This window comes from Paraburkholderia sp. MM6662-R1 (genome assembly GCF_050436245.1).
Taxonomy (GTDB): domain Bacteria; phylum Pseudomonadota; class Gammaproteobacteria; order Burkholderiales; family Burkholderiaceae; genus Paraburkholderia; species Paraburkholderia tuberum.
On the sequence record NZ_JBNDLV010000001.1, the window covers coordinates 913,740 to 971,410 of the forward strand.

Annotated in this window: 41 protein-coding genes, 8 pseudogenes and 1 riboswitch (2 of these 50 cut by a window edge); of the genes and pseudogenes, 16 read left to right on the plus strand and 33 right to left on the minus strand. The window is 65.0% G+C overall.

Annotated elements, in window-relative coordinates; genetic code table 11:
- A protein-coding gene (locus OKW39_RS04430; protein ID WP_429562159.1) for a DHA2 family efflux MFS transporter permease subunit crosses the window boundary here: on the plus strand, nucleotides 1-489 show its 3' end. It extends 1,074 nt beyond the left edge of the window; only the last 489 of its 1,563 coding nucleotides appear in the window; its start codon lies beyond the left edge, outside the window; it ends in the stop codon at nucleotides 487-489.
- 124 nt (nucleotides 490-613) lie between these two features.
- On the opposite strand, the gene truB is transcribed toward OKW39_RS04430, so the two are convergent.
- From truB to rimP, 5 genes are all read right to left on the minus strand, one after another.
- Nucleotides 614-1,549, minus strand: a complete 936-nt coding sequence (gene truB / locus OKW39_RS04435) for a tRNA pseudouridine(55) synthase TruB (protein WP_429361626.1) — start codon at nucleotides 1,547-1,549, stop codon at nucleotides 614-616.
- A gap of 76 nt (nucleotides 1,550-1,625) precedes the next feature.
- The gene (gene rbfA, locus OKW39_RS04440) at nucleotides 1,626-1,991 is read right to left on the minus strand and encodes a 30S ribosome-binding factor RbfA (RefSeq protein ID WP_008922231.1); all 366 of its coding nucleotides are present in this window, start codon (nucleotides 1,989-1,991) and stop codon (nucleotides 1,626-1,628) included.
- A gap of 233 nt (nucleotides 1,992-2,224) precedes the next feature.
- Entirely contained in the window at nucleotides 2,225-5,146 is a 2,922-nt protein-coding gene (infB, locus tag OKW39_RS04445; RefSeq protein ID WP_429336242.1) for a translation initiation factor IF-2, read from the minus strand.
- A gap of 94 nt (nucleotides 5,147-5,240) precedes the next feature.
- The gene (gene nusA / locus OKW39_RS04450; RefSeq protein WP_090804122.1) at nucleotides 5,241-6,716 is read right to left on the minus strand and encodes a transcription termination factor NusA; all 1,476 of its coding nucleotides are present in this window, start codon (nucleotides 6,714-6,716) and stop codon (nucleotides 5,241-5,243) included.
- Nucleotides 6,713-7,171, minus strand: coding sequence for a ribosome maturation factor RimP (gene rimP, locus OKW39_RS04455; protein WP_006052964.1), 459 nt, complete (start codon nucleotides 7,169-7,171; stop codon nucleotides 6,713-6,715). Before rimP ends, nusA begins: the two co-directional genes overlap by 4 nt.
- 654 nt (nucleotides 7,172-7,825) lie before the next feature.
- Here rimP and OKW39_RS04460 point away from each other — a divergent pair.
- A pseudogene (locus OKW39_RS04460) lies at nucleotides 7,826-8,292 on the plus strand (IS110 family transposase); the annotation flags it as partial.
- A gap of 302 nt (nucleotides 8,293-8,594) precedes the next feature.
- Here OKW39_RS04460 and rluB read toward each other — a convergent pair.
- The 4 genes and pseudogenes from rluB to OKW39_RS04480 all read right to left on the minus strand — a co-directional run bounded on the left by rluB (nucleotide 8,595) and on the right by OKW39_RS04480 (nucleotide 14,186).
- A complete protein-coding gene (gene rluB, locus OKW39_RS04465; protein WP_429336241.1) occupies nucleotides 8,595-10,370 on the minus strand; it encodes a 23S rRNA pseudouridine(2605) synthase RluB in 1,776 nt (591 codons plus the stop codon).
- A 63-nt stretch (nucleotides 10,371-10,433) separates the two neighbouring features.
- Entirely contained in the window at nucleotides 10,434-11,477 is a 1,044-nt protein-coding gene (gene scpB / locus OKW39_RS04470) for an SMC-Scp complex subunit ScpB (RefSeq protein ID WP_090804119.1), read from the minus strand.
- 394 nt (nucleotides 11,478-11,871) lie between these two features.
- Nucleotides 11,872-13,093: pseudogene (locus OKW39_RS04475) on the minus strand (pyridoxal phosphate-dependent aminotransferase).
- A gap of 190 nt (nucleotides 13,094-13,283) precedes the next feature.
- Nucleotides 13,284-14,186: a LysR substrate-binding domain-containing protein gene (locus tag OKW39_RS04480; RefSeq protein ID WP_429562160.1), complete on the minus strand. Its 903-nt coding sequence runs from the start codon at nucleotides 14,184-14,186 to the stop codon at nucleotides 13,284-13,286.
- 403 nt (nucleotides 14,187-14,589) lie between these two features.
- On the opposite strand from OKW39_RS04480, the pseudogene OKW39_RS04485 reads away from it, so the two are divergent.
- Both OKW39_RS04485 and OKW39_RS04490 read left to right on the plus strand, forming a co-directional pair.
- Nucleotides 14,590-14,985, plus strand: a pseudogene (locus OKW39_RS04485) (transposase); the annotation flags it as partial.
- A gap of 333 nt (nucleotides 14,986-15,318) precedes the next feature.
- Nucleotides 15,319-15,570 carry a hypothetical protein gene (locus OKW39_RS04490; protein ID WP_429562161.1) on the plus strand — a complete coding sequence of 84 codons (252 nt, stop codon included), beginning with the start codon at nucleotides 15,319-15,321 and terminating at the stop codon, nucleotides 15,568-15,570.
- A 371-nt stretch (nucleotides 15,571-15,941) separates the two neighbouring features.
- Here the strand turns inward: OKW39_RS04490 and OKW39_RS04495 are convergent, their stop codons facing one another.
- On the minus strand, nucleotides 15,942-16,265 hold the full coding sequence (locus OKW39_RS04495) for a hypothetical protein (RefSeq protein WP_018418368.1): 324 nt from the start codon (nucleotides 16,263-16,265) through the stop codon (nucleotides 15,942-15,944).
- A 265-nt stretch (nucleotides 16,266-16,530) separates the two neighbouring features.
- Between OKW39_RS04495 and OKW39_RS04500 the strand changes: the two genes are divergently transcribed.
- The 3 genes from OKW39_RS04500 to OKW39_RS04510 all read left to right on the plus strand — a co-directional run bounded on the left by OKW39_RS04500 (nucleotide 16,531) and on the right by OKW39_RS04510 (nucleotide 18,182).
- Nucleotides 16,531-17,250, plus strand: coding sequence for a YdcF family protein (locus OKW39_RS04500; protein WP_429361632.1), 720 nt, complete (start codon nucleotides 16,531-16,533; stop codon nucleotides 17,248-17,250).
- Between the two features lie 199 nt (nucleotides 17,251-17,449).
- On the plus strand, nucleotides 17,450-17,689 hold the full coding sequence (locus OKW39_RS04505; protein WP_090804113.1) for a hypothetical protein: 240 nt from the start codon (nucleotides 17,450-17,452) through the stop codon (nucleotides 17,687-17,689).
- Between the two features lie 235 nt (nucleotides 17,690-17,924).
- Entirely contained in the window at nucleotides 17,925-18,182 is a 258-nt protein-coding gene (locus tag OKW39_RS04510; protein ID WP_090804111.1) for a DNA-binding protein, read from the plus strand.
- An 80-nt stretch (nucleotides 18,183-18,262) separates the two neighbouring features.
- On the opposite strand, the pseudogene OKW39_RS04515 reads toward OKW39_RS04510, so the two are convergent.
- Nucleotides 18,263-18,423, minus strand: a pseudogene (locus tag OKW39_RS04515) (putative quinol monooxygenase); the annotation flags it as partial.
- 492 nt (nucleotides 18,424-18,915) lie between these two features.
- On the opposite strand from OKW39_RS04515, the gene OKW39_RS04520 reads away from it, so the two are divergent.
- Nucleotides 18,916-20,211 carry a sensor domain-containing phosphodiesterase gene (locus OKW39_RS04520; protein WP_429563450.1) on the plus strand — a complete coding sequence of 432 codons (1,296 nt, stop codon included), beginning with the start codon at nucleotides 18,916-18,918 and terminating at the stop codon, nucleotides 20,209-20,211.
- Nucleotides 20,212-20,223: 12 nt separating this feature from the next.
- On the opposite strand, the gene arfB is transcribed toward OKW39_RS04520, so the two are convergent.
- Nucleotides 20,224-20,628: an alternative ribosome rescue aminoacyl-tRNA hydrolase ArfB gene (gene arfB / locus OKW39_RS04525; protein ID WP_090804108.1), complete on the minus strand. Its 405-nt coding sequence runs from the start codon at nucleotides 20,626-20,628 to the stop codon at nucleotides 20,224-20,226.
- Nucleotides 20,629-20,817: 189 nt separating this feature from the next.
- On the opposite strand from arfB, the gene OKW39_RS04530 reads away from it, so the two are divergent.
- On the plus strand, nucleotides 20,818-21,459 hold the full coding sequence (locus tag OKW39_RS04530; RefSeq protein WP_090804107.1) for a VC0807 family protein: 642 nt from the start codon (nucleotides 20,818-20,820) through the stop codon (nucleotides 21,457-21,459).
- Nucleotides 21,460-21,514: 55 nt separating this feature from the next.
- On the opposite strand, the pseudogene OKW39_RS04535 reads toward OKW39_RS04530, so the two are convergent.
- From OKW39_RS04535 to recC, 3 genes and pseudogenes are all read right to left on the minus strand, one after another.
- Nucleotides 21,515-23,607 (minus strand): annotated as a pseudogene (locus tag OKW39_RS04535) (AAA family ATPase).
- A complete protein-coding gene (recB, locus tag OKW39_RS04540) occupies nucleotides 23,604-27,329 on the minus strand; it encodes an exodeoxyribonuclease V subunit beta (RefSeq protein WP_429562162.1) in 3,726 nt (1,241 codons plus the stop codon). The pseudogene OKW39_RS04535 and the gene recB overlap by 4 nt, the downstream one beginning before the upstream one ends.
- On the minus strand, nucleotides 27,326-30,718 hold the full coding sequence (gene recC, locus OKW39_RS04545; protein WP_429562163.1) for an exodeoxyribonuclease V subunit gamma: 3,393 nt from the start codon (nucleotides 30,716-30,718) through the stop codon (nucleotides 27,326-27,328). The genes recB and recC overlap by 4 nt, the downstream gene beginning before the upstream one ends.
- A gap of 213 nt (nucleotides 30,719-30,931) precedes the next feature.
- On the opposite strand from recC, the gene OKW39_RS04550 reads away from it, so the two are divergent.
- Entirely contained in the window at nucleotides 30,932-33,454 is a 2,523-nt protein-coding gene (locus tag OKW39_RS04550) for an FUSC family protein (RefSeq protein WP_429562164.1), read from the plus strand.
- Between the two features lie 19 nt (nucleotides 33,455-33,473).
- Here the strand turns inward: OKW39_RS04550 and OKW39_RS04555 are convergent, their stop codons facing one another.
- Both OKW39_RS04555 and OKW39_RS04560 read right to left on the minus strand, forming a co-directional pair.
- On the minus strand, nucleotides 33,474-33,683 hold the full coding sequence (locus OKW39_RS04555; RefSeq protein WP_090804099.1) for a hypothetical protein: 210 nt from the start codon (nucleotides 33,681-33,683) through the stop codon (nucleotides 33,474-33,476).
- A 286-nt stretch (nucleotides 33,684-33,969) separates the two neighbouring features.
- On the minus strand, nucleotides 33,970-34,455 hold the full coding sequence (locus OKW39_RS04560) for an Lrp/AsnC family transcriptional regulator (protein WP_090804098.1): 486 nt from the start codon (nucleotides 34,453-34,455) through the stop codon (nucleotides 33,970-33,972).
- A gap of 138 nt (nucleotides 34,456-34,593) precedes the next feature.
- On the opposite strand from OKW39_RS04560, the gene OKW39_RS04565 reads away from it, so the two are divergent.
- Nucleotides 34,594-35,262, plus strand: coding sequence for a cysteine dioxygenase family protein (locus OKW39_RS04565; protein WP_090804096.1), 669 nt, complete (start codon nucleotides 34,594-34,596; stop codon nucleotides 35,260-35,262).
- 31 nt (nucleotides 35,263-35,293) lie between these two features.
- Here the strand turns inward: OKW39_RS04565 and OKW39_RS04570 are convergent, their stop codons facing one another.
- The 4 genes from OKW39_RS04570 to OKW39_RS04585 form a co-directional block, all read right to left on the minus strand.
- Nucleotides 35,294-38,098, minus strand: a complete 2,805-nt coding sequence (locus OKW39_RS04570; RefSeq protein ID WP_429562165.1) for a mechanosensitive ion channel family protein — start codon at nucleotides 38,096-38,098, stop codon at nucleotides 35,294-35,296.
- Between the two features lie 118 nt (nucleotides 38,099-38,216).
- A complete protein-coding gene (locus OKW39_RS04575; protein ID WP_429562166.1) occupies nucleotides 38,217-38,864 on the minus strand; it encodes an NAD(P)-dependent oxidoreductase in 648 nt (215 codons plus the stop codon).
- Between the two features lie 180 nt (nucleotides 38,865-39,044).
- Nucleotides 39,045-39,494 carry an Rrf2 family transcriptional regulator gene (locus OKW39_RS04580; RefSeq protein WP_090804091.1) on the minus strand — a complete coding sequence of 150 codons (450 nt, stop codon included), beginning with the start codon at nucleotides 39,492-39,494 and terminating at the stop codon, nucleotides 39,045-39,047.
- A 90-nt stretch (nucleotides 39,495-39,584) separates the two neighbouring features.
- Nucleotides 39,585-40,049 (minus strand): hypothetical protein, encoded by a 465-nt coding sequence (locus OKW39_RS04585; RefSeq protein ID WP_429563451.1) that lies wholly within the window; start codon nucleotides 40,047-40,049, stop codon nucleotides 39,585-39,587.
- Between the two features lie 121 nt (nucleotides 40,050-40,170).
- Here OKW39_RS04585 and OKW39_RS04590 point away from each other — a divergent pair.
- Together OKW39_RS04590 and OKW39_RS04595 are read left to right on the plus strand one after the other, a co-directional pair.
- Nucleotides 40,171-40,446 (plus strand): annotated as a pseudogene (locus OKW39_RS04590) (SDR family NAD(P)-dependent oxidoreductase); the annotation flags it as partial.
- 173 nt (nucleotides 40,447-40,619) lie between these two features.
- Nucleotides 40,620-40,943, plus strand: coding sequence for a hypothetical protein (locus OKW39_RS04595; RefSeq protein WP_090804088.1), 324 nt, complete (start codon nucleotides 40,620-40,622; stop codon nucleotides 40,941-40,943).
- 42 nt (nucleotides 40,944-40,985) lie between these two features.
- Here OKW39_RS04595 and OKW39_RS04600 read toward each other — a convergent pair whose 3' ends face one another.
- Nucleotides 40,986-42,743 (minus strand): sensor histidine kinase, encoded by a 1,758-nt coding sequence (locus OKW39_RS04600; RefSeq protein WP_429562167.1) that lies wholly within the window; start codon nucleotides 42,741-42,743, stop codon nucleotides 40,986-40,988.
- A 431-nt stretch (nucleotides 42,744-43,174) separates the two neighbouring features.
- On the opposite strand from OKW39_RS04600, the gene OKW39_RS04605 reads away from it, so the two are divergent.
- The gene (locus tag OKW39_RS04605) at nucleotides 43,175-44,362 is read left to right on the plus strand and encodes an ammonium transporter (RefSeq protein ID WP_090804085.1); all 1,188 of its coding nucleotides are present in this window, start codon (nucleotides 43,175-43,177) and stop codon (nucleotides 44,360-44,362) included.
- A gap of 79 nt (nucleotides 44,363-44,441) precedes the next feature.
- Nucleotides 44,442-44,503: riboswitch (Fluoride riboswitch) on the plus strand.
- 72 nt (nucleotides 44,504-44,575) lie between these two features.
- Nucleotides 44,576-44,956, plus strand: coding sequence for a fluoride efflux transporter CrcB (crcB, locus tag OKW39_RS04610; RefSeq protein ID WP_184030006.1), 381 nt, complete (start codon nucleotides 44,576-44,578; stop codon nucleotides 44,954-44,956).
- Between the two features lie 70 nt (nucleotides 44,957-45,026).
- Here the strand turns inward: crcB and OKW39_RS04615 are convergent.
- From OKW39_RS04615 to urtA, 11 genes and pseudogenes are all read right to left on the minus strand, one after another.
- A pseudogene (locus OKW39_RS04615) lies at nucleotides 45,027-45,200 on the minus strand (ubiquinone-dependent pyruvate dehydrogenase); the annotation flags it as partial.
- Between the two features lie 23 nt (nucleotides 45,201-45,223).
- Nucleotides 45,224-46,591, minus strand: a complete 1,368-nt coding sequence (locus tag OKW39_RS04620; protein WP_429562168.1) for an acyltransferase family protein — start codon at nucleotides 46,589-46,591, stop codon at nucleotides 45,224-45,226.
- A gap of 311 nt (nucleotides 46,592-46,902) precedes the next feature.
- A pseudogene (locus OKW39_RS04625) lies at nucleotides 46,903-47,197 on the minus strand (IS6 family transposase); the annotation flags it as partial.
- Nucleotides 47,198-47,288: 91 nt separating this feature from the next.
- The gene (locus tag OKW39_RS04630) at nucleotides 47,289-48,314 is read right to left on the minus strand and encodes an aliphatic amidase (RefSeq protein WP_429562169.1); all 1,026 of its coding nucleotides are present in this window, start codon (nucleotides 48,312-48,314) and stop codon (nucleotides 47,289-47,291) included.
- Between the two features lie 72 nt (nucleotides 48,315-48,386).
- Nucleotides 48,387-48,821 (minus strand): FmdB family zinc ribbon protein, encoded by a 435-nt coding sequence (locus tag OKW39_RS04635; protein WP_429562170.1) that lies wholly within the window; start codon nucleotides 48,819-48,821, stop codon nucleotides 48,387-48,389.
- Nucleotides 48,748-49,986, minus strand: coding sequence for a formamidase (gene fmdA / locus OKW39_RS04640; protein WP_090804075.1), 1,239 nt, complete (start codon nucleotides 49,984-49,986; stop codon nucleotides 48,748-48,750). Before fmdA ends, OKW39_RS04635 begins: the two co-directional genes overlap by 74 nt.
- 52 nt (nucleotides 49,987-50,038) lie before the next feature.
- Nucleotides 50,039-50,728 (minus strand): urea ABC transporter ATP-binding subunit UrtE, encoded by a 690-nt coding sequence (gene urtE, locus OKW39_RS04645; protein ID WP_187610422.1) that lies wholly within the window; start codon nucleotides 50,726-50,728, stop codon nucleotides 50,039-50,041.
- Between the two features lie 20 nt (nucleotides 50,729-50,748).
- Nucleotides 50,749-51,492: an urea ABC transporter ATP-binding protein UrtD gene (gene urtD / locus OKW39_RS04650; RefSeq protein ID WP_429562171.1), complete on the minus strand. Its 744-nt coding sequence runs from the start codon at nucleotides 51,490-51,492 to the stop codon at nucleotides 50,749-50,751.
- Nucleotides 51,493-51,495: 3 nt separating this feature from the next.
- Entirely contained in the window at nucleotides 51,496-52,662 is a 1,167-nt protein-coding gene (urtC, locus tag OKW39_RS04655; RefSeq protein WP_429562172.1) for an urea ABC transporter permease subunit UrtC, read from the minus strand.
- A gap of 53 nt (nucleotides 52,663-52,715) precedes the next feature.
- A complete protein-coding gene (urtB, locus tag OKW39_RS04660) occupies nucleotides 52,716-53,633 on the minus strand; it encodes an urea ABC transporter permease subunit UrtB (protein ID WP_090804070.1) in 918 nt (305 codons plus the stop codon).
- Between the two features lie 55 nt (nucleotides 53,634-53,688).
- Nucleotides 53,689-54,963, minus strand: a complete 1,275-nt coding sequence (urtA, locus tag OKW39_RS04665; RefSeq protein WP_090804068.1) for an urea ABC transporter substrate-binding protein — start codon at nucleotides 54,961-54,963, stop codon at nucleotides 53,689-53,691.
- A gap of 181 nt (nucleotides 54,964-55,144) precedes the next feature.
- On the opposite strand from urtA, the gene OKW39_RS04670 reads away from it, so the two are divergent.
- Nucleotides 55,145-57,671: the 5' portion of a hybrid sensor histidine kinase/response regulator gene (locus OKW39_RS04670; RefSeq protein ID WP_429562173.1), read on the plus strand. Its footprint extends 902 nt past the window's final position; the window shows 2,527 of its 3,429 coding nt (coding positions 1-2,527); the start codon lies at nucleotides 55,145-55,147; its stop codon lies beyond the right edge, outside the window.

Below are 57,671 nucleotides of genomic sequence, written 5' to 3' on the forward strand. Positions count from 1 at the left end.
CGTTATACGACGGGCGTCGATACGTACTCGCTGATGCTGCCCACGCTGATTCAAGGTATCGGTATGGCCGGCTTCTTTATTCCGCTCGTGTCGATCACGCTGTCGGGCTTGCCGGGCCATCGGATTCCGGCGGCCTCGGGGCTGTCGAACTTCGTGCGGATCATGTGCGGCGGTATCGGCACGTCGATCTTCCAGACCGCCTGGGATCACCGCACGATCATGCATCACGCGCAACTGACCGAACAGGCGAATGCTTACAACCCAGCGTTCGGTCAATCGATTCATCAGATGGGCGCGGCGGGCCTGGATCAGCAGCAGACCTATGGTCTCTTCAACACCATGGTCACGCAGCAGGCCGCGCAGCTCGGCGTAAACGATCTGTTCTTCATTTCGGCCGGTATTTTTGTCGCGCTGATCGCGCTGATCTGGATCACGCGGCCGGAACGGGCAGGCGGCGATGCGGGAGCGGCGGCGGCCACGGCGCATTGAGGGGGGTGTTTGTGGTGTTGCTTTAGTTCGACACCGCTCCACCGGAGGGCATGATCAAAACGGGATCGCTCGATGGCGATCCCGTTTTTTTATTGTCCGCGCCGGGCTGGCAAAACGGCGACCTCTAGCTCTCCGTCGTCACGATCAGACGGTCGGGTGCGAGCACGCCTTCGCCCGGCTTCGCGACCCCCAGAAGCCGCCCCTGCGCCGAGTACACCCTCACGCGCGGGGCATTCACCGCGTCGGCGGCGATCGTCAGCGACGACAGCTTCAGGCGCTGGCCGTGAAGGAAGCGGCGCGTGTCATCGTCGTTCAGACAGACCTGCGGGAACGTGGACAGCAGCGCGTCGACCGGTTGCAGCCATGCGTCGCGTTCGAGTTCGGTCGCGTAGGACAACGCGTCGAGCGTGACCGAATGCTCGAGCGTCAGCGCGCCGACGCCCGTGCGCCGCAGCGCGACCAGATGTGCGCCGCAGCCGAGCGCTTCGCCGATATCCTCGGCAAGCGTGCGCACATAGGTGCCCTTGCTGCACGTCACGCGAAACGTCACATCCGGCAACGCGCACGCAATCAGCTCGAGCGCGCGAATCGTCACCTGCCGCCCTTCCCGTTCGACCGTCTGGCCGGCGCGCGCGTACTGGTACAGCGGCTTGCCATCGCGCTTGAGCGCCGAGTACATCGGCGGAATCTGAACGATCTCGCCGATGAATTTCGGCAAAGCCGCCCGCACCGCCGCTTCGTCGCAGTCGACGGCGCGGATGTCGAACGCCTCGCCTTCGGCGTCGCCGGTGGTCGTGCGGATACCGAGGCGCATCGTCGCCTCGTAGGTCTTGTCGGCTTCGAGCAAGTCTTGCGAAAACTTGGTGGCCTCGCCGAAACACAGCGGCAGCAGGCCAGTTGCCAGCGGATCGAGCGTGCCGGTGTGGCCCGCCTTTTTCGCCAGATAAAGACGTTTCGCGCGAATCAGCGCGTCGTTGCTCGACAGGCCGAGCGGCTTGTCGAGCAGCAGCACGCCATCGAGCGCGCGACGCGGCACGCGGGGGCGTTGAGGTGCGGTCATGTCGAGGGAGGCAGAACGTTCGGGAAATGCGAAAAACGGCGCCGCGCTACATGGAACGCCACGGCATGGCAGACGCTCAGTCGTCTTTCGCGCGCGTGGAATTTGCCTCGTCGATCAGACGCGACATCTCCACGGCGCGCTCGATCGTCTTGTCGTAGTGGAAATGCAGCGTCGGCACCGTGTGGATATGCAGGCGCTTGAACAGCAGATTGCGCAGATGGCCGGCAGCGTGCGTCAGCGCTTCGAGCGTTTGCTGCGGGTCGCCCGTCAGCGTCGTGAAGTAGACCTTTGCGTGCGCGTAGTCGGGCGTCAGCTCGACGCTCTGAAATGTGACGATGCCGATGCGCGGATCCTTGACCTCGCGCAGCAGCTCAGCCAGGTCGCGCTGGATCTGATCGGCGATCTGCACGTTGCGATTGGGAGTAGTACGTTTCTTAGGCATGGTGTTGTGTGCTCCGCTAAGACGGATGCAAAAAATTGGTTCGCGCGAGCCGTGTTCGATATTCGTTCGATATTCGTTCGATACGACGGCGTCGCGGTCGCCGCGGCGGGGTGAGAGTCCATTTGCGACGAACGCGGCAGCCAAGCCAGCAACAAACTCGACACTGCGGGCTCAAAAACAACGGGCGGAGCGGGCGTCAAGCCCGTTCCGCCCGCTGTGCCGTGCCGCGCGAATTACAGCGTACGCGCGACTTCGGTGACCTCGAAGACTTCGAACTGATCGCCTTCGACGATATCGTTGAAGTTCTTGATCGACATACCGCACTCGAAGCCCTGACGGACTTCTTTCACATCGTCCTTGAACCGCTTGAGCGAATCGAGTTCGCCCGTGAAGATGACGACGTTGTTGCGCAGCACGCGCACCGACGACGAGCGCTTGACGAAACCGTCCGTGACCATACAGCCGGCCACCGTGCCGACCTTCGGCACCTTGAATACCTGGCGTACTTCCACCGTGCCCGTCACGACTTCGCGCTTCTCCGGCGCCAGCATGCCCGACATTGCCGCCTTCACGTCATCCACGGCGTCGTAGATGATGTTGTAGTAGCGGATGTCGACGCCATTAGCTTCCGCGAGCTTGCGAGCCTGCGCATCCGCGCGGGTGTTGAAGCCGATGATGACCGCCTTCGACGCCGTCGCGAGATTGACGTCCGACTCGCTGATGCCGCCGACCGCTCCGTGCACGATCTGCACGCGTACTTCGTCGGTGGAGAGCTTCTGCAGCGACTGCACCAGCGCTTCCTGCGAACCCTGCACGTCGGCCTTGACGATCAGCGGCAGGTACTGCACTTCGCCCTCGCCCATCTGCTCGAGCATGTTCTCGAGCTTCGCGGCCTGCTGCTTTGCGAGCTTGACGTCGCGGAACTTGCCCTGACGGAACAGCGCAACTTCACGCGCCTTGCGCTCGTCCGGCATCACGATTACTTCTTCGCCAGCCTGCGGCACTTCCGACAGACCCTGGATTTCGACCGGGATCGACGGACCCGCGGACTTGGTCGGCTTGCCGGTTTCGTCGAGCATGGCACGCACGCGACCGTAGGCGCTGCCTGCCAGCACGACGTCGCCGCGGTTCAGCGTACCTGACTGGACGAGGATCGTTGCGACCGGACCCTTACCCTTGTCAAGCTTCGCTTCGATGACGAGACCCTTGGCCGGCGATTCGACCGGTGCCTTCAGCTCCAGCACCTCGGCCTGCAGCAGCACGTTTTCGAGCAGATCGTCGATGCCCGCGCCGGTCTTCGCCGACACCGGCACGAACGGCGAGTCGCCGCCGTACTCTTCCGGCACGACGCCTTCCGTGACGAGCTCCTGCTTCACGCGCTCCGGATTCGCTTCCGGCTTGTCGATCTTGTTGATCGCGACGACGAGCGGCACGCCGCCAGCCTTCGCGTGGGAGATCGCTTCCTTCGTCTGCGGCATCACGCCGTCGTCGGCGGCCACCACCAGGATCACGATATCGGTCGCCTTCGCACCGCGGGCACGCATTGCCGTAAAGGCTTCGTGACCCGGCGTGTCGAGGAACGTGATCACGCCGCGCGGCGTTTCGACGTGGTAGGCGCCGATGTGCTGCGTAATACCGCCCGCTTCGCCTGCCGCAACCTTCGCGCGGCGGATGTAGTCGAGCAGCGAGGTCTTGCCGTGGTCGACGTGGCCCATCACCGTGACGACCGGCGGACGTGGCAGCGCTTCGGCGTCGCTCGCTTCGCCTTCGACCAGCATGGCTTCCGGATCGTCCAGCTTCGCCGCGAGCGCATGGTGGCCCAGTTCCTCGACGATGATCATCGCCGTTTCCTGGTCCAGCATCTGGTTGATCGTGACCATCTGGCCGAGCTTCATCATCACCTTGATGACTTCCGAAGCCTTCACCGCCATCTTGTGCGCGAGATCCGCGACCGTGATGGTTTCCGGCACATGCACTTCACGCACGATCGGTTCGGTCGGCGCCTGGAACGTGGTGCTCTGCTCCTGATGCTTGCCACGCCCCTTCGGACCGCCGCGCCAGCCACGATCGACGCCGCCGCTCGAATCGCCGCGCGTCTTGATGCCGCGGCGCTTCGCTGCGTCGTCCTGCCAGCCGCTCTTACCGCCGCCCGGCTTCTTCTTGTCGCCCGCCGACGGTGCGCTCGCGGGCGCCGGAGTCGCGGCGGTTGCCGGCTTTCTCGCTGCCGGGCGCGCCGGTGCTTCACCAGCCGGACGCGCCGGCTTATGCAGCGTGCCCTTGGCTTCGGCCGCCTTGGCCGGCTCGGCGGGCTTCGGTGCCGGTTCCGGCGCCTTCACCTGCGCCTTGCGCGGCGTGTTCATCATTTCGCGAATCGCGCGCGCTTCGGCTTCGGCCGCCGCGCGGCGCTTGGCGATTTCTTCCTGTTCGGCGCGCGCCTTTTCGGCGGCCACACGCGCGGCGTCTTCCGCTTTCTTCGCGGCTTCGCGTTGCGCGGCGCGTTCCGCTGCCGCGCGTTCGTCGTCCTGCTCGTTTGCCTTCTCGGCAACCGGTGCAGCGGCTTTCGCCGCCGCCTGCTGGGCCTTCTCGCGAGCCGCCGCCTCGGCCGCAGCCGCTGCGCGCTTCTTTACATCTTCTTCCGCGCGCTGACGCTCGGCTTCCGCGGCCTGCTCGCGCGCCTGACGGTCGACTTCTTCGCGCTCGAGCTGTTCCTGGCGCGCCTTCAGCTCCTGCGCCTGCTTTTCGAGCAGCTCAGCTTCGTGACGTGCTTCTTCCTCCCGACGCTGCAGTTCGAGATCTTCTGCGTCCGCGTTCTCGGCCACATGATTCGATGCATCCCCGCCTTCCACGACAGTCTCGTCGCGGCGGACGAACGTGCGCTTCTTGCGCACCTCGACCTGAATGGTGCGAGCTTTGCCCGTCGCATCGGACTGCTTGATCTCCGACGTATGCCGTTTCGTCAGCGTGATCTTGCGCTTGTCTGCATCAGTCGAGCCGTGAGACTTGCGCAAGTGGTCGAGCAGACGCGCCTTGTCCGTTTCGGACAAGGAGTCGGCTTCGCTCGCTTTTGTGACGCCAGCTGCCTGCAGCTGCTCAAGCAGCACGCCTGCAGGCATTTTCAGTTCCGCGGCAAATTGGGCTACGTTGTTACTCGCCATTCATTCCTCTTAATGCAAGGACCGATTCCTTGCGGTTAGCATCGGGTCATGCGGCCTGACGGCCGCGTTCAATTCAGTGCGCCATGGTCATTTCTCACTGGAACCAGTGTTCACGTGCTTTCATGATCAACGCCTTAGCGGCATCCTCTCCCATCCCAGTCATCTCGACCAGTTCATCCACGGCCAGCTCGGCGAGTTCGTCGCGCGTCTGGATCTGATGTTCGGCCAGTTTCGCTAGCAGGTCGGCGTCCATGCCGTCCAGGCTCTTCAGGTCGAGCGCTACATTCTCGACCTTTTCTTCGTTCGCGATCGCCATCGTCAACAGCGCGTCGCGCGAGCGGTTGCGCAGTTCGTGAACGGTGTCTTCGTCGAATGCCTCGATTTCGAGCATTTCGTTGAGCGGCACGTAGGCGATCTCTTCGAGGCTCGTGAAGCCTTCGTCGATCAGGATGTCGGCGACTTCCTCGTCGACATCGAGACGCGCCATGAACAGGTCGCGCAGGACGCCACGCTCCTGATTCTGCTTCTGCGCAGATTCGTCCGGCGTCATGATGTTGATCTGCCAGCCGGTGAGCTCGCTGGCAAGCCGCACGTTCTGGCCACTGCGGCCGATCGCGACCGCGAGTTCGTTCTCGTCGACGACGACATCCATCGAATGCTTTTCTTCATCGACGACGATCGACTGCACGGCTGCCGGCGCGAGCGCGCCGATCACGAACTGGGCGGGGTCTTCCGACCATAGCACGATGTCGACGTTTTCGCCACCGAGCTCGTTGCGTACGGCCTGCACGCGCGAGCCGCGAATACCGACGCAGGTGCCGATCGGATCGATGCGCTTGTCATAAGCCACCACGCCGATCTTCGCGCGCACGCCCGGATCGCGAGCCGCCGCCTTGATCTCGAGCAGGCCCTGCTCGATTTCCGGCACTTCCATCTCGAACAGCTTCATCAGGAATTCCGGCGCCGTACGCGACAGCTCGATCTGCGGACCACGCGCGGTGCGGTCGACCTTCGCGATATACGCGCGCACGCGGTCGCCCACCCGAAGGTTTTCTTTCGGGATCAGCTGGTCGCGGCGCAGCAACGCTTCGACGCGGCCCGATTCGACGATGAAGTTGCCCTTGTCGAGGCGCTTCACCGAGCCGGTCATGATGTGTTCGCCGCGCTCGAGGAAGTCGTTCAGGATCTGCTCGCGCTCGGCGTCGCGCACCTTCTGCAGGATCACCTGCTTGGCGGCCTGCGCTCCGATACGGCCGAATTCGATTGACGGCACCGGCTCCTCGATGAACTCGTCGAGCTGAATATCGGGCTGCTGCTCGCGCGCCTCGAACAGCAAAATTTCCTGATCCGGTTCCTGCAGACCTGCTTCGTCCGGCACCACCTTCCAGCGGCGAAACGTTTCGTGCACGCCGCTTTCACGGTCGATGTGGACGCGGATATCCGCATCTTCTTCGAAGAGTTTCTTGGAGGCCGAAGCGAGAGCCGCTTCGAGCGCGGCAAATACCACGTCCTTATCGACATTCTTCTCGCGTGCCAGCGCATCCACCAGCATCAACACTTCGCGACTCATTGTTTGCGGCTCCTAAAGTCAACTTTCGGAACAAGGCGCGCCTTGTCCATGTCCGCGAGCGTGAAATCGAGCATCGCGGCCCCTTCTTTTCCTTCAAATTCCAGACCGATCGTCTCGCCTTGCGGAGCATGCAAAATGCCCCGGTACGATTTCCGACCGTCCAATGGCTTTTTCAGTGTGATAACCGCTTCGCTGCCCGCGAAACGTTCAAAATCCGCCAGTTTCTTCAGCGGGCGATCGAGACCGGGTGACGATACTTCGAGCCGCTCGTAATCGATATTTTCGACCGTCAGAACGTGCTGGAGCTGACGCGTGACTTTCTCGCAGTCTTCGATTGCGATGCCGGCTGGTTGGTCGATATAGATACACAACATGCCGCGCCCGGTGCGCTCGAGATCGACGAGCTCGTAGCCGAGTCCCACGACCGTGGTTTCAATCAGTTCCGTCAGTTGCACAGTGCCCTCTTAGATGTTCGCGCAGCGAGCCTCGCCTCTTCTGCAAACAACCAATGCGGGCCGCGCGCCAAGCCGGCGCACGTTCGTGCGAACCCGAGATGCCGAACCACGATGAACTGAGCGGCAAAAAAAAATGGGCTGAACGCCCATCATCTTATTGCCGGTGGTCGCACCTGAGCCGCACATGAAACCGTACGCCCAGCGACTTCGCGATTGTAGCCATTTTCCGGCCCAAACGCAATCCGCGGAACGCGGGGCGATGCGCATTTCCGCTTGATTTGATAGGAATCTTTCGACAATGTGGCGGCAAATCCGGGCTTTTGCAAGGTCGCCCGAGCCGTCGGGAAGGGGAGCCGGACGGGCTACGCCAACACTTTGCGGCGATGCGTCCTGTCGGTCTTCAGCGCAGTTTCGCACGGCGTTTGACGCATCGGAACGCCATGCGAACGCGGCAAACAAGAGGCGGCATAAAATCGCCAAAAACGATAAACGGCTCGGCCGGGAAGCACTCGACATTGCTAATCAGTATGCAGTATGACTCCCGTGAGGCAATGGCTGGCCCGCCGTAACGAATCAAGCGCGGGTTAGCATTGCAGCCAGAGCAGCACAGTGCGGACACGGCCGCTCCCGGCGATTTCCGGCACGGAGGCCAGCATGGAAGACGATAGCACGCTGTGCGTCCGTCTCGATGTACACAAGGACTCGATCACAGTCGCGTATGCGCCGGGCTCGGGCGAAGTCGAACTGCTGGGCAAGATCGGTATGACGCAGACTGATATCGATCACCTGTGCAGGCGCCTGCAGTCGAAAGTGCGGCACATCTGCGTTGTCTGCGAGGCCGGTCCATGCGGCTACGGACTTTACCGGCAGTTCGTGCAGAAGGGATTCGGGTGCATCGTGTGCGCCCGATCGCTGATTCCGAAAAAACCGGGTGAACGGGTCAAGACTGAGCGGCGTGATGCGATCAAGCTTGTGCGGTCTTTGCGCGCCGGTGACCTCTCCGCGGTGTACGTGCCGAGCGACGACGAAGCGTTCCGCGATCTGGCACGGACGTGGGTGGCGCCAAAGACGACCTGAAGCGCGCACGGCAACGCGTGAAGGCCTTTCTACTCTCGCTTGGGACGAGTAAGCCGCGACCAGGCTACGCAACGGACTACTGCATCCGACTTGCGGTTCCAGATAGCGGCAGGCTCATTGGGCGGACATCTGTAGTGCGGTACCCAACCCGCGGATATCAGCTTGATCCACCGCCGAAATGTACTGCTACACCGCCCTGAGGAAATTCCGGCAACATGAATTCGAGAAACTAAAAACCCGATCCCGATTGACACCGGAAGTCATATCAGCCTGGCAGGTCATGCGAACTGCACCAAAGGGTATGGCCGTTCAACGGCCACCCCTCAAACGCGGTACAGCGCTCCGCTCAACGGCCGCGCGAGCGACCGCGCGCCGTGCCGCCGCCACGATTCGCGCCGCCCGAACCCGCGTTGCCGCCGACACGGTTGGCGTTGCCGCCACGATTGCCGCCCGGCCCGCGATTGCCGCCGCTGTCGCCGGACGCGCCGGCACGCTTGCCGCCAGTGCGCGCACGGTTGCCGTTGGGCGACGACGCGCGATTGCCGTCGACGTCGCGGCCGCGCTGCCCCCCGGCGCCACGATTGCCCACACCGACACCAGAACCAGTGCCGCCCCCCATGCCCGCGCCGAAGCCACCGCCCGCCGCGCCACGGCGACCCTGTCCGCGCGGCTGCTGCTCGAAGCGGCTGTGCGACATCAACACCGGCTCGCGGTTGATAAAGCCCATCGACGTCTGCATCGGATCCGGCTGACGACGCTCCGGCGCCGCATTGCGGCTACCGCGCTCCTCAGTCGGCGCCTTCAGGCCGACCGATGCCATCAGTGCGCGCACCTGATTGTCCTCGAGTTCTTCCCAGCGGCCGCGCTTCAGACCACGCGGCAGGGAGATCGGGCCGTGGCGCGTACGGATCAGCCGGCTGACCATCAGGCCGGCCGCTTCGAACATGCGGCGTACTTCGCGATTCCGCCCTTCGGCGAGCGCGACGTGGTACCAGTGATTCGTGCCTTCGCCGCCGCCGTCGCGGATGCGCAAGAAATTCGCCGGGCCGTCCTCGAGTTCGACGCCGTTTAGCAGCTTCTGACGCATACCCTCGGCGAGTTCGCCGACGACACGCACCGCGTATTCGCGCTCGACGCTATAACGCGGATGCATGAACCGGTTCGCGAGATCGCCCGAGGTGGTCAGCATCAGCAGACCTTCAGTGTTGAAGTCGAGACGCCCGACCGCGACCCACTTGGCGGTTTTCATCGGTGGCAGCTTGTCGAACACCGATGGACGGCCTTCCGGGTCCGCGTGGCTGACGATTTCGCCGGTCGGTTTGTGGTACAGCAGCACGCGCGGCGGCTTGCCGGCGACCTTGCGCTTGACCGGCTTGCCGTTGATGCGGACCTGGTCGGTCGGCATGATGCGCTGGCCGATGTGCGCCGGTTCGCCGTTCACCGACACGCGGCCGGCGATGATCAGCTCTTCCATGTCGCGACGCGAGCCCATGCCCGCCTCGGCGAGCACCTTGTGCAGCTTCGGCGCGTCGTCATCGGGCGACAGCACGCGCTTCGGGGCCGCTGCCTTGCCATGGCGCAGCATCGGCGCGCGTACGCCGCCAGTCGTGGTGTTGTCGGCATCGAATGCGGGCGACGTCACGTATGAGAACAGATCGTCCTGAGCTGACTCCGCGGCCGCATCGGCGCCGCGGCGATTCTGGCGCTGGCCCTCACGTTGACCTTCGCGCGGCTGACGTTCGCGCTGGTCTTCGCGTGATGCGCCCTCGCGCTTCGCACCGCCAGCGTTACGACGCCCGCCCTGTTTCGCGCCCGCGTCCTTGCGCGGCGTGCGCACCTGGGCGACGACCTCGCCGTCCGGCGGCGTTTCGGCGACGACCGGCGCGCCTTGCGCGGGCGCGCCCTCGGCTGCCTTCGTCTTCGCGCCGGCGCGGCGTCGCGCGATCAGGCTGCGCGGCCCGCGACGCAGACCGCGGCGGGGGCGCTCTTCGCCCTCTGCTTCCGCGCCATGAGCCGGGCGCTCGCCCTCGCCTGTCGCCGCTTGCGTAGTGCGTTCGTCGGTCCGCGCCGACGGCACGGGGCGCTCGGATTCGGACGAATCGGTGTCGTGGGTATGTGTCAAAACAACCTCAAAATGTCAGGTCGCGCGCGCCCGTTGCGGGCGCGGCAAAAAAGTTCGGTTACGTCAGGCGCTGCGCGACTCGGTTTCGTCGTCGGTCAGAAAACCTGCGTCCTGTGCGGCATCGCGGCGATCCTCGGGATCGTCGTGCGCCGCCTCGATCGGGTTCGGCTCGGCGGCGTGCTCCGTATTGCGAGCTGCGCCCGAGCCGTGCGCGGGTGTTGCCGGATCGGTCTGGGCGACCGGATCGTAATGCTGTGCCGAGCCGGCGACGCTGGCATGCGCTGCCGCGGGTGCCGGTTCGGGCTGTTGTTGCATGTCGTGCGGCGCGCTCGACGCGTCTGACGCACTCGACGTGCCGGCCTGCCCGGTCGCTTCCGCACGGGGCTCCGGTTCGAGCGTCGACTCGGCTACCGTCTCGGGCGGCGCTGCTTCAAATCCCGACGCAGCGTGCTGCGCCGCTTCCGGCGGAGCCGGCTCGCCAGCCTCACCTGCGATGTCGTGCCCGGCATCCTGCACCGGCTGCTGCATGCTTTGCGCGTCGCCCTCGGCAAACTCGATCGCGTGCTGACCCAGCAGATCCGCGTTCAGTTGTGCGGACGGATCGGCAAGCGGAGGCAACTCGTCAAGCGCCGTTAGACCAAGGTCGTCGAGGAACTGGCGCGTGGTCGCATACAGCGCCGGACGCCCCGGCACGTCGCGATGACCGATCACCTCGATCCAGCCGCGATCCTCGAGCTGCTTGACGACCTGCGTATTCACCGTCACACCGCGAATTTCTTCGATATCGCCCCGTGTCACCGGTTGCCGGTAGGCAATGATCGCGAGCGTTTCGAGCACCGCGCGCGAATATTTCGGCGGTTTTTCCGGATGCAGCCGATCCAGGTACGAACGCATCGCGGGCTTGCTTTGAAACCGCCAGCCCGACGCCAGCCCGACCAGCTCCACACCGCGCCCAGACCAGTCCCGCTTCAGGTCTTCGAGCAAGGTCCGAACAGTGTCCGCCGACACGCCGTCGGCAAAGAGCTTGCGCAATTCGCCGAGCTTTAACGGCTCCTGCGCGCAGATCAAGGCAGTCTCGAGGACGATCTTCGCCTCTTGGGTATTCATGCAGCTAGGTCAGACCCTGTGGTCAAAGAACCGGATCAAACAGACGATGTGGAACTGAAGACGCGCTCGCCCGATTCTGATCGGTCATATTGATGGGAGCACGCACCGGGGGGTGGCGAACAGACTTATCGAGCCAGACCCAGCCGGACGGAGCGGCGATATTCCTGAAAGGAATCGCGTGACTGAGCGCCATATTACGCAAAAACGACCGGGGCGTAAAGCCGCGATCTGCCGTGCATCTTCTGCTGCGGCGCCGACCGGTGTAGCCGCGCCCGCCCGGGTCGAGTCGAGTCGAGTCGAGTCGAGTCGACAGCAAGAAGATTCTCACGATTCGCGGCTTTTCGCCGCTCGCGGTGCGTCAACACGAAGCGGGGGGGCGTACGAGGCCGCATGATCAGGCGCCGGCGTGGCGCGCCAGAAACCGCGTCAAGCGCTCGACGCCGGCATCGAGCCGCACCGTATCGCACGCATAGCACCAGCGCACGAACCCCTCGCCCTGCGGCCCGAACGCGCTGCCCGGTGCCACGCCGAGCCCGACCTCCCGCACCATAGCCTTGCACAAATCGAGACTGCGCGTCGCGCCCGGCATCGAGAAGAACAGATACATCGCGCCCAGCGGGGCCTTCACATCGACGCCGGGAACCGCCGACAGCGCGCGCACCAGATGATCGCGCGATGTCCTCAGGTCACGCACCAACTGCTGCGTAAAACGCTCGCCCTGCTGGAGCGCCGCGATGCCCGCCTGCTGCACGAACGACGGCGCGCACGACGTGTTGTACTCGACCAGCTTCGCCAGGTCGTCCATCAACGCGGTCGGCGCGACGATCCAGCCGAGCCGCCACCCCGTCATCAGCCAGGCTTTCGAGAACGAATTCACGCAGATCACGCGTTCGTCGCGTGTCGCGAGGTCGAGAAACGATGGCGCGGTGCGCACACCGGCCGCCTGGGCGGCGTCATCGCCGGGATAGTAGAGCCGCTCATAGACCTCGTCCGCGACGATCCAGATGCCGTGCCGCCGGCAGTGTTCGAGCACGCTGCGCTGGTCGTCGCGATTCATCACCCAGCCGGTCGGGTTGTTCGGCGAGTTGATCATCAGCATCTTCGTGTCAGGCGTCAGCGCGGTCAGCAATCGTCCGACGTCGAGCTCCCAGCCGCGTTCGCCGTAGCCGAGCGCGACGGTTTCGACATGCGAGCCGAGAATCTTCGGGATTTCGACCAGATTCGGCCATAGCGGCGTCACCGCGACGACGCGGTCGCCGCCGCCGACCACCAGCTGCGCGGCGAGCATCAGGCGCGTTGACGCCCGCGCTCGTGACCGCGACGTGCTCGGGCGACGTCGCCCCGTGCAACTCGCTGACGTAGCCCGCAAGTGCTGCGCGCAATGGCGCGATGCCGAGATTGTGCGTGTAAAACGTCGCGCCGGCGGCGAGCGCGGCGCTCGCGGCGTCGCGAATGAATGCGGGAGTGACGCGATCGGACTCGCCGAACCAGAACGGCAGTACGTCGTCGACGCCGAAACCGGCGTTCGCGACTTCACGGATTTGCGATGGACGCAGCGCGCGTACGGCGTCGCGCGCATTCGGGATGGAGGGCACGGGCAGGTCCAATTCGCTCATCGAGGCTTCCGGGTGGGTGAAGGATAAGAGGCTCGAAGCGCAACCGCGAAGGCGTGCGCGATGAAGATGGTAGTTTAGCGCGCCGGGTAACCGGACAGCGGCGCAGCGAGTAGCGGCAGGCGGCGTGTGGGCGGCGGGCCGCGCCCGGCGCCAATCCACCAGTCGAACGGATCGCACGCGATCCCGCCCGTTAATTCAACTCCTCGGCCCGGGCCGGCAACTGGCGGATCAGATTCCACACCGCCTCGGCCGCGGGCGACAGCGACCGGTCGCGCCGCCGCACCAGTTCGACGAGGCGTTCCGCGCGCGGCACCAGCGGACGCGCGATCAGCGACGCCCCCGCCGGCAGCGGCAGCGCGAGCCACGGCAGCACGCTGATCCCGACGCCCGCCTCGACGAGCCCGAACACCGTCGCCGAATGGCCGAGTTCCTGCACCACGGTGGCGTTCACGCCCTGCGCCTGCATCACGGCATCGATGAGGGGGCGGCTGCCGGACGCATAATCGAGCATCACGAGTTGCTCGCCGTCGAGGTCCTTCCACGTAACCTGCTTGCGCGCGGCGAGCCGGTGATCGTCACGCGACACGATGCAGAACGAGTCCGTCATCAGCGTCTCGCTGAGCAGATCGTCGTCGGAGAACGGGCCGATGATCACGCCGAAGTCCACTTCACCCGACTTCACCTTGCGCACTACGTCGCTTTGCACGTCGTCGCGCAGCCCAAGCGTCACATAAGGAAACTGCTGTCCGCACGACGCGACTACGCGCGGCATCAGCCGGCACGCGACGGTCGGGCTCGCCGCGACCACCACGCGTCCGCGGCGCTGCTCGCCGATTTCGCGGATCTCGCGCAACGCGTCGTCGAGATCCCCCAGCAGTCGCGACACACTCGCCACGAGGTTGCCGCCTACGTCGGTTAGTTGCACTTCGCGCGTCGTGCGATCGATGAGCTTCAGGCCGATCTCGCTTTCGAGCTCGCGTACGCAGCGACTGACCGCCGACTGCGTGAGGCCGATTTCGGCGCCGGCCCGACTGAAGCTTTGCAAGCGCGCCACCTCGATGAAAACCCTGAGCTGTCGCAGCGTCACATTCATTTGTTTACCTCATCAATAGCGCAGCTTGATGCGCATTGTACGACCAAATACATGCGGCAAAGCACCGTCCACGCGGCCGCTGCAATGCAGCAAAAAAGCGCGAACGCACGCCGGTCGGGCTTTTCTGCCCCAGATTGGTGATTGTCCCGATTTGCGAGATGGGTTTTTTGGATTCTTATACGGCCCTGGCTGGCGCCCGCGTTGGCCCGCCGCTACGGGGCTTTCAGGCAATCGGCAGCAGATTGGCACACTTCGTGCGTTGTGAAACGCACAGGGAGGGCGCCATGATTTCCGATGGCAATCCGTGGCAAGCCCGTCCCCTTTGGCACTCGCCTATCGAGTGCGTGAAGAGTGCGCGGCGCGGGGCAGCGCACCGGAGTTAGCTTCGCTGAGGTGAAACATGATGCTGTTCGACGATTTGAGAGATAACGAATGGGCGCTGGTCGAGGCTTTGTTCTGCGCCGAGCCGGCGCGCAGCGAACGGCGTGGTCGACCGCGCGTGGAAGCTCGGGCGGTGGTCAACGCCGTGCTTTGGGTGTTGTCGACAGGCGAAGGCTGGTCCAAGTTGCCGGGCCGCTACCCGTCCCCCCCGACTTGCCGCCGGCGCTTCGACGAGTGGCAAGCCGATGGCACGCTCGCTGAAATTGTGAAACGGCTTGGCACGAGCGGCCGCGAAATCTCGCTGCGCGGCCGGATCGGCGCAACGGCCGCGAAACCGCCGGCACCGCCGAGCCGCGACCGCCTACGCGGCGCGTTCTGGACCAATCCGGAATCGTGGCGCGCGCCGGTCAAGATGGCCTGACGCTAAACTACGCGGTCACCGGGCGCCTGTAGGCGCCCGGTTTTTTATCCAGCCACTTTTCCACGATTGCGTGCGCGCCCACGACCCGCCAGCATTTGACGGTCGCCGCGAGACGCTGTCTTCTCCGCTTCGCGCGCCCCTTCGTCGCGCCTCCCGCACAACCGCCACAGCGCTCCTTGCGCGCTGCCTCAGACTGCCAAACTACCCGATAGCTCCGGGTGAAACATCCATTTACTATTAATTACAGCGTGCTTTCGTCCTCCGGCATACGTTAATACTTATGCAAACAGGCCTTGAGTCGAGGGGCTCGAGGTTGAGGGGGATTTCGGAATGAAACCAATGTCACTGGTGTTGTGCGGCATTGTGATTTCATCGATGGCCGCGCCCGCAATTGCGCAACAACGCCCGCAAGGGTGGAACTGGCGCCCGGACCGCCAAGCCACGCTGGAAGCGTGGCAGCAGAGCGAGGCCCATAATCGCGACTTCACGGCGCCGACGCCGCGTGGCGATCTGCGCGGCGATATCGCCAGCAATGTGCGGGCTCGGCCCGATGCGCCGCGTGAGGATCAGCGGCGGCGTTGATTTGCCAAGTCGTCGCTCCGACGGCGCGTCGCACGACGCGGTGCCCACTATCTTGCATTGCGCACTTACGATCGGGGAACCACCGGACGCGGCACCAGTCTGACTCAACGCCATTAGCACAGCGTGGCAGTAGTAATTCCGGTATGCCCGTATCTTCGTGATACGGGCTTTTTTTCGCCCTCGAGGCGTTGATGGCATGAAAGGCGCGCAACGGCAACGACCTGCGCGGATCGCGTCGCCGCCTTGTCGATGGGAAGCCGAGATTCGCCCGCGGACGCGCACGGCGACCGGTCGACGTCAGCGACGGCCCGCCGAGGGGCGACAGGCCCGGGCGGACAGTGACTCAGTTCAGGTAAGCGATGAACCTTGAGCTAAGATCTGACTTCGGCTGTCGCGGCGGACTGCGGTTCGGCCGCGCCGAGAACATAATCGTTCATGCGTTGCGCTGTCCATGTGAGCAGACGCTCGTCGTGCTCGAGCCGCGCAAACTCCGCTTTGCCGCGTTCGGTGAGCACCGCGATGTCGACGGGAGCATGAAAGCCTGGCGCCGGTGCGACGGTTCGCTGACGAACGGTGTCCATCAGCCCCAGCGCGCGAAGATATTGGAAGACACCCGGCCTTCTGGCCCAGGGAACCTGACGATATTGCGCTCGCCGCAGCGCTTCAAGTACCGCTTCGTTGGAATACGTGGTCATCTCACTTCTTTCTTAAAGTGCAGCTATGACACATTCATGCCCACGCGTCACTGCGCCACCGGCGACGCGCGTAGCACCCGCGCCTGGTCGGAAGCTCGCCGCCTGTCTGACGGCGGATTTCCGCCAGGTGCTGCCTGGTCTCGTTTTCGGAACCCCCGTCAGAACGGCATGTTAGCGTTCTCTCCATGAACCGACGATGCAACCGCCGCGGCGCGATGGCAGGCCCGTGGATTTGTCCCGAAAGACATACGTTACCCCATTTAAATTGATTCTATTCACTTTATTAGCGCTTTTTTTTGCAGCAATCGTGCTATGGAAACGTGCGCGCCGGCCGCTCATCTTCTGCATGATCGCGCTGTTCTGGCTGCTCGCGGCCGGCTGGCTAACCGCGCCACTGCTCGATCTGGCGCAGCCGCAACGACAGAGCGCCACGGCCGCCACCTTCGCGCCACGCACCGCGATCATCCTGCTCGGCGGCGGCACGGTCTACGACCACGACCATGTGCTGGTGCCACCGCGCGACGTACTCTCGCGCATCGAGGTCAGCGCGCAGAACTACGCGGCCTGCAAGCGCACGGCGAGCACGTGCCGGGTGATCGTCAGCGGCGGCAATCCGCAGCGGCATAGCGCGACCGAAGCCGACACCTACCTGCCCTATCTGCTGCGTCAGCAGGTGGCGCGCTCGGACATCGTGCTCGAACAAAGCAGCCGCACGACCTATGAGAACGCGCGCAACGTCTCGGCTATTGTCGGTCAATCACATTACGACACGTTGATACTCGTCACCTCCGCGTATCAGATGCCGCGTGCGCTGCTCGATTTTCAGCGCTTCGGCGTCGAGCCGCAGCCGCAGATTTCGAGCGCGCGGCGCGCGCGGATCGGCGTGCTGCCGCGCTTCGCCAATCTCGTGGCCGCGGAGATAGCGTTGCATGAGCTGATCGGCCTCGCGCAATTTCACCTGTATCGCGCGATCGGCTGGTTCTAACGAACGATGTAGGCCGCTGCGCTCTGGCACTCGAGGACGTCGCGGTTTATTCGACCAGCGTCCAGTTATTACAAAACGTAACAAGTGTTGAGCACGGTTACAAAGCCATCGGCTAGAGAAGAGTTTGCTCGATAGAATGCATTGTCTTTCCCACTGGACAGGCAATACTCGGGTCCACCACCATTCTACGGAGGTAACGATGAAGAAAGTGTCCATGGCGATCCTGGTTTCCTTGTGTGCCGCAGCCGGCGCGGCTCACGCGCAGGACAACGGCATCACGACGAGCACCGATCCGGCGAAGGCCGCCGACGTCGAGCAGCGTGCGCAAGATTTGCAAAACCGCGAGCAGTCGATGGGAAGCGCACCGGCCGCGCCGGCCAAGCATCACAAGATGGCTCCGCATCATCCGAAGAAGGGTGCCGACGCGTCGGGCACCTGAACGACTTCGCGGATCTCGCCTCGCGGCCTCCTCGTGAAGGTGAAAAAGCCGAAGCTGGCAGCGCCGGTTTCGGCTTTTTTTATTTGTGCGACCCGCTCGCTGTTGGCAAGGCACTCCGAGCGCGCACCGGCCCGGCAAGCCGCCGGCGCTCTGCTCTCTGTATGCTAAAGTCGCGCACCGACCGGCGAGCCGCCGGCATCCCCTAACCCGTGCGCACCCTGGTGCGGAGGACAGCATGAGCAACATCCAGCTTGATATCGAATGGACCGAAGCAGCATCTCGCAAGATCGAAAAACTGATGCCGCGTGGCGGTCAGGAAGCGTACCTCGCGCTGCCGCCTGTCGAATGCCTGCCGATGGAAGGCGACGTGCTGTTTCTCGGCCCGGCTGGCAAGCAGGAGCCGTTCATTGTCGCGGAGCGCCAGTATCACCATGACGGCGACGCCGACTGGACCATCATCCTGATTCTCGATGTCCCGCAAGCAACCCACTGATCGCTGACGGCGCGCCAGCGGCCTCGGGGCCGCCCCACCTGTCCAGCGTGTCCGCGCGCCGCTGACGCCCGCGCCCGAATTCAGGCGATCTTCGACACCACGCGAATCTCCGCGTGCTCGATCCAATCCGCGGCCGCCTTCTTATAAGCCTGGATATGCGCGGATTTCGCATGCGCCGCGAGCGCATCCTGGCTTTCCCATCGCTCAATGACACGAACCGGCGCGGCTCCTGCACGTCGCGCCAGAATCCGCCCGGCAGAGCAGTGCCAAGCCCGCCGCCCGAATGGCCGCATCAGCGCCTACAGCGGCACTAGCACGTGAGCACCGTCGGCCTGGAGTTTGGCGGGCGACCACCGGGCGCCCTGCTACCCTCGGCGTGGTACGGTAACTCATTGCGATTGGGAATCGGTGTCGCGCGTGGCAAGCGCGCGGGACGCTCCGACGCATTACCGCAACGGATTGCCGCACGGCCGTAGGCAGTCGTTTTGCAGACAATTTTCGCGCCCATGCGTTTGTGATAACCCGCACATTGCCGCGCGCTGCAAACTGCTAGACTCATTTTGACCAATTCGCCGGAGTCCAGCGTGGCTGGCACCGCCCTCCGTGTTCGCGGGACGCATTCGTTTCGTTCCGGCGACGCTCCGGGTGTGCGAGCGCTACGCGCCGAATGGGTTTGCGCGCCCCTTCATTCCCTTGCCGCAACGATCCCATGTCAGCTTTCATGCCCGCTTCTATGCCATCCGTCAGCGAATTGACCGTGAGCGGCCTGCTCCCGCACCTGGTCCGCGGCGAGTCGGGCTGGACCGCGACCTGGCGCGCGTTGACATTGCACAGCGTGTTCCAGCCGGTGCTGTCGGTCACGCATCAGTGCGTGGTCGGCTACGAGGGGCTGTTGCGCGCGTTCGATCCGGTCGGTCTGCCCGTCTCGCCCGAAGTATTGTTCTCCGGCACGCGCTCGGCCGCCGAAGCGCGCGAACTCGATCGCATCGCGCGCTGCCTGCATGTGGCGAACTTCATGGAGCAAGGCATCAGCACCGGGTGGCTGTTTCTGAACACGCGCCCGCAGGTGTTCGAAACCGGCTGGCCGCAGCGCGCTTTCATCGACGAGTTGTCCGCGCATTTCGGGCTGCCGCAGGAGCGCATCGTGATCGAAGTGCTCGAGCAGCCCGCCGACGATGAATCCGCCGTCGCCAGCATGCTCGCCGCCTCGCAGCCGCGCGATTTTCTGATCGCGATCGACGACTTCGGCACCGGCTTCTCGAACTTCGATCGCGTGTGGCGCTTCCGCCCCGACATCGTCAAACTCGACCGTTCGCTCGTCGCGCGCGCGGGCAAGCGCGAGGGCGACGAATCGATGATCAGCCATCTGATCGCGATGCTGCATCAGTCGGGCACGCTCGTGCTCGCCGAAGGCGTCGAAACCGATGAAGAGCTGATGATCCTGATGCAGGCCGACGTCGATTTCGTGCAGGGGTTCTGGTTCGGTCAGCCGAAGAGCAGCGTGCTGGCCGCCTGCACGAAGGTGCCTGAGCTCGTCGCGTCGATCTGGAGCAAGTTCGCCGAATACGAGCGTGCGCACGCCGGCCACCAGCGGCTCGGGTTCGAGGGCTTCGCGGAAGCGGTGCTGGCCGCCGCCGACACCTACCAGGCGACCGGTGACCTCGAACAGGCCGCGCAAAAGGTCTGGCATCTGCCCGAAGCGCGCCGCGTGTTCCTCACCGACGGCCTGGGCGAGCAGACCCAGCCTTCGGTGACGGCGGCGTCGGTCCCGCCGCCTCCGAAGCGGCTCGCGCCGCTCTATACGGAGACGCGCAGCAACTGGTCGCGTCGCGCGTATTTCCGGCACGCGCTCGCGGCGCCAGGCCGCGTCGCGATGATGGGGCCGCATTATTCGCTCGCCGATGGTCAGGACTGCTACACCGCGGCGATCGCGTTCGAGCGCGACGGCACGCACGTGCTGTGCGTCGACTTCGTGCCGGAGGCGTCGCCGCCGGATGTGCGCACCGGCAGACGCGGCGCGAGGCGTTAGCGACCCACGCCGCTACTCGTGCATGCGGCCGCGCCCCGACTTGACCTCGCTGCGCCTGGCCTTACTGTCGAGCCGCCGCAGGTTCGACGCGCGGGTCGGCCGCGTCGCGACCCGATGCTTGCGGGTCACGCTGACGCTTTCGATCAGTTCATCGAGCCGCGCGAGCGCCGCCGCGCGGTTCATCTCTTGGGTCCGATGCTCCTGCGCCTTGATGATCACGACGCCGTCGCGCGTGAGCCGGTGGTCGGACAGCGCGAGCAGACGCATCTTCAGCACTTCCGGCAGCGACGAGGCGCGCACGTCGAAACGCAGATGGATCGCGCTCGACACCTTGTTGACGTTCTGACCACCCGCCCCCTGCGCGCGCACGGCGGTCAATTCGATTTCGTTGGGCGGGACCGGATAGCGGGATGTCATGGGTGGTCGGGAAGGAAGATGCGTCAGTGTACAAGCGCTCGACGCGAAATGCCCGATCTCGCGGGAAGGCGGCGGAGCGCCCGGTGCGGCGCCCGGCGGCGCCGGCTCGCGAACGCTACGAAAAAAACCATTTGCGTCGGCCCGACCGGTTCATCGATACTGGTTCTTTCGCTTACGGCGTAAATTCATATGAAAATCCGTCCCGGTTTCGTGCTCGAACTGGCCGTCAACTTTCTGCTGCCGTGGCTTGCTTACCGGCTCGCGTTGCCGCGGGTCGGCGAGACCGGCGCGCTAATCGCGTCCGCCGTGCCGCCGCTCGTGTGGAGCGCGATCGAGCTCGCGCGCTTCAGGCGCGTCGATGCGCTCAGCGTGATGGTGGTGGCGGGCATCGTGCTGTCGGTCGCGGCCATGGCGCTCGGGGGCAGTCCGCGCATGCTGCTGTTGCGCGAGTCGCTGGTGTCCGGCGCGGTCGGCGTCGTGTTCCTGCTGTCGCTGCCGATGCGTCGTCCTCTGATCTTCTACCTCGCGCGCGCGACGGTCGCGCGCGAAATGGAAGGCGGCGCCGCGCATTTCGAGGCGCTATGGCGCGAGCGCCCCGGTCTCGCCACCGCGATGCGAACCATGACGCTCGTGTGGGGCATCGGGCTGACCGCCGAAACCGCGCTACGCGCGTGGATGGCGCTGACGTGGCCGATCGAACGCTTCCTCGTCGTGTCGCCGTTTATCGGCTACGGCATCTACGCGGGACTCGCGCTGTGGACACTGTGGTATCGCAGGACGATGCGCAGCCGCGTCGAGGCCATCGAGCGGGCGAGCGGGGTTGCCGGTTGAGCGCCGCTCGCACCACAAGTCCGCCACTTCGCTCTTTCTGCCTGCTGCCGCGCGATCAACGCGATGCTTCGGCAATCCGCGCGGCCAGCCCCGAATCACGCTGCGTCGGCGTCGCGATCGCCTGCGCGAGCACGGCCCGCGCGCCGATCACCTCGACACGTTCGCGCGCGCGAGTAATCGCCGTATACACGAGCTCACGCGACAACACCCGGCTGAACGCCGACGGCAGCACCAGCACCGCTTGCTCGAACTCCGAACCTTGCGACTTGTGGACCGTCAGCGCGAACGCGGTGTCGTGCGGCGGCAGCGCGGCCGGCGACACCGCGCGCACACCGCCGTCGCCGGTGCGGAAGTACACGCGCAGCGCGCCGCCCGCGCCCGGCAGCGCAATGCCGATGTCGCCATTGAACAGACCCAGCGCGTAATCGTTGCGCGTCACCATCACCGGACGTCCGGCAAACCACTGCGCGCCGACCGCGAGCGTGACGCCCGCGGCGCGGCGCACCTCAGCCGCCATCGCCGCGTTGACCTGATCGACGCCGCGAGGTCCGAGCCGCGTCGCACAGAGGATGCGGAAGCGGTTGAGCGCGTCGAAGAGCGGCACTGGATCGGGCATATCGACGGCGAGCGCCCTGGCAAGCGCGTCGGCGTACGGCGCGAAGCCACCGGCAAGTCTTGCGGTGGTGCGCTCGGCCAGCGTCGTGTGAGCGTCCTCGTGCAGCGCCGCGGCGCAGACCTCGGTCGGGTCGATCTGCAATACGTCGAGCGCCGCGCTCGGTGAGCCGTTGCGAATCGCGACGGACAAACGGCCGATCGGCGACTCGAGGCCGAACCGGTAGTTGCGCTCGAGCCAGACGACGCAGTCCGCGAGCGGGTTGCGTTCGATCGCCGATCGCTTATCGCGATCCGCCTGCTCGCCAGTCGCCGATGTCACGCCGTCACCGAACGGATCGCCCGACGCGGGTGGCTCGAAGGTTTGCGGCGTCTCGGGCGGCTCAAATAAATCGTCCAACGGTGCTTCATCGACTTCACGCAACGCGCGCGGCAAAGCCCGCGCGAGCCGCGCCTCGTCGATGTCGAGCGCCTGCGCGACCCATTGCAATCCGCGCGCGCTCAGCGCCGGCCGCGCGCTGAGTTCGGCGAACACCGCGCCGGCTTCGACCGCGGCGAGCTGGTCCTTGTCACCGAGCATCACGAGCCGCGTTTGCGGCCCGATCGCGTCGAGCAGATGCGTGGCCATCGCCACGTCGATCATCGACGCCTCGTCGATCACGACCACGTCATACGGCAACGGATTATCGCGATGATGCCGGAAGCGCCCGCCCGGCCCCGACCCCAGCAAGCGATGCAGCGTGTACGACGTCTGCGGCAAACGCGCGGCGAGTTCGGGCGGCAGCTCGCCCGCGCGCGCGAGCAACGCTTCCTGCATCCGTTGCGCCGCCTTGCCGGTCGGCGCCGCCAGCGCGATGCGCAAATCGGCCCGCGCATCGAGCAGACACGCAAGCACGCCGACCACGGTCGTGGTCTTGCCGGTTCCCGGGCCGCCGCTGACGATCGTCAGCCGCCCCGACAGCGCCATCACGGCCGCGACGCGTTGCCAATCGACGTCGTCGTCTCGCGGCGGACCGAAGTAGCGCAGCAGGCGTTCGCGCAAAGCGGCGGGGGCGGTGTCCGCGTCGGCCTTCGCGGTGCTCGCCTCGCCCGTCGCATGCGCGACCAGGGCGTGGGCCAGGCGCCGCTCGTAGTCGTAGTAGCGCGCGAGATAGAGACGCCCCTGCGCGTCGATCACGAGCGGGCGCAACGCCGCCGCGCGCCCGCCGCGTCCGCTGCGCCATCGCTTGCCATGCCGCTCGCGAGCAGCGCCGCGCGCACTTCGGCGCTCGACGCGTCGAAGCGGCGCGCGAGCGTCGCGAGCGGCACGCACACGTGCCCTTCGGCGGTCGCGCGGCTCGCGGCGAACGCGCCGCGCGCGGCCCACTTCACCACCTCGGTCGATGCGCCACCGCGCCGCGCGAGCATGCCGATACGGCGCGCGAACCCTTCGGCGAGCGCGATGCTGAAATCGGCCGGCGCGGGCAGGTTGACGCCGATGTCTTCGAGCCCGAGCGGCGCGGCCGCGCGCTCGTCAAGCGTGCCGGGCGTGCTCATGCGCCACCTCCGATCATCGCCGCGTCGAGCAGCGCCACCAGTTCGAACGGCGCACGCCGCCTGTGCACACCGGCGGCACCGTCGACATCGCGCCAGTCGGGCCGCACGCCGCGCACGAATAGATACAGGTAGCCGCCGATATGCGCGTCGTATGCATAGTCGCGCACGCGCGTCTTCAGATAGCGATGCAGCGCGACCGTATAAAGCAGCGCCTGCAGGTGGTACGCGTGACTCGTCATCGCCGCTTCGAGCGGCGCGGCTGCGTAGTCGGCGGCGGTGTCGCCGAGATGGTTCGACTTCCAGTCGACGATCCAGAAGCGGCCGTCGTGCTCGACGATCATGTCGATAAATCCTTTGACGAACCCGCGCAGCACGCCGGGCTCCAGCGCGACGTCGGGATAGCCGTATTCGATCAGCAGCTCGCGCAGCGCCGGAAAATCCAGCGACGGGGCCGCGAACAGAAACTCGAGTTCGTTCAGGCGCCGACGCGGATCGAGCCGCGCGAGCGTCATGCCCGGCACGAGTTCGGTCGAGACGACGTCGGCGATCAGCCGATGCATCATCGCGGGCAAGCGCACGGCGAGCTCGGGCGCGGCCGGCGCTGGACGCTCGCGCAGCGCGCCGCGGATCGCGTCGGGCCAGGTGCGCGCCTCGGTGAAATCGGCGAGTTCGAACATCCGATGCAGGCAATCGCCGGCCGCCGCGCCGCGCGGGAACCCGAGGATGTCGTCGTCGGCATGCGCCGGGGCGCTCGACGCGGCGAGCGGCGTGAGCAGCGGCGCGGAGGGTAGCGCATCGGCGATTTCATCGTGGTCGGGCCGCACGTCTTCCTGCGGCGCGTGCGCGTGGGCATCCGCGCTCCTGCCGCCGGCCGCGATCAGCCCGCTGAAACTTGCCATGCGCCACTGATCGCGCAACGGCCGCCGATTCGCGCGCGCGTGCAGATGCGTGCCCTGATCCCGCAGACTTTCGAGCGGCACGCGGCGCGTCACTTCGGGCAGCGCCCGCAACGTGACCGGTCCGCCCGCGAGCGCCTGCCAGCTCGCCGCGAGCGCGGCTTCGTCGGGCGGCTCGGCGAGCCAGGCGTCGAACGTGTGGCCGCTGCCGCCGACGAGCCAGTTCAGCACGCTGCGCCGCGACTCCTTCGTCGAGCGCGACGACAGATACGTGCCCGCGACCAGGTAGCAGCGATACACCGCGCGCGTGAGCGCCACATAGACGAGCCGCGCGCGTTCCGCCGCCTGCTCGCGCACCGCGTAACGCGAGGCGCGCTCGGCTTCCTCTTCGTCGCAACCGTAGTGCAGCACCGCGTCGCCGCTGTCGTCGTGATACTCGCGCGCATCGGGCAAGCCCGACGAGGGCGGCTCGCGCAAGCCGCCATCGTTCAGAAACGGACAGAACACGACCGCGTATTCGAGTCCCTTCGATTTATGGACCGTGACGATCTGCACGAGATTGCGATCCGACTCGAGCCGCAGTTGCGCCTCGTCACCGCCGCCCTGCTCGCGCTGCGCGGCGAGCCAGCGCAAGGTAGGCGCGATGCCGGGCTGGGTGGCCGCTCGCGCCTGTACGAGCTCGGCGAGATGGTTCACGTTGGTCAGCCGACGCTCACCGTCGACACCCGCGACGAGCCGCTGCGCGACGCGCAGTTCGCGCATCAGCGTGCGCCACATCACCGCGAAGCCGCGTTCGTGCCACAGCATCCGGTAGCGCGAAAAACGCTCGACCCAGCCCATCGCGTCGGCGACGTCGAGCGCCGGCGCGGGTTCGTCAACAGCCTCGGCCGCGGGCGCATCGGCGACCTGCGTGAGACGCCACAGCGCGGCGGCATCGAGCCCGAGCCAGTCGGTGGCGAGCGCGGCGCGCAGGCGACGCAGATCGCCGGGCGTGTCGATGGCGGCCAGCACGCGCTCGATCTGCTCGGCGTCGAGCGTCGCGAACACCGACGCCTGCGCAAGCTCCACGCTGCCGACGCCCCACGCCGCGAGCACGCGTTTGACGAGGCTGCCCTGCTTGTGCGTCTGCACGAGCACGGCGATATCGCCCGGTGCGAGCGGCTTGTCGCCGATCGTCACGACACCTTCGCGCGCCCCTCGCAAAAGCCGCACGATCTCGGCCGCGCACGCTTCGCTCGCGGCGCGCTGCGCGCTGCGTTTGTCCAGCGGCGTTGCGCCGCGCGGCAACGTCCAGATGCGGAAATCGCCGCCGCTCGCGTCGGGATCGGTAAACGGCGCGCGGCGCCGCTCACCCGCACGCACTGGCTGATAGTCGAGCCCGTCGAGCACGAACGCCTGGCGGTTCGCTTCGAAGATCCGGTTGCACGCCTCGACGATCGGTGCGGTCGAACGCTGGTTGACCGCGAGCGTGTAGCACGCGGACGCCGACTCGCGCGCCGCGAGATACGTATGCAGATCCGCCGCGCGAAAACTGTAGATCGCCTGCTTCGGATCGCCGACGAGGAACAGCGGTCCCGCCGGCGCGAAGATGCGGCTGAAGATCGCGAATTGCAGCGGATCGGTGTCCTGGAACTCGTCGATCAGCGCGGCCGGATAGCGGCTACGCAATGCATCGGCGAGCCAGGCATGCGCGGCCAGTGCGCGATACAGATTCGCGAGCAGATCGTCGAACGATACAACGCGGCGCGTGCGCTTGCGCGCCACCAACTCGGCCGGCGCGTAGTCGAGCCATGTCTGCACCAGCGCGAGCCAGCGCGCGCGCTGCGCGGCCTCGGCGGCGACCACGGCCGCGGCCAGCGCGTCGGCATGCTCGAAGAACGGATGTGCGGGCGGCTCGAACTTGACCTTGGTTGCCTTCTTCAACGCCGACGCCGTCAGCTTCAGCGCGGCGCGCGGCGGCGGCGCATGGCGATCGCCCTGCGCGAAGTAGTCGGTCCACGCGGCGATCGCGGCGCTCACGTGATCGGGCTTGTGCGTGGTCTTGCTCAGGCGCTCCTGTGCCTCGGCCAGTAGCGCGACGATCGCGTCGCGTTCGGCCCGCCAGATCGCGCACGCGACATCGAAGCCGGCCTGCGGATCGGCGCTTGCGCCGGCCGCGTCGACGCCGCCCCAGCGCAATTGCGCGAGCGGCTTTTTCAGGCGCCGTGCCAGCTGCTCGTCGAGCGACGCGGGACCGGCGCGCTTGGCCACCAGCCACGCGGCGAACGCCGGATGCGCATGTGCGACCGGCTCGACCTGCTCGCGCCAGAAATCGGCGGCGAGTTCGAAACGCAGCGCCGCGTCGTCGGCTTCCATCTCGAACGCGAATGGCATCGCGGCCGCGAACGGCGCTTCCTGCAAGGCGCGCTGACAGAACGCGTGGATCGTGTGGATCGCGGCCTGATCGAACGTGCGCAGCGCGCGGCGCACGACCTTCAACGCGGCCTCGCGCTCGATACCGCGCTCCGGCGCGAGCGTCGTTTCGAACAGCCGGCGGATGAACGGATCGTCGCCGTCGTCGTCCATCTCGATCGCGCGGTGCAGTTCCGCGAGACGGCCGCGTATGCGCTCGTGCAGCTCCGCGGTCGCGGCCTTCGTGAACGTGACGACGAGAATCTGATCCGCGTTCAGGTTCTTTTCGAGCAGCAGCCGCACGTACAGCGCGCAGATGTTCCACGTCTTGCCGGTGCCCGCCGACGCTTCGATCTGGTTCACGCCGTCGAGCGGACATGCGAACACGTCGAGTTCGTCGGCGGCGAGGCTTTGATGGCGCAGCGCGTCGCTCATGAGGCGCTCCGCAGATGCTGGATCAGTGGCTTGAAGACGATCGCGGCGAGGATGCCGAACGGTTCGTCGAGCGTGAGCGGTGTGCCGCGCAGCGCGATGCGCAACGCGGGGTCGTCGGATTCGCCGCGCACGCGGTCGTTGACCCATACGCCCTGCGCCGCCGATTCGCTTTCGCTGAGCCGCGCCCATGCGCTTTTCGGGAAAAAGCGCAGCGGCAGCCGGCGGCCGGCATTGAAGAGCGCAGCCAACGGCGCGAGTTCGTCGAGCGGAGCCGCGACGGGCGCGAGCTCGAAGCTCTCGCCGCTGCCGTGCCATACGGTGCGGCGCGGGCCGTCCGGCTGTGCCGCGCAATAGACCAGATGCGCGAGCCACGCGGACAGATAGTCGCGCGCGCTGGCTTTGGCATAACGAAAGATCACTTGTCCCGTTCCGGTCAGCAGGTTCAACGTGCCGCGCAATTGCAGCGGCGTTTCGGCGGACTCGCGCAGCAGCGCGTCGTAGTCGCCAAACAGGGAGACGGCGCTGTCGGTGCCAGCGCCGCCTTGCGGCCAGCGCGGCGAGACGTCGAGCACGAACGGCAAACGCTCGACGCCCGCGGCCACTTCGCGCCGCACGCTTTGCGCCAACTGCCGCAGCGCGGACAGCTCGCGCGCGCGCCAGACCGCGCCGGTCGCGCCGCCGGGCAACTCGGGGCTCGCCTCGGCGACGCGCTGCACGCGGCTATAGATCACCTCGTCGTCGGTGCCGGCGTCTAGCAGGACCGGCAGCAGGCGCTCGGCGAGTGCGTCGCGGCCCGCATAGTCGAGATCGAACGGCTCGGTGTCAAGCAACTCGCCCTGCGCATCCGACAACGCGATACCGAGCCGGTCGCGCAGCAGTGCGCGCGCCGGATGACGCCAGAAGCGCACGAAGTCGTCGAACGCCACCTCGTGCATGTCTTCCGGCGGCAGCGGTTGATCGAAGAACGGCGTGGCGGCGGCATGCTGCGGTTCGGCAAGCAGCGTGGCCAGCTCGGCGCGATTGGCGTCGTAGGTGAACAGGTCGGGCTTCGCCGCGAAGTAGTCCGACGCGAACGCCTGCAACGGATGCTCGACGATGAACTCGCGCCGCGCGCTGTCGACCACGGCCGGACTCGCGTCCTCGCCCGCCGACACCTGCGCGAGATGATCGAGCAGTTCATCGACGAGCGCGGCCGGCGGCAGCGGCGCGTTATCGCGAATGCTGCGGCCGGTGTAGGCGATGAAAAGCCGCTCGCGCGCGGCGAGCAGCAGATCGAGGAACAGATTGCGCTCGTCGTCGCGGCGCTGACGGTCGCCGGCCTTACCGAACGCGGCCATCAGATCGAACTCGTCGGCATGCGCGAGCGACGGCAGCACGCCGTCGTCCATGCCGAGCAGGCAGACCACGCGGAACGGCAAACCGCGCAAGCTCGTCAGCGAAGAAAACGTCACGCTGCCCCACGGCACGCCGCCGCGTGCGGGGTCGTCGAGCGCTTCGGTGAGCGCGGTGCGCACCACCGACGCCGGCAGCAACACATCATGTGCGCCGGCCTGCATCGCGGCGCTCATCGCATCGAGCGCGTCGCGCACGGCCGCGAGCGAATCGGCGAATTCGACGCCGCCGTCGAAGCACTGCCCGAGCGTTTCGAGCAGCAGTTGCGACCAGTCGGACGGCGTGCGCTCGATCGCGCAGCTCGCCGCGAAGCTGTCGATGTCGTCGACGAAACGCGACAGACGGCCGAGCAGTTCAGCATCCGAACCGCCCGCGCCTTCGACCGGCAGCCACGCATCGACCGGCTCGCCGCCTGCCGGCATCGCGTAGCCGAGGTACAGGCGCGTCAGCGCATCGGCGAACGTATGACGCGCGACCGGCACGTGTTCACCCAACGGTTCGAGCGGCGCGAGCCCGCGCCGCGCGCCGGCGGCCGCGAGCCATTCCTGCGCGGCTTCGAGCGAATTCGCATCGATGCCGTAGCGCACCGCGACCGCGTCGACGCGCAGCCATTCGATCAGATCCGGCGCGCCGACGCTACGCTCGGGCAGCGCGAGCCAGTCGAGCAACAGACGCGCGACCGGATTGGCCTGCGACGGCGGCAGGCCGGTAATGCGGTACGGAATGCGACGCGTGTCGCCGGCGGGCGTGGTGCCGAACACCGCATCGATCAGCGGACCGGCCGCCGCGAGATCGGACACGGCGACCAGCACGTCGGACGGCTGTAGATCGTCGAATTCGTCGAACCAGCCGAGCAGGCGATCGTGCAGCACTTCGAGCTGCCGGGACAGGCTATGACAGACGTGCACCTCGATACCGCGCTCGATAGGCAACTCGTCGGCATCGGCCTCATTGCGCAAAGCGAGAATGCCGTTCTGCACGGCGGCGAGCCAGCTCGGCTCCGGGTTTTCGGTGAAGTCGCCGGTCTCGGCCGATGCGGCGCTTTCGGTCAGCTCGTGCAGCATATGCAGCTGCGCCTGAGTCTGGCGGCCCCATTCGGCGAGCAGCGGATGACCGACTTCCTGATAGTCGAGCTGCCCCGCCGCGTCGAGTGCCTGCACGCGCCCTTCGCTGACCACGTCGAACCAGAACTCGCGGCACGGGTTCATCACGTACAGACGCACGTCGATCCAGCGCGACAGCGCGCGCAGCAACGCGATATGCAGCGGCGGCATGGTCGGCAGCGCGAACACGCTGACCGCCTCGGGCCATTGCGCGTTCGAGATCGCCTCGAGATCGAGCGCCGCGATTTCATCGAGGAACCGATACGCGGGCGGCAGCGCGGCCGCGGATGTTTGCGCATGACCGCCGGCCTGCGCGAGCTCGGCGAGCACCGCGCGCCACAGCGCCGCCTGCCAGCGCTCGTCCTCGCGCGCCGCGTCGCTCGCGCCGGTCAGACGCGGACCGGTGTCGTCAGCCGCGCCGCTCGCGAAGATCGAGCCGCCCTTGTGCCATTGCAGCAGCCATTCGGGGCGATAAGTCAGATAGTGATCGAGCACGGTCGCGACGCGCCGCGCGAGTTCGTAGCGCATCGACGCGTCGGCCGCATCGAGATAGGTGCGCAGACGCGGCGACGCGTTCCACGGCAGCGCTTCGTCTGAGTCGTCGAGCAGCCGGTAGCAGCGCCACACGAGCCGGTCCGGCGCGAACGGCGAATGCTTCGGCACCTCGATCACGCCGCCGATCTGCGCCCACAGCCATTGCGCGAGATAACCAAAGTTAACGTTCGCGCAGATGCCCTGGCGCGCGGCGATATCGAGCTCGAGCCGCCGGCGCACGGCCGCGCTCGGCACGATCACGGGCCGCGCGGTCCACGGGTCGGACGGCGCTTGCGCGAGGTCGCCGAGCAGCGCGCCCACCAGCGTTTCGTAGCGGTTCGAGTAGAAGAGCTGAAGCATGGATTCCAGATCACATTTGGCACGCTGATGGCCCGCGAACGATGCGCGCGAGCCACGGCGGACATTGAAGCGACAGCATAACAAACCCATCCCCAGGGCATAACCTGGCCGAATGGACGAGGTCAGAACGCGCGCAAAATCAGTTAGACTCGACGGCAGTTTCGCGCTGTCTTTCCAACTGCGGTTTTCTCGGTGAATGGATTCAGGTAGTCGATGCGCTATTCGGTCGAAATAAGAAAATTCCTTTATAGCCAGTACTTTTATGGCGGCCTGCGCATCGCGGTCGGCGTGTCGTTACCGGCCATCCTGTGCCTGATCGTGTTTCACAATCGTGACCTCGGCTTCACGATCGCGACCGGCGCGCTCGGCGCCTGCGTCGTCGACATGCCGGGCCCGCTCAAGTACAAGCACAACGAGATGCTGGCCTGCTCGGTGATCGGCTTTCTGTCCGCGCTCGCCACCGGCCTCGCCACCGTCAACCCGCTCGCGCTGTGGTGCACGGTCGTGCCGCTCACGTTCGTGCTGTCGCTAATCGTCGTGTACGGCAATCGCTGGCCGCAGATCAGCTTCGCGACGCTGTTCATGATGATCATGACGCTGGAGGAGCACTTCACGCCCTTGCAGGCGCTCGTCAACGCGTCGTGGATCCTGCTCGGCGGTCTCTGGTACACGTACTGGTCGACCTTCGTGAGCCGCTGGATGATGCATCGGATCGAGCAGCAGGCGCTCGCCGAAAGCGTGTTCGCGTGCGCGGACTATCTGCTCGCGCGCGCCGCCTTCTACGATCTCGACAACGATCTCGACGAGTGCTATCGCAACCTCGTCGACAAGCAGATCTCCGCGGTCGATCGCCAGGACGCCGCGCGCGACATGGTGCTGCGCAATCTGCCTAGGTTGAAGCGCGGCAAGCTCGAACCACGCCGCGCGATGCTCTACAACCTGTTCATCAATAGCGTCGATCTGCACGAGCTGTTCGTCGGCGCGCAAACCGATTACACGCTCGTGCGCAGCACGTTCGGCGGCTCCGATCTGCTGGTGTTCTATCGCGATCTGATCCGCAAGGCGGCCGAAGATCTCGAGGAGATCGGCCTCGCGGTGCTGCAGAACCAGGCGCCGCGCATGCGCGTGAACGTGAAGGCGGAATTGCGCGCGATCGAGTATGAAATCGAACTGATGCGCAAGCAGGAACTGCCGACGCAGAACCCGGAGGCGTATTCGGCCGTGTCGTCGAATTTCCGCCGCATCTGGAGCGCCACGCGGCTGATCGACAAGATGCGCCGAAGCCTTGCCACCGAGCCGAGCCCGACCGAAACCGAACTGCGCATCGACCAGGCGCTGAGCCGTTTCGTGTCGAGCCGGCGCGTGCCGTTCGGGCAGATCCTGTCGAATCTGACGATGGCCTCGCCGAGCTTTCGACACGCGTTGCGCGTGACGATCGCGGTCGCCGTGGGCTTCTGGCTCGGCCGCCTGCTGCCGCTCACGAACGCGTACTGGATCGTGATGACCACCGTGATCATTCTGAAGCCCGGCTACTCGCTGACCAAGCAGCGCAACGGGCAGCGGATCATCGGCACGCTGATCGGCTGCGCGGCGAGCATCGCGCTGACCATCTTCGTGAAGGAGCCGCACATCCTGATGGTCGTGATGTTCGCGTCGATGGTGATGAGCTACAGCCTGCTGCTGTTCAACTACACGGCGAGCGTCGTGTTCACGTCATCGTATGTGCTGCTGCTGTTCCATCTGCTCGCGCCGGGCAGCATGCGCATCATCGGCGAGCGCGCGATCGACACCGTAGTCGGCTGCGCGATCGCGATCGCGGCGAGCCACCTGTTCCCGTACTGGGAGTACCGCTTGATGGGCAAACTCGTCAACAACATGATCAGCGCGACGCGGCAGTATCTCGAAGCGAGCTGGTGGTGGAGCGGTAAACCGGCCGCGGCGGCGGTCGCGGCCGTGACCGAAGCGGGCGCGCGCGCACCGGCGGCGGCGATGGCGGATCCGGCGATCGGCTTTGGCGGCCCGGCGCTCGCCGTCGCCGGCTCCGGCGCCGGAGCCGAAGTGGCGAGTGGCGTCGGTGCGCGCGGCGCTGGGCGCGCCGGCGTGGCACAGCCGGTCGCCGACGCCAATGCCGAGGCGAACGCGGGCGAGGCCAGCCATGACACCACCACGATCCGCAACGCGACCGCGCGCCCGGCAAGCGGTGCATCGGTCGCCGCTGCCGCCGCGGCGACCGCGCTCGACCGCGATTACCGTTATCGGCTCGCGCGCAAGAACGTTCACGTTGCGTTCGCGAATCTCGGTCAGGCGTTCCAGCGGATGATGCTCGAACCGAAGTCCGCGCAGAAGTTCGTGCCGGAGTTGAACGGTCTGCTGGTGCGCAGCCATGTGCTCGCGTCGCAGATCACGGCCGCCGCGCCGCTGTTGCGCACTTCCGCGCAACAGCAGCACCAGGTCGAGGATATCTCGCTACAGCCGCTGCAGCGCGCTTTGAGCCTCGTGCGCGACAACCTGAGCGCCGCCGAAGCCGGCACCGCGTTGCCCGCCGAGCAGGGCGAGCAGATCAAACTGATGAGTCGCGAGCTCGATGCGATGGTCGTCGAAACGGAGAAATCGCCGGACTATACGGCCGATGCCGTGCATGACACGAAGCTGCTCGCGCATCAATGCAAGCAGATGCTCGCGGCGTCCGCGCAGATTCGCAAAGACGCGAGCATGATCCGGCTACCGGAGGAGTGAAGCAGGAAGCGCGCGGGCGTTATTGCGCGGCGCCGCTCGCCGGTTTCATCGCGGTGGCCGCCGCGGCTGCCTGCGAAGCCACCGGCGGCACCTGCGTGGGCTGGCTGTCGAACTCGTGCTTTTCGCGGATCGCGTTATAGAACAGCGTGGCAATCACCAGCAGGATCGCCACCACGATAAAGACGGAGATGCCAAAGGTCGGATTCTTCTTGCGCGGCGGTCTGGTCATGAAGCGGGCTCGGTTCGCGAAGCAGTCGCGGATGGGTCGGAGAAGGCGGCATTCTACGCCCAGTGGGCTTGCACGCGGCTTGCAGCCGGGGGACCAGTATGGATGCGCTGTGGCGCGTTTACTGTCGAGGCAGCAAACGGCGCTCCTGACGGCACCCGGTCTGCCTCGTGTCGCTGCTGGTGATTTTGGTCTGTGCTCTCCCGTCGCCTTAAATGCATCGACCACGTCGCCATCGTAGCGAACCCGTGTTCCGTTCGTTCGTCACCGCCCCATTGCATGTCGCGCGTCAGCCGTTATTTGTGACAGTCACAGCCGGCCGCACCGGCAATGCCGTCGAATACTTGATCTGCTCCATCGCAAAGCTCGAACTCACGTCGTACAGCGGCACGGCCGTGATCAACTGTTTGTAGATCCGGTCGTAGTCGTCGATATCGGAGACCACCACGCGCAGCAGATAGTCGGTCTCGCCGCTCATCCGGTAGACCTCGACCACTTCCGGAATATCGCGCACCGCCTGCGTAAATGCGGCGGCCCATGTCTCCGTGTGCTGATTCGTCCGCACCGCCACGAACACCGTGGTTCCGACCCCGAGCTTGCGCGCGTCGCACAGCGCCACCTGCGCGCGAATCACGCCCGCCTCCTTCAGGCGCTGCAGCCGCTTCCAGCAAGGCGTCTGTGACAGGTTCACGCGCTGCGCGAGTTCGGCGATCGGCATCGTCGCGTCTGCCTGCAGCAATTCGAGCAGCTTCCGATCGATGATATCCATACTCATACCACCACCCCTCATAGGAAATTATTCTACTTTTCTGACGGTCGAGGGAATTATATGGAAACTCTTTCTCCGGGCAAACCGGTATAAATATCGATACCGAAAATTGCCGAACTGCAGCGCCCGCGCTGCAATAAAACCATGAGCGACGACCTTCGCGCCACCGCTTTCGAGCACCTTCCCGACTACCTGAAGTCGCTGCCGGACCCGGCCCGACTTGAAGCGGCCGCGTTACCGACACAAACGCTGGGCGAGATCGGGCGCACACCGCTCGAGCGCCTGTGCGAGACGCTCGACGCGATGTTCGAAGCCTGCGCGAAATTTCCGGAACCGTCGCATTCGACGTTCTTCGCGCGCACCATGCGGCTCGCGCTCGCCGAGGCGGCCGCCGACCCGGCGCTGCTCGCACCGATGCAACGCGAAGGTTCCGCCGACACCTATCGGCGCCATCTGCTCATCGCCGATCCGCAAGGCCGCTATGCGATCGCCGCGCTGGTCTGGCAGCCCGGCCAGGCGAGCCCCGTGCACGCGCATCACACCTGGTGCGGTTACGCGGTGGTCGAGGGCAAGCTGAGCGAAACGGTCTTCGAATGGGACGACGCGCATCAATGCGCGAGCGCGCTGCGCGCTCAGACGCGCAAACGCGGCGCGGTGTCGTTCGTGCGCGGCGGCCGTGCTGCGATTCATCGGCTTGGCAACAGCAGTGATGCGCCGGCGGTGTCGCTGCATATCTATGGCGTCGAAGGCGCGCGGATCGGCACGCACGTGAACGACATCGTGCGCATGGCCGACGCGGCGGAGATGGTTTGACGGTTGCACGGCCCCCAAACACACCCCCGCCTCAATTCTTCCCACCCACATCACCCGCCGTCGGAATCTGCGGCGGAATCGGCGCGGTCTGTCCGGTCGTCGGCGGCGCCGGACGCGGTTCGTGCGACACGTCACGGGCGGGCGCAAGCGGCACCTGTGTCGACGCGCGCGCCGACGGGCCAACGACGCCCACCTCATACTCAGCTTCGCGCGGATACTCGTGCGGCCCTTCGCGGTCTCTTTCGCGAGTGGGTTCATGCGCCCTTTGATGGGTTTTGCCGCGCTCGCCGTCCCGCGCCCGCTGCTGCGCCTCGCCATGCGCATGCCGGCTGTCATCGGCACCGGCATTCACAGGCGCGACGAACCCGGTCATCTCATCGTCGCGCAGCGGCTCGCCCTCGCTATCTTTCGACGATGTGTACAGCCGCATCTGCGCGACCGGAATCTCGATGCCGGCCTCGTCCATCTTGCGCTTGAGCCGCAAATTGAACGCGCGCGCGACGCTCCATTGCTGCAGCGGCCGCGTCTTGATCTGCCCTTTGACGACCATCCAGTTCGGATCGAAGCGGTCGAGGCCCCACACTTCGATCGGCCCGAGCATCTCGCGCCGGTAGCGGAAGTCGGCCATCAGCTCCGCGCCGACTTCGCGGATCAGCTGCGTGATCTCGTCGACATCGGTCGAGAACGACATGCGCACCTCGAACACCGCGTACGCGAAATCGCGCGACAGGTTCTTCACGATCTTGATCTGCGAGAACGGAATCGCGTGGATCGCGCCCTGCCCGTCGCGCAGCCGCACGGTGCGGATCGACAGATGCTCGACCGTGCCCGCATGCCCGCCATCGACGTCGATCCAGTCGCCGACCGAGATCGTGTCCTCGATGATGATGAAGAGCCCGGTGATCAGGTCGGTCACCAGCGACTGCGCGCCGAAACCGATCGCCAGACCGATCACGCCCGCGCCCGCGAGCAGCGGCGTCACGTTGATGCCGAGGTTCGCGGCGGTGACGATCCCACCGATCGTCATGATCGTGACGAGCAACACGTTGCGCACCAGCGGCAACATCGTGCGGGCGCGCATGCTCGGGCTGCGCGCCTTGTTGCGCGGGCTGCCCGGATTGAGCGTCTCGGTGATCGCGGTGTCGACCAGAATCCACAGCAGCCACGCGATGAACACGGTGGCGACGATCGCCGTCATCGCATGCGCGACGCCGCGCGCCGCCACGTTCCTCTCGATCACCGCGGCCAGCGACACGCCCCACAGACGCGCCGCGGATTCGAAGAAAAACAGCCAGATGAACAATGTCAGCAAGGTGCCGCAAAAGCGCAGCAGCCGCGTCAGATACGGCGAGCGGCGCCGCGCGCGGGCACTGCGCGGCCGCGTCATGCGCAGCACGATCGCCGACAGGAAGAATGCCAGCACCAGCAGCAGCGCGGTGACGATCGAGATCTGCAGCACGTTTTCGCTGGAGCCGGAGCCGCCGAGCGTCGCGACCACCGACGCGGTCGCGAGCACCAGCACCGGCACGTGCCACAGCGCGGCGAGCACCTCGAACGCTTCGGTCGCGGCCTTGTGGTCGTTGCGCTGTTCGTACGGCCGGTTGCGGATCAGATGCGCGACCGGCCGGCGAAACGCGAGCGCGAAATAGCCGGTCAGCACGGCGGCCGTCATGTTGGCCGCGGTCGAAATCAGCGCGGCGAGGTTGGTGCCGAGCTGATGCTCGACGTCGTAATTGACGGCTGCGTCGCCGAGCGCGCCGCACACGCCGATCACGAACAGCACGCGGCGCGCGTGATCGATCAGCAGACGCACCGCGACGCGGCGGTGGCCCGAGCCGAACAGCGAAAACATGATCAGACAGATCGCGGAAAACACCGCGCCCGCGACGATCGCATACGCGACCACCATGCCGAGCGTGCGGCCGAGCGAATCGGGCATCGCGCGCATGAACAGCAGCGCCGCGATGAACGCGATGATCCACGGACCGACACGGCGCAACGCGAAGATCAGCAGCTCGCGCGTGGTGGGATTGGGCCGCAGCACCAGCTCGACACCGAAGCGCCGGTGCAGCCGTTGCTGCAGATAGATCAGCGCGCCGGCACAGGCGCCCCAGCCGGCCAGCATCCCCAGCATCGCCAACAGGATCGTGCCGACACCCTCGTGTCCCTGGCCCGAGACGATCGTGTACAGCTCGTTGCCGGCCGCGGTCACGCGCCCGCTCCAGTAGCGCACCGGCGTGCGGCCCTGATGGACGTCGGATTCGAACGACGCGATGCCCGAGGCGATCGCGCCGAGCAGGCCCGGGCTCGGTTGCGCGGAAGCGGGCGCGGGTGGCCCGACGGTTTGCGCGGCGCTTTGCGATACGTCGCGCAGCTTTTTCAGCTGGGCAACGAGCGCGCTGCGCTGGCGGTCGTTGTCGAGCGTGGCGATCACGCTGTCGAGCGAGCGCGCCAGCTCCGCCTGGCTCGCGGGCGACGGCGCCGACGCCGCCTCGGGCGCCGACGCTCCCGATGCCGCGGACGCAGGCGTCGCGTTCACCGTCGCGCTGTTGATCAGGCTCTGCAATGCCGGGATCACCGGCGTGCCGCCGCCGACCGCGGGGCCCGCGGCTTGCGCCATGCGCGGCAGCGTGCCGAGGCACAGAATCAGCGCGGCGCACAGCAGCGCGGCAAACCAACCGACGGCATCTGTGCTCGCGCGCGGGCGGGCGTCGCCGCTGACAGTGTCGCGAGCGGTGTGAGCGGAGGAGAGATGGGGGGCGCTGAGAATCGCCGGCTGCTGCCCGCCGCCAGACGGCGCAGCCTCGGACTCACGCTGCGACGGGCATGACTGCATGGCAATCCGTGAGAAAACGGCAGACGCCAGTGTAGCCGCAGTTTCGCCCGGCGCGGCCGAACATGCGTAACCGAATGTTAGTACGCTTGCGCGGCCGGCGAATTCGAACCGCCGCTCGTCAGTACGCGACCGTCGCGATCTGGCGGACGAAGCGGCCCTGCTCCAGTTCGTCGACGAACGCGATCGCGTAGTCTTCGGCCGAAATGCGGCTGTTGCCGTCCGCGTCCACAATCAGCGTGTTCGCGCCCGTGCGGAACTTGCCGGTGCGCTCGCCCGGCGCGATCAGCGCGGCCGGCGCGAAGAACGTCCAGTCGAGATCGGTCACGCCGCGGTAGTACTCGAAGGCGTCGCGGTGCGCGAGTGCAATACCCTTGTACGCGTCCGGAAAGCCGTCGGTATCGACCAGTTGTTTGCCCGGTGCGACTTCGAGCGAGCCCGCGCCGCCTACCACGACGACGCGCTTCAGCCCCGCCGCGCGCACCCCCTCGACCAGCGCGCGTGTCGCTTGCGTCAGGGTGGCGAGATCGCCCTGCGGCGGCGCATACGCGCTTGCGACCACGTCCTGACCGCGCACCGCCGCGCCGACGCTCGCGGCGTCGAGCAGATCGGCCTGCGCCGCATGCAGATTCGCGACGCCGGTCGGCACGCGCGCCGGATCGCGCACCAGCGCCGTCACCTGATGCCCGCGACGCGCGGCTTCCGCGGCAATCCGCGAACCGATCATGCCAGTCGCGCCAAACAGGGCGATCTTCAGTTGCTTGCTCATATCAGCGTACTCCTCAGGTTGTCTTATATGTAACTTTTATAGTTACATATAACGAGAAAAAAAGCGGGGCGCTCACCCCGTTCCTTTGTTTGGCACGCGTGCCGGAATAGTTCGACCCGCGCCCTACGACACTGCGCTTCTATCGTTCACCGCCGACGCGTCTTGCGCGCGAAGACACGCTCAAGCACGGCGCTTGCGCTCGCGCTGCTTCTCCGAGCGGACCACGTCGGCGGTCGCGTCGGCGAGCGTGCGCGCGGCCAGCGCCGCTTCCATTGCCTGCTGCGCTTCGTCGATGATCCCGCTCAACACGCTCTGGATATTGCGCCCCACCATGCACGCTGGATTTGGCTCCTCGCGATGCAACGCGAACAACTGCGCGTCTTCCACCGCGCGATAGACCTCGAGCAACGTGATCCGTTCCGGCCGCCGCGCAAGCAACGCGCCGCCACCGGCGCCCATCTGCGAGGTGGTGAGGCCGGCGTCGGAGAGCATGGTCAGAAGCCGGCGAATGAGCGCGGGATTGGTGTTCACGCTGCCCGCAATCATCTCCGACGACAACGGCACGCCGCCCTGTAGCGACAACAGCGCGAGCACATGCACGGCAAAGGCAAACCGGCTACTCGTGTTCACGGCAGATCCGTCCCGAAACGACAATGTGTAACCATCGTAATTACATATAATGCTAATGTCAAACGGCGAAACCGGATCGAACGGCGCGAGTCATTTATCCATCTGCTTCTGCGCGTCGGCGGAGTCGGTCGATGCAGTCGACGAAGCCGACGCGCCCGCATTCTGCGCCGACCACGCCTGCAGCTTGCGCCCCGCCGTTTCGAGGCCCTGGCCCGTGATCGACGCGGCCTTGCCGAGCTGCGCGTTGGTCGCGCTCGCCGCGTTCTGCAGGTTGGCCTGCGCGCTCGACGCGAGCGCGGCGGGGTCGATCTTGAGCGACGGCGCGGAGGCCGAGTCGAGGTTCTGTTGCGCGGCGTCCTTGGTCGCATCGACCTGTTGGCCGACGTAGCTCGCGGCCTGATCGAGCTTCTGACCGGCAAGCTGCGCGGCGTCGTTCAGCTTGCCCGCGACCTGGCCGGCCGACGCGTCGTTCTTCTGGCACGCGGCCAGCGCGCCGAACACGAGGACCACGACCGCCGCGCGGCGCAATAGCGATGAGGAAACAGATGAAATCATGATCTGGAAGGAGCCGCGTCGGGCGGCTCGCACATGCGAAGACGTGCCCATGATACCGCCGTTGCGCGGCGCGCCCGCTTCGGATCGCCCCGGCGAGTTGGTCGCGGTTCTGTCGAACCTGATGGAGCTGACGTCCGCGCGATTCAAAAGGCGGCCCTTCCCTCAACGATCGTCTTCGGCGCGCGCTTCTTGCCGCGGCAGTATTGCGAAGCCCACGCGCGCTGTATTGCCGACCATGCGCGCGAACCGCTCGGGCCACGTGATCAATGTTTCATCGATTGGCGGCTATCGTGCCGCGGCGGGCTTTGGCGTGTATTCGTCGACGAAGCTCGCCGTCGAAGGCATCACGGAAGCGTTGCATGCCGAGTTGAGACCGCTGGGCATTCACGCGACAGTCGGCACGCGGATCGCGCACCGAGTCCCGAGACCACGTGCAGCAACGAGCGTCGACTTGCAGCGGCGCTCGCCTCAACATCGCTCAACAGCGCCCCACAATTCAGAATCTTCCGACAGTTGCAGGCGCAACACCTCCGTATAGTGCCGCGGCTGCTTTTGGGGAGTGCTGTTTCGATGAAACTGATCGACTGGATCGTCACCCTCGTCATCATGCTGATGGCGATCGTTTTTTTCTGCGCGCGCCGGCTGCCCACCTGGTCGCACGACACCCGCGCTCGGCATATGAAAGGGACCCGTTTGCTGATGCAGGCTGCGTGTGCACTGTGGGCGGCGCTGCTGGGTGTCACGCACGGCCTGTTTGCCGTCGAGGGTCTTGCCGGCATTCGGCCAACACCGGCCGAAACGTTCGCCGGCATCGCCGTGCTGCTGGCATGCGGTTGCTACTGGTCGGTGCGCGGCAGAAGACTGCTGAAGCCGCGGCGGATTTTCGCCGGTTGATGCGCGGGCGAGCGCCATCCGCGCCGCACGATCGAGCGCCCCCTACCGCGTGCTGATACCTCGCACCGCGTGGATCGAACGCGCGGACGACCCGCTGCCTGCCCCCAAGCCTGGTCCCGCAGCGCCCGGCACACTCTGACGCGCACCGCGCGCCGCCGGAGCCGGACCCGCCGCGGCGAGCGCAGCCGCGCCAGCCGCGGCCGGTTTCGCGCCCGTAGCACCGGCCTCTGGCAGCGACAGATAGAACGTCGTGCCTACCCCCTCCTTCGATTCCGCCCACACGCGGCCGCCATGTCGCTCGACCATCCGCCGCACGAGCGCGAGGCCGATGCCCTCGCCGGCCGCGGCATTGCCGTGCAGCCGCTGGAACGCGGTGAACAGGCGCGGCAGCGCGATCGCCGGGATACCGAGGCCGTTGTCGCGCACGTAGAAGATCCGCAGCGAATGCACGCCCGGCGGCGCAGGCGTCGTGCCGATTTCGACGCTGCCCTCGCGCGCCGGGTCCAGATAGTTGACCGCGTTGCCAATCAGGTTTGCGAAGATCTGTTCGAGCGCGGTCGGATCGCCCCATACCGCGGGCAGTTCGCCGACCGTCACGCGCGCGCGCCGCGCACGGATCGAGCCCTGCATCGCATCGACGACACGTTGCACGATGTCGCGCACATCGACATTCTGGCGCCGGTACTCGACCCGCCCGACCCGCGAGAGCCGCAGCAGCGCGTCGATGATGTGCGACGCGCGCAGCACCGCGGTCTGCAGATAATGCAGCGCCTCGCCGATGTCCTCGTCGACGATGCGCTCGATCCGCTCGCGCGTGCTGATCGCGAGCGACGAGTTGCGCACCGCGTCGCGCAACTCGTCGCTTGCGCGAATCAGCTCCCGGGAAAATCCCTGCAGGTTCACGAGCGGCGCGCGCAGGTCGTGCGACACGCTGTAGATGAACATTTCGTTTTCCTGGGTCTGCTGGCGCAGCGTCTCGTTGCTGCGCGCGAGCTCGGCGGCGCGCCGCTCGAGGTCCGCGTGAAAGCGAGCTTCGATGCGCTCGGCTTCGAGCAGTCGGCGGCTCGTCTCGTGCAAGGTCAGATCGAGCCGCGCGATTTCATCGCTACCCGCGCCGAGCGGCGCGAGCGGCTCGTTGCCGGCGAGCCGGCCCGCGTTGTCGGACAGCAGCGCGAGCCGGCCGCGCACGCCGCGCGTGAACATCCAGACGGCGAGCGCGACGAACACCAGCGAGCCCAACGCGGCCGCGACGATCAGCGTCTGTTCCCGTTCGCGCACGGCGGCGACGGCATTCGAGCGCGAGCTATCGAGACGGCGCTCCTCGGCCTGGAACGCGGTCACCTCCACACGGAAATGATCGAGCACGTCGGCCTGGGCGAGAGCGTGGAAGCGCGCGAGAATCTCGCCGGTCCGCCCGGCGTGCAGCATGTCCTGGATCCGGTCGGACCACTGGCGGTACGCCTGCACCGCCTGGCGCACCTCGACCACGCGCTCGACCTGCGCCGGATCGTCCGCGACGAGTTCGGCGAGCTCGTCGATGCGCCGGTCGACGTCCATCCATACCGCGATCGGGGTGGTGAAATGCGCGTCGTTGGCGAGCACCGCGCCCCGCAGCGCGACCGATTCGGCCAGCACCGGATCGAGAATCTCCGTGGTCTGGCGCAACACCTCCTCGCTATGCATCGTCCAGCGCTCCGCCATCATCGCATCGGTCTGGGCCTTCACGACACCGGTGAGCAGCGCGAGTTCGAAAACGGCCGGGATCGCGATCAGAAGCAGGCCTTTTGTGGTCAGTCTCATGCGTGCCCATGGGAGGGGTTGGCCCGCGGATCGTGCGCGGAGTCGGCACATTATGTCGGCGTTTGCGCGGGAAAAGAAAGAGGGACACGAACGCGTCGACGGCAGCTTCTGCCGTTCGCGCACAGTGCGCCAGAAATGGGCATCGACGCGCCCAGCCAGCATCTCGCTGCGTCAGATGCCGAATGAAAATGTAATTTAAATCGAATATTTCGCCCTCGCCCGGGTCAATCTGCGCAAGGGCGTCGATTTATGCACTTGTATGGTGCCATTCCTCTCTGTTCAGGTGCATGACGCGCTCGGGCGGCGCATGGCTCAGAACCCACCAGATACCCATCCCGGTGCCCGATTGCACCGTGTCGACGCGACCAGCACAGCTTTGGCCCGCTTCTTGCTCACATAGCGCACTTTTTTGGCATAAGCGGGACATATCGATGGAAAGTCTGAAATACGGCGCCGATACCGAGTTTCTTTTGATCGGCGCCGCCATGGTGCTGGCGATGCACGCGGGATTCGCCTTCCTGGAGCTTGGCACCGTGCGCAAGAAGAATCAGGTGAATGCGCTGGTCAAAATTCTGGTGGACTTCGCGGTCTCGACGATCGCGTACTTCTTCATCGGCTACACGATCGCATACGGCGTGCAGTTTTTCGACAGCGCGGCGACGCTCGCCCAGCACAACGGCTATGCGCTCGTGCGCTTTTTCTTCCTGCTGACGTTCGCCGCCGCGATCCCCGCGATCGTGTCGGGTGGCATCGCCGAGCGCTCCAAGTTCAATCCGCAACTGTTCGCGACGTTCGTGCTGGTCGGTTTCATCTATCCGTTCTTCGAAGGCATCGCGTGGAACGACCGCTTCGGCATCCAGGACTGGCTCACGCAGGCTTTCGGCGCGCCGTTCCATGACTTCGCGGGCTCGGTGGTGGTGCACGCGTTCGGCGGCTGGGTCGCGCTGCCGGCCGTGCTGCTGCTCGGCGCGCGCCACGGTCGCTATCACCGCGACGGCGGTATCGCCGCGCATCCGCCGTCGAACATTCCGTTTCTCGCGCTCGGCGCATGGGTGCTGACGGTCGGCTGGTTCGGCTTCAACGTGATGAGCTCGCAGACGCTCGACAAGATCAGCGGCCTCGTCGCGGTCAATTCGCTGATGGCGATGGTCGGCGGCACGCTGAGCGCGTGGTTCGCGGGCCGCAACGACCCGGGCTTCACGTACAACGGCCCGCTCGCCGGGCTCGTCGCGGTGTGCGCGGGCTCGGACATCATGCATCCGCTCGGCGCGCTGGTCACGGGCGGTATCGCTGGCGTGCTGTTCGTCTACATGTTCACCTGCGTGCAGAACCGCTGGCGCATCGACGACGTGCTCGGCGTGTGGCCGCTGCACGGGCTGTGCGGCGCATGGGGCGGCATCGCGGCCGGGATCTTCGGCATCCATTCGCTTGGCGGGCTGGGCGGCGTGTCGTTCGCCTCGCAGGTCATCGGCACGCTCGGCGGAATCGTCGTGTCGGGGCTCGGCGGCACGGTCGTGTACGGCGTGATCCGCATGACGGTCGGTCTGCGCCTCGACCAGGAAGAGGAATACAACGGCGCCGATCTGTCGATTCACAAGATTTCGGCAACGCCGGAGTGAACGAAGGCGGCGCTCGCGGGAAACGGGAGAGAGGCGCGAATCACGCGCCTGTCCCCAAATGCGCGCGCCGATGTTAGACTTCGCGGCTGGAGATGGCATTCTCCATTAACCGCCCTTGGGGCTGATGATGCCTGCTACGCCCGGTTATGCGGACGCGGCATCAACTCGCCCGCATCAACCGGTCTGTCGACATTCCGGTTTCGATCCTCTTCCATGTATTGGTCTTTTCTCGCTGTCGCGATTGGCGGCGCACTCGGCTCGCTGTTTCGCTGGTTCCTCGGCATTCGACTTAACCCGGTCTTTAGCGATCTGCCGCTCGGCACGCTCGCCGCCAACGTGATCGCCGGCTACCTCATCGGCGTGGCGGTCGCGGGCTTCGCGCGTGTGCCCCAGCTCACGCCGGAATGGCGGCTGTTCGTCATCACCGGTCTGATGGGCGGGCTGTCGACGTTCTCGACGTTCTCCGCGGAGGTCGTGCAGCGTCTGCAGGACGGCCGGTTCGGCTGGGCGGCGGGCGAAGTGGCGATTCACCTGAGCACTTCGCTGATCATGACGATTCTCGGCATCGCGACGGTTTCGTTGCTGGCGCGCTGAGGCGAACACGTTGACGAGGATCACGGACGCGGGCCCGAGCCGTCGGCAATTGGGCTAGCGCCCGTTTGCATCTGAGCTCGGTGCGAGCCAGCTCGACGATCTCGTCGCCGCGTCCGTTCAATATCGCACGCAGCATATAAAGGCTGAATCCCTTCGCATGGGCACGTTCCACCTTCGGAGGCATGGCAAGCTCATGCTTCGATGCGATCACATCGACGAGTGCGGGACCGGGATGCGCAAACGCCTGCACCTGGCCGGCAGCGCGTCTCACTGTGTCTTCGGCACCGACGTCGCAGGCAGCGGCGCGGGCCGCGCTTCGTCCCAGCGGCTCTTCAGCACGCGGCGCAGCCTGGTCCTGAGCGGCAACACGACCCGCTCCTGAAACAGCACCGACGTCACCAGCACCAGGATCAGATAGACCGGATAGGCGGAAAAATGCGCGGGCACCTGGCTTGCCGCCACCCGGCAAACATGCGGTCGATGCACGCATGACAACAGCGAATACGGAATGCCAAGCAGCTTCTGCACTTTGAGAAAGCCGATAAATAGCGGGTATTGCAGCGCGAAGATCGACAACGAAGCGTTGCCGAGCCGTCTCGTCCAGGCGGCCACGCGCGGCGACGCGTTTTGCAGTGTGCTCGCGCAAACAAAAATCACCGCGACTTGCGCGGGCAAGAGTGCGCCGTTGTGAAGAAGTACCTCCCACGAACGCATTCCTGCCGTAAACAGAAAAGTGGCGCCGATGAAAAGTGCCCCTATAGCGGCGAATATGATCCACCGGCAACTCGCGATCATGCCGGTAATGCTTTCGACGTTCGCCTCGAATATCCCGTAAGCGAGAATGCCCGCCAGAAACTCCGGAAGCCGCACCAGCGGATTGGTATGCAACACACCGATCGGCCACCCCTGATACCAGCCGCCTGCAACGACGATCACGGCCGGCAACAGGCTGGCGCCCCACATCGCCATCAGCATCGTGGACTTCCAGCGCATCGACAGCAGGCGTGGCGCGAGCGCCGGAAACAATAAATAGAAAAAAAACAGCGTCGACAACGACCACGACGGAATGTTGAATGACAGATAAAAGGGATTCCAGGCCTGCAATAACAGGATCTGTAAAACCGCATTGACCGCCACTTCCACACCGCTCATGGTGTGCACAATCGGCGGTGCTGAATCGAGGTTGCTCAGTTCGGTGTCGAAGGGATGGGAATTTACCGCCATTAATGCAACGCTCAGCGCTAGCGTAACGATGTGAATGGGATAAATATTGCTAAAACGATTGATAAAAAACTTCGATGCCGAAACCTTCATCGCTTCGCCAGTTTTCTTTTCCACCGAAACGTGCGATAGAATGAATCCTGACAGAATAAAGAAGATACTCGTCGCGCAGCCGCCGAATTTGAAGAAGTCGGCCATTGGCATCGCCCTCGCCTCGGGGTAAATGACGAGCGTGTGGAAGACGACCAGATAGCAGGCCAGCAGGAACCGCAGGATGTCCAGCCCCGGGAGCATCGCCTTCATTTTGTTTTCCTTTTTCTTACATGGAAATATCGATTCATTGCGTTTCCTTTCATTTTTATATTCTTTGATTTTTAAATTGAAAGCATTTACGCGGCTCGATATGCGGAGCATGATTCATGGAGGCGCGGCAACCGGTATGTGCGCTTCCGCACCAATTGCAGCTGCAAAAAAACACCGTGTGCGAAGATCGCCCGAAACCAGCGCGCGCGTCTCTCCGGCCGCCATCCCGTTCATGAGAAAACAGTGACAAAATAAATGCGCAGAGCTGCGATGTAAAAAAACGCAACCAATAGGCGAGCAGCAGTTCTCGCGTGACGTGTTTTGCGCGAGGCGGCAGTTTCTTAAGATTTCACCTGAGCGCTGCTTAATGCGCTGTCACATTGCTGACTCCATGACGAGATATCGGCAAGGACAGTCGTGTCTCAGAACACGGTGGACGGAGCGTGGGCAATGCCGGTGAAGAGACGCCACGCTTCAAATCGCGTGGCGAGCTGTTTGCGATAGAGCGAGGCGCTCAGTAGATGACTGCGTGCGTTCGGGCAAGCGAAACCCTCGCATCCGGCGCTCGCGTTCACGCGTGGGTTGATGGCTGTTTTCAGCGCGGTTGTTCACCCGCGCGCAGGCCTTGACGAACACGTGCTTCACATTCGCCAGCTCAGGGAGCTCTGTTTTCGCGGCCGGGTAGCTGCGAACCGCGTGGCTGATGACTGACGCCGGGAATCGATGGCCATGGCAGGAGCGATTTCGTCTTCTTCATCACGTCATCGTAGCTGACCAGCGCGCGTGACAACGCCCGGCGAACCAATCCTCACGCCCCGTTCGGAATCCCTTCAATCGGACACTCCGGCGTCCCTGGCGTCGGGCGCGTGAGTGCTTCGACGCGGCGGCGCGTACCGTCGGGGTCTTCGATCCAGTCGCGATAGAACCCAAACGGACAGGCCGCCACGCCGTTCGCGCCGTCGCCCGAATTGATCGTGCCCGTGTACCCGCGGTGCAGAAGTTTGTATAGATGGTTCTGCGACTGCATCGTGCGCCGCGCGTCGCGGATCATGCTCAGCGAGAGCTCCGCGTACTGCACGCCCATCTCCTCCTCGCCGCACTCGCCGAGCGTGCACCCGTCGAAACCCACGATCGCCGAGTGACCAAAGTACGAATACACGCCGTCCCAGCCCGTGGCATTCGCCACGGCGACGTAAGTGTTATTCATCCACGCCATTGCCTTAGCCACCATCACCTGCTGCTCCTTGGCCGGATACATGTAGCCCTGGCAGCGCACGATCAATTCCGCGCCGTTCATCGCGCAGTCGCGCCAGATCTCGGGATAGTTGCCGTCATCGCAGATGATCAGGCTGATCTTTAAACCCTTCGGCCCATCCGTCACGTAGGTACGATCGCCCGGATACCAGCCTTCGATCGGCGTCCAAGGCATGATCTTGCGATACTTCTGCACGATCTCGCCGCGATTGTCGATCAGCACAAGCGTGTTGTACGGCACCTTACGCGGATGTTCTTCGTGACGCTCTCCCGTGATCGAGAACACCCCCCAGACGTTGGCCTGGCGGCACGCCGCCGCAAATATTTCCGTCTCCTCGCCCGGCACCGTCGACGCCGTATCGAACATCTCCTGCCGGTCGTACATGATGCCGTGCGTCGAATACTCGGGAAACACGACGAGATCCATGCCAGGCAATCCCTGCTTCATGCCGACCACCATGCCGGCGATGCGGCGCGCGTTGTCGAGCACCTCCGCCTTCGTATGCAGACGCGGCATCTTGTAGTTGACCACCGCGACGCCCACGCAATCGTTGCTGCTCGAAATGTCGCCATGTCGCATGACATACCCTCCTTAAGTCCCTCAGATCGCAGGCGGACTTCGGGCCGCCCGCTCCGCTTCAGCACACACTGACTAGTGGCTGATCATCCATGGTCGTCCTGCCGGCCGTTTGAGTCCGTCCGAAGCCGATCCCGCGAGCTTCGCGCTGCCACCCGAGCAGCAACTGCATCCCGCCCGATGACGCAACGGCGCCCCGTCACCGGACTGGCGCGGCACGTGCTGCGCGCGCTCGTTCGTTGCGTGCGCGGAGCGCCGTGTATTCGCCATCAAGGCTAGCGACGGCGCGCTGATCACCCGGCCGCTCTCCCCTCCGCACTCGGGACAGCGGCAAGGCTTTTCGCGGTCCGCCATGCGCCGCATGACGGAAAAGGGACCGCAACTCACGCATTCGAAGTCGTAGATCGGCATGACAAGCTCTCCTGGTAGCGTTGGCTCAGACGTTCGCCAGATCCGGCGAGCATGGCAAATCCACACCGCCCTTGATGTGCTGGATGGGCCCATCGGCATTTGGGCGAATGTCGAAGTCGAAAATCTGTGTCGGCAGCCACAAGGTCGCGCACGCATTGGGAATATCGACCACGCCGCTGATGTGCCCCTGCACCGGCGCACAACCGAGCAACGAATACGCCTGCGCGCCCGAATAGCCGAACTTCTTCAGATACTCGATCGCGTTCAGGCACGCTTGCCGATACGCGACCGTCACGTCGAGATAATGTTGAGCGCCCTGCTCGTCGACCGAAATGCCTTCGAAAATGAGGTAGTCGTTGTAATTCGGCGTGATAGGACTCGGCTGGAATATCGGATTGCGAATTCCGTATTTCGCCATGCCGCCCTTGATCAGATTCACGCGCATGTGTACCCAGCCCGCCATTTCGATCGCGCCGCAAAACGAGATCTCGCCGTCGCCCTGGCTGAAGTGCAGATCGCCGACGGAAAGTCCTGCGCCATCCACGTAGACGGGGAAGAACACCTTCGAGCCGCGCGACAGATCCTTGATGTCGCAATTACCGCCGTGCTCCCGCGGCGGCACGGTGCGCGCCCCTTGCGCCGCCGCCTTGTCACGCGCGTCGCCCGTGAGTTGCCCCATATGCGCGGTCGCTGCGAACGGCGGATTCGCCAGTGGCGGCACGCGCTCCGGCGCGGTCGCGATCAGGCCGGTTTCGCGTGCGTTCCACGTTTCTAGCAGTTTCGGATCAGGCAGGCATCCGATCAGGCCGGGGTGAATCAGACCCGCGAAATTCACGCCTGGAATGTGGCGCGAGTTCGTATAGACGCCGTGAAAATCCCAGATCGACTTCTGCGCGGCGGGAAAATGGTCGGTGAGAAAACCGCCGCCATTGGACTTCGAGAAAAATCCGTTGAAGCCCCACTGGCTCTCGGACTTCGCACCGATGTCGAGCAGGTCCACGACCAGCAGATCGCCGGGTTCCGCGCCATGCACGCCGACCGGGCCGGACAGAAAATGGACGATCGACAGATCGATGTCGCGCACGTCGTCGGCGCTGTCATCGTTCTTGATGAAGCCGCCGGTCCAGTCGTAGGTTTCGAGGATGAAGTCGTCGCCGGGCTTGACCCAGCAAGCCATCGGAATATCCGGGTGCCAGCGGTTGTGCACCTGCGTGTTTTCGTAGGCCGGCTGGTTCAGATCCACCTTGATGAGAGTCTCGGGCATTGCGTTCGCTCCATGGTTCGAGGGTCAGTAAATGCGGTTCGGTGCGCCGCACTCATACCGAGAGGTATTCGCGGATGCGGTCGGTGTCGCCTGCATCGCGGGTGCTTTGATGGACGAAGCGGCCGCCTTCGATCACGAAGAGCCGGTCGGCGACGTCGAGCGCGAAGCTCAACACCTGCTCGGACACCACGATGGCGATGTTGCGGGTCGTGCGAATCTGATTGAGCGCCTTCGCGATGTCCTTGATGACGGACGGCTGAATGCCCTCGGTAGGCTCGTCGAGCAGCAACACCTTCGGATCGGTCGCGAGCGCGCGCGCAATCGCGAGCTGCTGTTGCTGGCCGCCCGAGAGGTTGCCGCCCTTGCGCCGTCGCATGTCGAACAGCACGGGAAAGAGCGCGTAGAGATCGTCGGGCACGAGCTGGCTGCGCGCCTTTTCGAGGCCCGTCTGGATGTTCTCCTCGACGCTCAGCGACGCGAAGATCTGCCGGCCTTGCGGCACGTAGCCGATCCCTTTCGCCACGCGCCGGTAGCTCTCGTCTTTGGACACGTCGGCGCCGCCCACCCGCACCGTGCCGCGATTGGCGGGCAGCATGCCGATGAGCGCCTTGAAAAGCGTCGTCTTGCCCATGCCGTTGCGGCCCATCACAGCGACGCTTTCGCCGTTCGCCACGGAAAATCCGATGCCGTGCAGCACCTCGCTCTGGCCGTAGCTGACCACGAGATCGTCGACTTCCAGCATGATGTGTTCTCCGTGTAAATTCAGTGGCCGAGATAGACATCGATCACGCGAGGATCGGATTGCACCTGCGCCATCGGCCCTTCCGCGAGGATCTTGCCTTGATGCATGACCGTGACCTTGTGCGCGATCCGCTCGACGAAGGCCATGTCGTGCTCGATCACGATCATCGAGCGATTGCGGCAAATGTGACCGAGCAGTTCCGCTGTGACTTCCCGTTCGCGCGCGCTCATGCCTGCGATCGGTTCGTCCAGCATCAGGAGTTCGGGGTCCTGCATCAGTAACATGCCGATTTCCAGCCACTGCTTCTGGCCGTGCGACAGCAGCCCGGCTTCGAGATCGAGCGAAGCGGCAAGACCGATCTCATCGGCTACCGCACGCACCCGGTCGGCCACTTCGGCATCCTCGCGATAGGCGAGCGCGCCGAACACGCTGCGTCCGCGCGGAAACGACACTTCGAGGTTTTGCGCGACGCTCAGGTTTTCGTAGATCGACGGCGTCTGGAACTTGCGGCCGATGCCCTTGCGCACCCGCCGGAACTCGGCGAGATTCGTGATTTCCTCGTTGCGGAACTTGATGCTGCCGGCGGTTTCCCTGGTCTTGCCGCAAATCAGATCGAGCAGCGTCGTTTTGCCCGCACCGTTCGGGCCGATCACGACGCGCAATTCGCCGCGCTCGAGATAGAGGTTCAACGAATCGATCGCCTTGAAACCGTCGAACGACACGCTCAGATCTTCGATCGCAAGCAGAAAGTCAGTGTTGCTCATGTGTCAGATCTCCTTGTTCGCTGCGCCGAGCCACCGGCGGATACGCGGCCGGGCATGCTCTTCGTAGAGACCCGCGAGCCCGTTCGGAAAGGCCATCACCACGCCGATGAACATCGCCGCCATCAGATAGAGCCAGAGATCAGGCAGGCTCTCCGAGAACCAGCTTTTGCCGAGGTTGACGAGAATCGCGCCATACACCGCGCCCACCAGTGACATGCGCCCGCCGACTGCGGCATAGATCACCATCTCGATCGACGGCACGATGCCGACGAACGACGGTGACATGAAACCCACCTGCAACGTGAACATTGCGCCACCGACAGCCGCGAGCAGCGCCGCAAGGCAGAACGCGAACACCTTGAACATCGCGACGTCGTAACCGGAGAAGCGCACGCGGTCCTCCTTGTCGCGCATCGCGAGCAGCAGCGTGCCGAGCTTGCTGCGCTGGACCCAGCGACAGGCGAGCAGCGCGCCGATCAGCAGCACCGCATTGACGAAATAAAGAACCAGCTTCGCGTGGTCGGAGCGGATGTCCCAGCCGAGCAGCGTGCGCAGATCGGTGATCCCGTTCACGCCGCCCGTATATCCTTGCTGGCCGATGATCAGCACCGAAAGAATCAATGCGACCGCCTGCGTGATGATCGCGAAGTACACGCCGCCCACCCGCCGCTTGAACATCGCATAACCGACGACGAACGCGAGAGCCGTAGGCACCACGAGCACGGCGAGGATCGAGAACGGTAGAGAATGAAACGGCCTCCACCACGTAGGCAGCGCGGTGAGCTGATTCCAGTCCATGAAGTCGGGAATGCCGGGCGTGGTCTGCGTGTGGGTAGCGGCCGGGTCGGACGCCTCGAGCTTGAGGAACATCGCCATCGCGTAACCGCCGAGGCCGAAGAACACGCCTTGTCCGAGGCTGAGCACGCCGCCGTAGCCCCACGCGATCACGAGGCCAATCGCCACGAAAGCGTAGGTGAGGTACTTGCCCATCAGGTTCAAGCGAAACGTATCCAGCACAAGCGGAAACACGACAACGATCAGCACCGCGAGTATCGCGATGCCCACGTAACCCGACGCGTCGAGCCGCATCGCGAGCGCGCGCCAGCCTCCCGGCGCGCTGGGACCGGATCGCGGGGAAACGCTCCCCGCCACGGCTTGGATGGGTTCCATGTCCATCTCCATACGAATTAATCAGTGAATGAGCCGTGCACGGCGCCCCGCACTCACACGCGCCGCACCTTCGACGCAAAGAGTCCCTGCGGACGCAGCATCAGGATCACGACGACCGTCAGCAGCGTAAGAACACGTGCAATCGAACCCGACAGGAAAAACTCGCTGATCGACTGCATCTGCGCGATGCCGAACGCCGAGGCCACGGTGCCGAGCAGGCTCGCCGCGCCGCCAAAGGTGACGACAAGAAACGAATCGACGATATAGAGAGAACCGCTGGTGGGTCCGGTCGAGCCGATCGCCGTGAACGCCGCGCCCGCCACCCCCGCAATACCGCAGCCGATCGCGAAGGTCATCCGGTCAGTGCGCCGCGTGTTGATGCCAGCAGCGTTGGCCATGGGCCGGTTGGCAACCGTGGCACGCACGCGCAGGCCCCAGCGCGAGCGGTAGAGCGCGAGCAGCAGTCCACCTGTCATGACCAGCGCGAGTCCCATCACGAACATGCCGCTGACTGGAATATCCAGGCCTGGCGCTGGCTCCCAGGAGCCCATCAGCCAGTCGGGCAGCGCAGGACTCACTTCCTTCGGCCCGAACGTCGAGCGAAACACTTGCTGCATGCCGAGACTCAGACCCCAGGTAGCGAGCAGCGTGTCGAGCGGACGGCGGTATAGATGGCGGATCAATGCCCATTCGGCGAGCCAGCCCGCCGCGAACGCGAGGCCGAACGCCGCGACGATCGCGAAGAAAAAGTACACCGGCGTGAACGCGTGCCAGACGTTCTGCGAGAACCACGAAAACATGTAGACGGTATAAGCGCCGATCGTCATGAATTCACCGTGCGCCATGTTGATCACGCCCATCTGGCCGAAGATCACGGCGAGCCCAAGCCCCATCAGGAGCAGAACGCTGAACAGGCTCAGACCGGCGAAGCCCTGCATCAGCGTGATGTTGAAAATGTCGGTGGCGGACATCGAGCGCTCCTCGCGCGGCGGCGCGTTGCGTCGCCGCGCAGCTGCGGTTGACGGATTACATGTAGCCCTTCGGGAACGGATTCGGCTGGATCGGCTGGTCGGACTGCGCGACGACCTTGAATTGGCCGTCTGCCTGGCCCTGGCCGATCAGCGAGCGGCTCCACAGGTGGTGATTCGCATCGACCTTCGCATAGCCCTGCGGCGCATTGGCCACGTCGATGCCCGCCGACGACGCCACCACCTTGTCCACGTCGAAGCTGCCCGCGCGTTCGCAGGCGGCCTTCCAGATCCATGGGCCGAGATAGGCGGCCTGGGTCACGTCGCCGATCACGGACTTCTGGCCGTAGCGCGCCTTGAACGCAGCGACGAACTTCTTGTTGTTCTCGTTATCGAGTGCCTCGAAGTATTTCATCGACGAATAGAAGCCCGCGAAGTTGTCGCCGCCGATGCCGAGCACTTCGTCCTCGGTTACCGACAGCGTCAGCAGGAACTGCTTCTGCGGAGTGATACCGGCCGCCTTGAGCTGCTTGTAGAACGCAACGTTCGAGCCGCCCACCACGCTCGCGAAAATGCAGTCCGGCCGCGCGAGCTTGATCTTGTTCATCAGCGACGCAAACTCGGTCGTGCCGAGCGGGTAATACTCCTCGCCGACGACCTTCGCGTGCAGATGCTGCTCGATATGACGGCGCGCGATCTTGTTCGACGTACGCGGCCAGATATAGTCGGAACCAATCAGGAAAAACGTCTTGGCCTTCTTCGTGTTCGACGCCCAGTCGAGCGCCCAGAGAATCTGCTGGGTCGCTTCCTGGCCCGTGTAGAACACGTTCTTCGATTGTTCGAGGCCTTCGTAGAAGGTCGGGTAATAGAGCAGCCCGTTGTCCTTCTCGAACACCGGCAGCACTGCCTTGCGCGAGGCCGAGGTCCAACAGCCGAACACAGCGGCGACGTGGTCGTTCTCGAGCAGCTTCTTCGACTTCTCCGCGAAGGTCGGCCAGTCGGAGGCACCATCTTCCTGAATGATCTGGATCTTGCGCCCGAGCACGCCGCCCATTGCGTTGATCTGCTCGATCGCGAGGCGTTCGGCCTGGATCGAACCGGTTTCGGAGATCGCCATCGTGCCGGTCGCCGAATGCAACTGGCCGACTGTCACCGTGGTATCGGTCACCGCGAGTCCGGTGGTGTTTACCTTGGCGGTGGGCGGCGTTTGAGCAAATGAAGTACGTGGCAGCCCCAGCGCCATCAACGGCGCGGCGGCGAGGCCGCCGATCAGTTTCCGGCGCAACGGCGACGGTGTGCGAGCATCATCATCGATTCGATCGTCTGCGGACATCACATTCTCCTTATCGGTCGCCCTGCGCTTCTTGCGAGAGCTGGTTCGAGGTTGGACGCAATGTAGAAAGCCAAATTGGCAACCGGAATACGTCGATTGACGTATTCCCCGCAGTCGCACTGGAATGTAATTTGCATCAGACACCGATCCGATCGTTTCCGCACCAATCCAGATCATCTCCATGCCCCAGAGTCACCCGTCAGTGGGCACGCCCAGTACCCAACGCATCGTCAAGGTGCGGCGCGACTACAATGCGTGGGTCGGCGACGAAACGCTTGAGGATTACGCGTTGCGCTTCACGCCGCGTTCGTTTCGACGCTGGTCGGAACTGCGCGTCGCCAACACGGCAATCGGCGCCGTGTCTTTTCTGGTGCTCGAAGCGATCGGCGGCAGTCTCGTCGTCAACCATGGCTTTACGAACGCGGTCTGGGCGATCGCGGTCGTATCGGTGCTCATCTGGCTCACCAGTCTGCCGATCAGCTTTTACGCCGCGCGCCATGGCGTCGACATGGATCTGCTTACGCGCGGCGCGGGCTTCGGCTATATCGGCTCGACGCTCACGTCGCTGCTCTATGCCGTCTTCACGTTTATTTTCTTCGCCCTCGAAGCGGCCATCATGTCGCTCGCGTTGCAACTCTATTTTCATATCTCGCTGGCGATCGCCTATGTACTGAGCTCGCTCGTCGTGATTCCGATCGTGATGTTCGGCATCACGCTGATCAATCGGCTGCAAAGCTGGACTCAGCCGCTGTGGCTGGTACTGTTCGCGCTGCCCTATGCGGCTGTGCTGTGGCACCATCCGGGTCTGCTGCACGAATGGACGACCTTTGCCGGCTTCGCTGCGCAAGGCCGCGCGTTCAGCGTGATCGCGTTCGGGCAGGCCTCGACCGTGGTGTTTGCATTGATCGTGCAGGTCGGCGAGCAGGTGGATTACTTGCGCTTCCTGCCGCCGCTGACTGCAAAGAACCACACGCGCTGGTGGCTCGCGCTGCTGTCGGCGGGACCCGGCTGGATCGTGCCCGGCGCCCTCAAGATGCTCGGCGGCGCATTCCTCGCCTTCGTCGCGATCCAGTATGAAGTCAGTCCGGCGCAGGCCACGCAGCCCACCCAGATGTACCTCGTCGCCTATCATTTGCTGCTCGATCCGTTTGGGCTCGCGAGCTGGGCGCTGCCCGCGATGACGCTGTTCGTGATCGTTTCGCAGTTGAAGATCAACGTGACGAATGCGTACGCGGGCTCGCTCGCGTGGTCGAATTTTTTTGCCCGTCTGACGCATAGCCATCCGGGGCGGGTGGTGTGGCTCGTGTTCAATGTGATGATCGCGCTGCTGCTCGTGGAAATGGGTGTATTCGAGGCGATCGCCAGGGTGCTGTCGCTCTACGCAAACATCGCGATCGCGTGGATCGGCGCACTGTTCGCCGATCTCGTCATCAACAAGCCGCTTGGGCTTAGCCCGCGTCATATCGAATTCAAACGCGCACACCTGTACGACGTGAATCCCGTCGGCGTAGGCGCGATGCTGATCGCCGCCGCCGCCGCGATGCTCGCGCAGAGCGGCATGTTCGGCTTGCTGGCACAAGCCATGTCGTCGTTCATCGCGTTCGGCGTGGCAGTCGCCTGTGCTCCGGTGCTCGCGATCGTCACGCGCGGACGCTACTACATCGCGCGCGCCGCCCAGCCCACGGGCAACGCCACTTCGCTTCGCTGCGCGATCTGCGAGAACGCGTTCGAACCGGAAGACACAGCCTTCTGCCCTGCCTACGGCGGCACGATCTGCTCGCTGTGCTGTTCGCTCGATTCGCGCTGCCACGATCGCTGCAAGCCGCACGCACGCTTCGCGTCGCAGGCCGATCGCGCGCTACATCGCGTTTTTCCCCGCGTGCGGCTCGGCCCAGCCGCGCTGCGTCTCATGCACTATGCCAGCCTCATGTGCGCGATACTCGCGGTGCTCGCGAGCGTGCTCTATCTGATCTGGTCACAGAGTGTGACCTCGCTCGCCGTCGACGGATCGTCGATCGACAGCGCGATCGGCCACAGTTTTCTGAAGATATTCTTCGCGCTTTCTCTCGTCGGCTGCATAGCGGCGTGGTGGTTCGTGCTGGAGCGCGAAAGCCGCCGCGTCACGCAGGAAGAATCGCAACGGCAAAACGAATTGCTGATGCAGGAAATCGACGCGCACCAGAAAACCGACGCCGCGCTCAAGCGCGCGACGGCCGCCGCCGAATCGGCGAATCAGGCGAAAAGCCGCTACGTGTCCGGTTTGAGCCACGAGTTGCGCACACCGCTGAACAGCATTCTCGGCTATGCACAGTTGCTTTTGCAGGCGAAAGAGGAGTTTTCGCCGACGCGCTACAGCGCCGTGCGAACGATTCACCGCAGCGGCGAACATCTGCTTGCGCTCGTCGATGGGCTGCTCGACGTCGCGCGTATCGAGGCGGGCAAGCTGGAACTGAACATCGCACGCGTGTCACTGGCGGATTTCGTCGCGCACGTCACCTCAATGCTGCGCCCGCAGGCGCTCGAGAAAGCGCTCGCTTTCGACGTGCAGACCGTAGGCCGCCTGCCCGCCACCGTGCGTACCGACCAGAAATGCATGGGTCAGATTTTGACCAACCTGATCGGCAACGCGATTCGCTTCACGTCCACGGGTACTGTGACGCTGCGTGTGAGTCACGTGCTCGACACGTTGAAGTTCGAAGTAGTCGACA

Excerpts from the sequence above, each read along its gene's own strand:
- OKW39_RS04495 (WP_018418368.1), bottom strand. The coding sequence starts at position 16,265 with ATGACCACGTATTCCAACGAAGCGGTACTTGAAGCGCTGCGGCGAGCG.
- OKW39_RS04570 (WP_429562165.1), bottom strand. The coding sequence starts at position 38,098 with ATGCAGTCATGCCCGTCGCAGCGTGAGTCCGAGGCTGCGCCGTCTGGC.
- scpB (WP_090804119.1), bottom strand. The coding sequence starts at position 11,477 with ATGAATACCCAAGAGGCGAAGATCGTCCTCGAGACTGCCTTGATCTGC.
- OKW39_RS04605 (WP_090804085.1), top strand. The coding sequence starts at position 43,175 with ATGGAAAGTCTGAAATACGGCGCCGATACCGAGTTTCTTTTGATCGGC.
- OKW39_RS04530 (WP_090804107.1), top strand. The coding sequence starts at position 20,818 with ATGAAAATCCGTCCCGGTTTCGTGCTCGAACTGGCCGTCAACTTTCTG.
- infB (WP_429336242.1), bottom strand. The coding sequence starts at position 5,146 with ATGGCGAGTAACAACGTAGCCCAATTTGCCGCGGAACTGAAAATGCCT.
- fmdA (WP_090804075.1), bottom strand. The coding sequence starts at position 49,986 with ATGCCCGAGACTCTCATCAAGGTGGATCTGAACCAGCCGGCCTACGAA.
- OKW39_RS04595 (WP_090804088.1), top strand. The coding sequence starts at position 40,620 with ATGAAACTGATCGACTGGATCGTCACCCTCGTCATCATGCTGATGGCG.
- OKW39_RS04550 (WP_429562164.1), top strand. The coding sequence starts at position 30,932 with ATGCGCTATTCGGTCGAAATAAGAAAATTCCTTTATAGCCAGTACTTT.
- rbfA (WP_008922231.1), bottom strand. The coding sequence starts at position 1,991 with ATGCCTAAGAAACGTACTACTCCCAATCGCAACGTGCAGATCGCCGAT.
- OKW39_RS04510 (WP_090804111.1), top strand. The coding sequence starts at position 17,925 with ATGAGCAACATCCAGCTTGATATCGAATGGACCGAAGCAGCATCTCGC.
- urtC (WP_429562172.1), bottom strand. The coding sequence starts at position 52,662 with ATGGAACCCATCCAAGCCGTGGCGGGGAGCGTTTCCCCGCGATCCGGT.
- urtA (WP_090804068.1), bottom strand. The coding sequence starts at position 54,963 with ATGTCCGCAGACGATCGAATCGATGATGATGCTCGCACACCGTCGCCG.
- OKW39_RS04480 (WP_429562160.1), bottom strand. The coding sequence starts at position 14,186 with ATGAATGTGACGCTGCGACAGCTCAGGGTTTTCATCGAGGTGGCGCGC.
- urtE (WP_187610422.1), bottom strand. The coding sequence starts at position 50,728 with ATGCTGGAAGTCGACGATCTCGTGGTCAGCTACGGCCAGAGCGAGGTG.
- OKW39_RS04505 (WP_090804113.1), top strand. The coding sequence starts at position 17,450 with ATGAAGAAAGTGTCCATGGCGATCCTGGTTTCCTTGTGTGCCGCAGCC.
- OKW39_RS04635 (WP_429562170.1), bottom strand. The coding sequence starts at position 48,821 with ATGCCGATGGGCCCATCCAGCACATCAAGGGCGGTGTGGATTTGCCAT.
- truB (WP_429361626.1), bottom strand. The coding sequence starts at position 1,549 with ATGACCGCACCTCAACGCCCCCGCGTGCCGCGTCGCGCGCTCGATGGC.
- recC (WP_429562163.1), bottom strand. The coding sequence starts at position 30,718 with ATGCTTCAGCTCTTCTACTCGAACCGCTACGAAACGCTGGTGGGCGCG.
- OKW39_RS04565 (WP_090804096.1), top strand. The coding sequence starts at position 34,594 with ATGAGCGACGACCTTCGCGCCACCGCTTTCGAGCACCTTCCCGACTAC.
- urtB (WP_090804070.1), bottom strand. The coding sequence starts at position 53,633 with ATGTCCGCCACCGACATTTTCAACATCACGCTGATGCAGGGCTTCGCC.
- OKW39_RS04490 (WP_429562161.1), top strand. The coding sequence starts at position 15,319 with ATGAAACCAATGTCACTGGTGTTGTGCGGCATTGTGATTTCATCGATG.
- OKW39_RS04585 (WP_429563451.1), bottom strand. The coding sequence starts at position 40,049 with ATGATTTCATCTGTTTCCTCATCGCTATTGCGCCGCGCGGCGGTCGTG.
- OKW39_RS04630 (WP_429562169.1), bottom strand. The coding sequence starts at position 48,314 with ATGCGACATGGCGACATTTCGAGCAGCAACGATTGCGTGGGCGTCGCG.
- arfB (WP_090804108.1), bottom strand. The coding sequence starts at position 20,628 with ATGACATCCCGCTATCCGGTCCCGCCCAACGAAATCGAATTGACCGCC.
- OKW39_RS04575 (WP_429562166.1), bottom strand. The coding sequence starts at position 38,864 with ATGAGCAAGCAACTGAAGATCGCCCTGTTTGGCGCGACTGGCATGATC.
- nusA (WP_090804122.1), bottom strand. The coding sequence starts at position 6,716 with ATGAGTCGCGAAGTGTTGATGCTGGTGGATGCGCTGGCACGCGAGAAG.
- OKW39_RS04620 (WP_429562168.1), bottom strand. The coding sequence starts at position 46,591 with ATGCTCCGCATATCGAGCCGCGTAAATGCTTTCAATTTAAAAATCAAA.
- OKW39_RS04600 (WP_429562167.1), bottom strand. The coding sequence starts at position 42,743 with ATGAGACTGACCACAAAAGGCCTGCTTCTGATCGCGATCCCGGCCGTT.
- urtD (WP_429562171.1), bottom strand. The coding sequence starts at position 51,492 with ATGAGCAACACTGACTTTCTGCTTGCGATCGAAGATCTGAGCGTGTCG.
- crcB (WP_184030006.1), top strand. The coding sequence starts at position 44,576 with ATGTATTGGTCTTTTCTCGCTGTCGCGATTGGCGGCGCACTCGGCTCG.
- recB (WP_429562162.1), bottom strand. The coding sequence starts at position 27,329 with ATGAGCGACGCGCTGCGCCATCAAAGCCTCGCCGCCGACGAACTCGAC.
- OKW39_RS04555 (WP_090804099.1), bottom strand. The coding sequence starts at position 33,683 with ATGACCAGACCGCCGCGCAAGAAGAATCCGACCTTTGGCATCTCCGTC.
- OKW39_RS04560 (WP_090804098.1), bottom strand. The coding sequence starts at position 34,455 with ATGAGTATGGATATCATCGATCGGAAGCTGCTCGAATTGCTGCAGGCA.
- OKW39_RS04520 (WP_429563450.1), top strand. The coding sequence starts at position 18,916 with ATGCCATCCGTCAGCGAATTGACCGTGAGCGGCCTGCTCCCGCACCTG.